Origin of the sequence: Ruegeria sp. HKCCD8929 (genome assembly GCF_013031405.1) — a bacterium.
GTDB lineage: Bacteria > Pseudomonadota > Alphaproteobacteria > Rhodobacterales > Rhodobacteraceae > Ruegeria.
The window spans coordinates 339872-395644 of record NZ_WPZY01000002.1 but is presented as its reverse complement, the minus strand read 5'-3'; the positions used below and the strand labels follow the sequence as shown (position 1 = coordinate 395644).

General features: G+C 62.3%; 59 protein-coding genes and 1 other RNA gene (1 of these 60 running past the window's edge). 17 read left to right on the top strand and 43 right to left on the bottom strand.

All coding sequences use genetic code 11. From position 1 onward, the window contains the following. The 6 genes from GOX53_RS04565 to GOX53_RS04540 all read right to left on the bottom strand — a co-directional run. Positions 1-131 carry the beginning of an endonuclease/exonuclease/phosphatase family protein gene (locus tag GOX53_RS04565; RefSeq protein ID WP_171173842.1) on the bottom strand. 883 nt of this gene lie to the left of the window's left edge, so the window shows 131 of its 1014 coding nt (coding positions 1-131); its start codon is at positions 129-131; the stop codon falls past the left edge of the window. Between the two features lie 4 nt (positions 132-135). Beyond that, entirely contained in the window at positions 136-816 is a 681-nt protein-coding gene (locus GOX53_RS04560) for a molecular chaperone DjiA (RefSeq protein WP_171173841.1), read from the bottom strand. Between the two features lie 45 nt (positions 817-861). After that, positions 862-1350, bottom strand: coding sequence for a GNAT family N-acetyltransferase (locus GOX53_RS04555; protein WP_171173839.1), 489 nt, complete (start codon positions 1348-1350; stop codon positions 862-864). After that, positions 1347-1937, bottom strand: a complete 591-nt coding sequence (locus GOX53_RS04550; RefSeq protein WP_171173837.1) for a VOC family protein — start codon at positions 1935-1937, stop codon at positions 1347-1349. The genes GOX53_RS04555 and GOX53_RS04550 overlap by 4 nt, the downstream gene beginning before the upstream one ends. A gap of 148 nt (positions 1938-2085) precedes the next feature. After that, the gene (gene scpA, locus GOX53_RS04545) at positions 2086-4212 is read right to left on the bottom strand and encodes a methylmalonyl-CoA mutase (protein WP_171173835.1); all 2127 of its coding nucleotides are present in this window, start codon (positions 4210-4212) and stop codon (positions 2086-2088) included. Next, complete coding sequence (locus tag GOX53_RS04540; RefSeq protein ID WP_254446456.1) at positions 4178-5167, bottom strand: hypothetical protein; 990 nt, start codon at positions 5165-5167, stop codon at positions 4178-4180. The genes scpA and GOX53_RS04540 overlap by 35 nt, the downstream gene beginning before the upstream one ends. Positions 5168-5275: 108 nt before the next feature. Here GOX53_RS04540 and GOX53_RS04535 point away from each other — a divergent pair, with 108 nt between their 5' ends. After that, positions 5276-5722 carry a DUF4174 domain-containing protein gene (locus GOX53_RS04535; protein WP_171173833.1) on the top strand — a complete coding sequence of 149 codons (447 nt, stop codon included), beginning with the start codon at positions 5276-5278 and terminating at the stop codon, positions 5720-5722. A 118-nt stretch (positions 5723-5840) separates the two neighbouring features. Here GOX53_RS04535 and GOX53_RS04530 read toward each other — a convergent pair whose 3' ends face one another. The 3 genes from GOX53_RS04530 to GOX53_RS04520 all read right to left on the bottom strand — a co-directional run bounded on the left by GOX53_RS04530 (position 5841) and on the right by GOX53_RS04520 (position 9012). After that, complete coding sequence (locus tag GOX53_RS04530) at positions 5841-6635, bottom strand: hypothetical protein (protein WP_171173831.1); 795 nt, start codon at positions 6633-6635, stop codon at positions 5841-5843. Between the two features lie 7 nt (positions 6636-6642). Then, entirely contained in the window at positions 6643-8688 is a 2046-nt protein-coding gene (locus tag GOX53_RS04525; RefSeq protein ID WP_171173829.1) for an acetyl/propionyl/methylcrotonyl-CoA carboxylase subunit alpha, read from the bottom strand. 120 nt (positions 8689-8808) lie between these two features. After that, positions 8809-9012, bottom strand: coding sequence for a hypothetical protein (locus GOX53_RS04520; protein ID WP_171173827.1), 204 nt, complete (start codon positions 9010-9012; stop codon positions 8809-8811). 650 nt (positions 9013-9662) lie between these two features. On the opposite strand from GOX53_RS04520, the gene GOX53_RS04515 reads away from it, so the two are divergent. Beyond that, positions 9663-10811: a DcaP family trimeric outer membrane transporter gene (locus GOX53_RS04515; RefSeq protein WP_254446455.1), complete on the top strand. Its 1149-nt coding sequence runs from the start codon at positions 9663-9665 to the stop codon at positions 10809-10811. Positions 10812-10891: 80 nt separating this feature from the next. On the opposite strand, the gene GOX53_RS04510 is transcribed toward GOX53_RS04515, so the two are convergent. The 5 genes from GOX53_RS04510 to GOX53_RS04495 all read right to left on the bottom strand — a co-directional run bounded on the left by GOX53_RS04510 (position 10892) and on the right by GOX53_RS04495 (position 14114). Next, positions 10892-11245: a hypothetical protein gene (locus tag GOX53_RS04510; protein WP_171173825.1), complete on the bottom strand. Its 354-nt coding sequence runs from the start codon at positions 11243-11245 to the stop codon at positions 10892-10894. 69 nt (positions 11246-11314) lie between these two features. Further along, the gene (locus tag GOX53_RS30085; RefSeq protein WP_256415806.1) at positions 11315-11449 is read right to left on the bottom strand and encodes a hypothetical protein; all 135 of its coding nucleotides are present in this window, start codon (positions 11447-11449) and stop codon (positions 11315-11317) included. A gap of 214 nt (positions 11450-11663) precedes the next feature. Next, positions 11664-12038 (bottom strand): DUF6497 family protein, encoded by a 375-nt coding sequence (locus tag GOX53_RS04505; RefSeq protein WP_371810251.1) that lies wholly within the window; start codon positions 12036-12038, stop codon positions 11664-11666. Between the two features lie 101 nt (positions 12039-12139). Continuing rightward, the gene (locus GOX53_RS04500) at positions 12140-12538 is read right to left on the bottom strand and encodes a cupin domain-containing protein (RefSeq protein ID WP_171173821.1); all 399 of its coding nucleotides are present in this window, start codon (positions 12536-12538) and stop codon (positions 12140-12142) included. Between the two features lie 43 nt (positions 12539-12581). Further along, a complete protein-coding gene (locus GOX53_RS04495) occupies positions 12582-14114 on the bottom strand; it encodes an acyl-CoA carboxylase subunit beta (protein WP_171173819.1) in 1533 nt (510 codons plus the stop codon). Positions 14115-14296: 182 nt separating this feature from the next. On the opposite strand from GOX53_RS04495, the gene GOX53_RS04490 reads away from it, so the two are divergent. After that, positions 14297-15502, top strand: coding sequence for a multidrug effflux MFS transporter (locus GOX53_RS04490; protein WP_171173817.1), 1206 nt, complete (start codon positions 14297-14299; stop codon positions 15500-15502). Positions 15503-15510: 8 nt separating this feature from the next. On the opposite strand, the gene GOX53_RS04485 is transcribed toward GOX53_RS04490, so the two are convergent. Continuing rightward, positions 15511-16359, bottom strand: coding sequence for a LysR family transcriptional regulator (locus GOX53_RS04485; RefSeq protein WP_171173815.1), 849 nt, complete (start codon positions 16357-16359; stop codon positions 15511-15513). Positions 16360-16456: 97 nt separating this feature from the next. Between GOX53_RS04485 and GOX53_RS04480 the strand changes: the two genes are divergently transcribed. After that, a complete protein-coding gene (locus GOX53_RS04480) occupies positions 16457-16744 on the top strand; it encodes a YciI family protein (protein WP_171173812.1) in 288 nt (95 codons plus the stop codon). Between the two features lie 63 nt (positions 16745-16807). Further along, entirely contained in the window at positions 16808-18202 is a 1395-nt protein-coding gene (locus GOX53_RS04475) for a short-chain fatty acyl-CoA regulator family protein (protein WP_171173810.1), read from the top strand. Positions 18203-18286: 84 nt separating this feature from the next. On the opposite strand, the gene GOX53_RS04470 is transcribed toward GOX53_RS04475, so the two are convergent. From GOX53_RS04470 to GOX53_RS04455, 4 genes are all read right to left on the bottom strand, one after another. Next, positions 18287-18526 carry a YdcH family protein gene (locus GOX53_RS04470; RefSeq protein ID WP_171173808.1) on the bottom strand — a complete coding sequence of 80 codons (240 nt, stop codon included), beginning with the start codon at positions 18524-18526 and terminating at the stop codon, positions 18287-18289. 100 nt (positions 18527-18626) lie between these two features. Continuing rightward, positions 18627-19280 carry a thermonuclease family protein gene (locus GOX53_RS04465; protein WP_171173807.1) on the bottom strand — a complete coding sequence of 218 codons (654 nt, stop codon included), beginning with the start codon at positions 19278-19280 and terminating at the stop codon, positions 18627-18629. A gap of 54 nt (positions 19281-19334) precedes the next feature. After that, positions 19335-20993 carry a choline dehydrogenase gene (gene betA, locus GOX53_RS04460; protein ID WP_171173805.1) on the bottom strand — a complete coding sequence of 553 codons (1659 nt, stop codon included), beginning with the start codon at positions 20991-20993 and terminating at the stop codon, positions 19335-19337. Between the two features lie 60 nt (positions 20994-21053). Then, on the bottom strand, positions 21054-22250 hold the full coding sequence (locus tag GOX53_RS04455; protein ID WP_171174024.1) for a BCCT family transporter: 1197 nt from the start codon (positions 22248-22250) through the stop codon (positions 21054-21056). 174 nt (positions 22251-22424) lie between these two features. Between GOX53_RS04455 and betI (GOX53_RS04450) the strand changes: the two genes are divergently transcribed. Next, entirely contained in the window at positions 22425-23024 is a 600-nt protein-coding gene (gene betI / locus GOX53_RS04450; RefSeq protein WP_171173803.1) for a transcriptional regulator BetI, read from the top strand. Here the strand turns inward: betI (GOX53_RS04450) and betC are convergent. From betC to GOX53_RS04430, 4 genes are all read right to left on the bottom strand, one after another. Next, on the bottom strand, positions 23006-24514 hold the full coding sequence (betC, locus tag GOX53_RS04445; protein WP_171173800.1) for a choline-sulfatase: 1509 nt from the start codon (positions 24512-24514) through the stop codon (positions 23006-23008). The two genes, betI (GOX53_RS04450) and betC, sit on opposite strands and share 19 nt — an antisense overlap. Then, entirely contained in the window at positions 24511-25083 is a 573-nt protein-coding gene (betI, locus tag GOX53_RS04440) for a transcriptional regulator BetI (RefSeq protein ID WP_171173798.1), read from the bottom strand. The genes betC and betI (GOX53_RS04440) overlap by 4 nt, the downstream gene beginning before the upstream one ends. Before the next feature lie 103 nt (positions 25084-25186). Then, positions 25187-26095: a DMT family transporter gene (locus tag GOX53_RS04435; protein WP_171173795.1), complete on the bottom strand. Its 909-nt coding sequence runs from the start codon at positions 26093-26095 to the stop codon at positions 25187-25189. 40 nt (positions 26096-26135) lie between these two features. Then, complete coding sequence (locus GOX53_RS04430) at positions 26136-26735, bottom strand: LysE/ArgO family amino acid transporter (RefSeq protein WP_171173793.1); 600 nt, start codon at positions 26733-26735, stop codon at positions 26136-26138. An 87-nt stretch (positions 26736-26822) separates the two neighbouring features. Here GOX53_RS04430 and GOX53_RS04425 point away from each other — a divergent pair, with 87 nt between their 5' ends. Continuing rightward, complete coding sequence (locus GOX53_RS04425; RefSeq protein WP_171173791.1) at positions 26823-27707, top strand: LysR family transcriptional regulator ArgP; 885 nt, start codon at positions 26823-26825, stop codon at positions 27705-27707. Between the two features lie 40 nt (positions 27708-27747). Further along, a complete protein-coding gene (locus GOX53_RS04420; protein ID WP_171173789.1) occupies positions 27748-28437 on the top strand; it encodes a nitroreductase family protein in 690 nt (229 codons plus the stop codon). A gap of 285 nt (positions 28438-28722) precedes the next feature. Here GOX53_RS04420 and GOX53_RS04415 read toward each other — a convergent pair whose 3' ends face one another. Further along, on the bottom strand, positions 28723-29463 hold the full coding sequence (locus tag GOX53_RS04415; RefSeq protein ID WP_171174022.1) for a YebC/PmpR family DNA-binding transcriptional regulator: 741 nt from the start codon (positions 29461-29463) through the stop codon (positions 28723-28725). A gap of 106 nt (positions 29464-29569) precedes the next feature. On the opposite strand from GOX53_RS04415, the gene GOX53_RS04410 reads away from it, so the two are divergent. The 4 genes from GOX53_RS04410 (at position 29570) to GOX53_RS04395 (ending at position 34823) form a co-directional block, all read left to right on the top strand. Then, positions 29570-31342: an SLC13 family permease gene (locus GOX53_RS04410; protein WP_171173787.1), complete on the top strand. Its 1773-nt coding sequence runs from the start codon at positions 29570-29572 to the stop codon at positions 31340-31342. A 143-nt stretch (positions 31343-31485) separates the two neighbouring features. Continuing rightward, a complete protein-coding gene (locus GOX53_RS04405) occupies positions 31486-32220 on the top strand; it encodes a glutamine amidotransferase (RefSeq protein WP_171173786.1) in 735 nt (244 codons plus the stop codon). A gap of 72 nt (positions 32221-32292) precedes the next feature. Next, positions 32293-33150, top strand: a complete 858-nt coding sequence (locus GOX53_RS04400; protein ID WP_171173784.1) for a bile acid:sodium symporter family protein — start codon at positions 32293-32295, stop codon at positions 33148-33150. A gap of 11 nt (positions 33151-33161) precedes the next feature. Then, the gene (locus GOX53_RS04395) at positions 33162-34823 is read left to right on the top strand and encodes an FAD-binding dehydrogenase (protein ID WP_171173782.1); all 1662 of its coding nucleotides are present in this window, start codon (positions 33162-33164) and stop codon (positions 34821-34823) included. 6 nt (positions 34824-34829) lie between these two features. On the opposite strand, the gene GOX53_RS04390 is transcribed toward GOX53_RS04395, so the two are convergent. From GOX53_RS04390 to mgtE, 6 genes are all read right to left on the bottom strand, one after another. Continuing rightward, positions 34830-36005 (bottom strand): patatin-like phospholipase family protein, encoded by a 1176-nt coding sequence (locus tag GOX53_RS04390; protein ID WP_171173780.1) that lies wholly within the window; start codon positions 36003-36005, stop codon positions 34830-34832. A 7-nt stretch (positions 36006-36012) separates the two neighbouring features. Next, entirely contained in the window at positions 36013-36759 is a 747-nt protein-coding gene (locus GOX53_RS04385; RefSeq protein ID WP_171173779.1) for a YbaY family lipoprotein, read from the bottom strand. 99 nt (positions 36760-36858) lie between these two features. Further along, the gene (locus GOX53_RS04380; protein ID WP_171173778.1) at positions 36859-38637 is read right to left on the bottom strand and encodes an SLC13 family permease; all 1779 of its coding nucleotides are present in this window, start codon (positions 38635-38637) and stop codon (positions 36859-36861) included. 94 nt (positions 38638-38731) lie between these two features. Further along, entirely contained in the window at positions 38732-39544 is an 813-nt protein-coding gene (locus GOX53_RS04375) for a TIGR00282 family metallophosphoesterase (protein WP_171173777.1), read from the bottom strand. A gap of 51 nt (positions 39545-39595) precedes the next feature. Then, positions 39596-40153 carry a 5-formyltetrahydrofolate cyclo-ligase gene (locus GOX53_RS04370; protein ID WP_171174020.1) on the bottom strand — a complete coding sequence of 186 codons (558 nt, stop codon included), beginning with the start codon at positions 40151-40153 and terminating at the stop codon, positions 39596-39598. A gap of 5 nt (positions 40154-40158) precedes the next feature. Further along, on the bottom strand, positions 40159-41553 hold the full coding sequence (gene mgtE, locus GOX53_RS04365) for a magnesium transporter (RefSeq protein WP_171173776.1): 1395 nt from the start codon (positions 41551-41553) through the stop codon (positions 40159-40161). A gap of 139 nt (positions 41554-41692) precedes the next feature. On the opposite strand from mgtE, the gene guaD reads away from it, so the two are divergent. Beyond that, positions 41693-42982, top strand: coding sequence for a guanine deaminase (gene guaD, locus GOX53_RS04360; protein WP_171173775.1), 1290 nt, complete (start codon positions 41693-41695; stop codon positions 42980-42982). A 67-nt stretch (positions 42983-43049) separates the two neighbouring features. Here guaD and GOX53_RS04355 read toward each other — a convergent pair whose 3' ends face one another. From GOX53_RS04355 to GOX53_RS04345, 3 genes are all read right to left on the bottom strand, one after another. After that, the gene (locus GOX53_RS04355; protein WP_171173774.1) at positions 43050-44402 is read right to left on the bottom strand and encodes an 8-oxoguanine deaminase; all 1353 of its coding nucleotides are present in this window, start codon (positions 44400-44402) and stop codon (positions 43050-43052) included. A 116-nt stretch (positions 44403-44518) separates the two neighbouring features. Then, positions 44519-45310, bottom strand: coding sequence for a histidinol-phosphatase (gene hisN, locus GOX53_RS04350; protein ID WP_171173773.1), 792 nt, complete (start codon positions 45308-45310; stop codon positions 44519-44521). Positions 45311-45353: 43 nt separating this feature from the next. Further along, positions 45354-45725, bottom strand: a complete 372-nt coding sequence (locus GOX53_RS04345) for a helix-turn-helix domain-containing protein (RefSeq protein ID WP_171173772.1) — start codon at positions 45723-45725, stop codon at positions 45354-45356. Positions 45726-46071: 346 nt separating this feature from the next. On the opposite strand from GOX53_RS04345, the gene GOX53_RS04340 reads away from it, so the two are divergent. Beyond that, positions 46072-47028 carry an NADPH:quinone oxidoreductase family protein gene (locus tag GOX53_RS04340; protein WP_171173771.1) on the top strand — a complete coding sequence of 319 codons (957 nt, stop codon included), beginning with the start codon at positions 46072-46074 and terminating at the stop codon, positions 47026-47028. Between the two features lie 4 nt (positions 47029-47032). On the opposite strand, the gene GOX53_RS04335 is transcribed toward GOX53_RS04340, so the two are convergent. After that, positions 47033-47911, bottom strand: a complete 879-nt coding sequence (locus GOX53_RS04335; protein WP_171173770.1) for a LysR family transcriptional regulator — start codon at positions 47909-47911, stop codon at positions 47033-47035. Between the two features lie 126 nt (positions 47912-48037). Here GOX53_RS04335 and GOX53_RS04330 point away from each other — a divergent pair, with 126 nt between their 5' ends. The 3 genes from GOX53_RS04330 to GOX53_RS04320 all read left to right on the top strand — a co-directional run bounded on the left by GOX53_RS04330 (position 48038) and on the right by GOX53_RS04320 (position 49735). After that, positions 48038-48247: a DUF1127 domain-containing protein gene (locus GOX53_RS04330; protein WP_171173769.1), complete on the top strand. Its 210-nt coding sequence runs from the start codon at positions 48038-48040 to the stop codon at positions 48245-48247. Positions 48248-48408: 161 nt separating this feature from the next. Beyond that, positions 48409-49185 (top strand): Bax inhibitor-1/YccA family protein, encoded by a 777-nt coding sequence (locus GOX53_RS04325; protein WP_171173768.1) that lies wholly within the window; start codon positions 48409-48411, stop codon positions 49183-49185. 79 nt (positions 49186-49264) lie between these two features. Beyond that, complete coding sequence (locus GOX53_RS04320; RefSeq protein WP_171173767.1) at positions 49265-49735, top strand: GNAT family N-acetyltransferase; 471 nt, start codon at positions 49265-49267, stop codon at positions 49733-49735. Between the two features lie 33 nt (positions 49736-49768). Here GOX53_RS04320 and GOX53_RS04315 read toward each other — a convergent pair whose 3' ends face one another. The 9 genes from GOX53_RS04315 to gatC form a co-directional block, all read right to left on the bottom strand. Continuing rightward, complete coding sequence (locus tag GOX53_RS04315; RefSeq protein ID WP_171173766.1) at positions 49769-50281, bottom strand: hypothetical protein; 513 nt, start codon at positions 50279-50281, stop codon at positions 49769-49771. Between the two features lie 51 nt (positions 50282-50332). Next, positions 50333-50818: a GNAT family N-acetyltransferase gene (locus GOX53_RS04310; RefSeq protein ID WP_371810250.1), complete on the bottom strand. Its 486-nt coding sequence runs from the start codon at positions 50816-50818 to the stop codon at positions 50333-50335. Positions 50819-50893: 75 nt separating this feature from the next. Then, positions 50894-51061, bottom strand: coding sequence for a 50S ribosomal protein L33 (rpmG, locus tag GOX53_RS04305; RefSeq protein ID WP_005630270.1), 168 nt, complete (start codon positions 51059-51061; stop codon positions 50894-50896). A 126-nt stretch (positions 51062-51187) separates the two neighbouring features. Beyond that, a complete protein-coding gene (locus GOX53_RS04300; protein ID WP_171173764.1) occupies positions 51188-51895 on the bottom strand; it encodes a DUF533 domain-containing protein in 708 nt (235 codons plus the stop codon). A gap of 81 nt (positions 51896-51976) precedes the next feature. Continuing rightward, positions 51977-52370: RNase P RNA component class A (rnpB, locus tag GOX53_RS04295), an RNA gene on the bottom strand. A gap of 139 nt (positions 52371-52509) precedes the next feature. After that, positions 52510-53175 carry an N-acetylmuramoyl-L-alanine amidase gene (locus tag GOX53_RS04290; protein ID WP_371810249.1) on the bottom strand — a complete coding sequence of 222 codons (666 nt, stop codon included), beginning with the start codon at positions 53173-53175 and terminating at the stop codon, positions 52510-52512. Between the two features lie 4 nt (positions 53176-53179). Then, positions 53180-53899 carry a hypothetical protein gene (locus GOX53_RS29745; protein ID WP_254446454.1) on the bottom strand — a complete coding sequence of 240 codons (720 nt, stop codon included), beginning with the start codon at positions 53897-53899 and terminating at the stop codon, positions 53180-53182. Positions 53900-53942: 43 nt separating this feature from the next. Beyond that, on the bottom strand, positions 53943-55430 hold the full coding sequence (gene gatA / locus GOX53_RS04285) for an Asp-tRNA(Asn)/Glu-tRNA(Gln) amidotransferase subunit GatA (protein ID WP_171173762.1): 1488 nt from the start codon (positions 55428-55430) through the stop codon (positions 53943-53945). 3 nt (positions 55431-55433) lie between these two features. Beyond that, on the bottom strand, positions 55434-55721 hold the full coding sequence (gene gatC / locus GOX53_RS04280; protein ID WP_171173761.1) for an Asp-tRNA(Asn)/Glu-tRNA(Gln) amidotransferase subunit GatC: 288 nt from the start codon (positions 55719-55721) through the stop codon (positions 55434-55436). Between the last annotated feature and the right edge of the window lie 52 nt (positions 55722-55773).

Here is a 55773-nt window from a genome sequence, read left to right as displayed (position 1 = left end):
TTTGCCACCGCCTCGATCTGCTGCGCCTTGGTCACATCGTGGCGGCCAGACCAGCTGTCGTCGATGATCAACTGGTCCTCCTTGTCGAACAGGTTGGCGAACCACTCGATATTGTAGGTTGCCAGCCGCATCGCCTCAGACCTTCGCCCCGTTGATCTCGTCCCAGGCGCGGTTGATGTCGATCAGCTTCTTCTCGGCCAGCCGGATCGCCTCTTCCGGAACGCCCCGCGCCATCATCGCATCGGGGTGGGTGTCGCGCACCAACTGCCGCCAGACCCTGCGGATCTCGGCCAGCGGCATGTCCGGAGAAACACCGAGCACAGTATAGGGATCGTTGGGCGCGTCAGGCACGAAACGCGCCCGCAGCGCCTTGAACTGCTGATCGGTCTGGCCGAAGATCCGGCTGACTTCCTCAAGGAACTCGTTCTCGCCCGGGTGATAGAACCCGTCCGCCATGGCGATATGAAACAGCCCCTCCATAAGATCGCAGAGCGTGGTGCTGTCCTCGGCAAACATCCGTCTGATCTTGCGGGCATAATCCTGATAGCCCGCCACATCCGTGCGCGCCATGTTGAAGACCCTCGCGGCGCCCGCCTCTTCCTCGCGGCCGATCTGGAACACCTCGCGAAAGGCGGTAACCTCGTCGCGAGTGACCTGTCCATCGGCCTTGGCCATCTTGGCACCCAAGGCAATGACCGCAATGGCAAAGGCCACCGAGCGTTCGGGTGGCGTGCGCAGGCGCTCGAACACCTCGGTCAGGCTTTCGCCCTGCGCAAGGGCACTGAGCGCGTCGGTGATGCGGGTCCAGAGTGACATGGCCACACCCTAACCTGCCCGGCAGACGGTGTCAGGTGCGGCAATTCATGCCTTGCCGAGAATTTTCTGCATCAGAACAAGGTCCAGCCACTGGTCCTGTTTGCGCCCGACCTGCGGCATCCGCCCGACCTCCTCGAACCCCAATGCTGCATGAAAGGCGATGGCCTCGGGATTAGCGCCCGACACCCCAGCCACCAGAGCATGCACGCCCTCTGCCCGCGCAACATCCTCCAGCCGCGCCATCAGCGCCCGGCCCAGCCCATGGCCGCGCGCCTCGGGCGCGAGCTGGATCGAATGCTCTTTGGTAAAGGCATAGCCCGGACCACCCCGAAACGGCCCATAAGTGGCAAAACCCGCCACCTGACCATCCAATTCCGCAACCAGAAACGCTGGGCCCCGCGCTGCGATATCCTCCGCGATCTTTCCAGCCTCGCGTTCATCGGTGGTGAAGGTGATCAACGTGTCGCGGATCACCTGATTGGTGATCGCCGCAATCGCATCGGCATCCTCTTCCCGCGCCCGCCGGATCGTCATTCCAGCACCCACAGCCCATGGGGTGTCTCGACCTCGGCGCGCAAGCCAACGTCTCCCACCTCGAAGATGACCCTATCCAGCGTCCCCAACAGCGCCGACAGCGCCTGTGCCTCGGGATGGGTCACGATCAGCCGCCGCAGCGCGCATCCGCTCGGTGCCAGCATCGACGCTGGATGCAACGCGCCCTGCCACTGAATGAGCGCCGGGAACAGATTGTCAAAGGGCAGCCGCCCTTCCTCGGGAACCGCCATCCGCCACCGCAAATCACCCCGTTCCAGCGCCACCGGCTTGCCGGCCTGCTCGGGTACACGTTCAATATCGTCAACCCGACAGATCCAGTTGCTCAATCGTGGCTGCCCCGCAAACCGGTCCAGATCGAACCAGCGCGGCCGCCCCGGGTCCGGCGCATCCGGATCGACCGCAATCGCCTCCAGATACAGCCCCTCCGCCAACCCCAAAAGCCGGTTGTGCGTCCCAAACCGCGCATGATGCCCGCCGGGCTGCATTCGCACGCCCAGCGCCTCTTCCACATGCGCCGTCGCCGCATCCAGCGTTTCGCCCGCCACCGCCAAGTGATCCAGTTGCATCGCATCCCTCCCAACCCCATCCGCAGATAAACGACAAAAAGCAGAGAGCCAACGCCCCCTGCTTCTCCTGTTCTAAAGTATCCTCGGGGATGAATGCTCAATGCCCACGCATTGAGCAGAAGGGGCAGACAGCCCCTTCGCGTGTGCCTCAGGCGCGCGCCTCGCCGATCAGTTTCAGAATATCCTGGGCCGCTTCAGGGATATTGGTCCCCGGCCCGAAGATCGCCTTGACGCCATTGTCCTGCAGGAACTTGTAGTCCTGCTGCGGGATAACGCCACCGCAGATCACAATGATATCCTCGGCGCCGGCCTTCTTCAGTTCCTCGACCAATTGAGGCGCCAGCGTCTTGTGACCCGCCGCCTGGGACGAGATGCCGACCACATGCACATCGTTGTCGATGGCATCCTGCGCCGCCTCGGCAGGGGTCTGAAACAGCGGCCCCACATCCACGTCGAAGCCGATATCGGCAAAAGCGGTGGCGATCACCTTGGCACCCCGGTCGTGCCCGTCCTGCCCCATCTTGACCACCAGCAGACGCGGGCGGCGGCCCTCGGCCTCGGCGAAATTCTCGATCGACTTCTGGATCGCGGCAAAGCCCTCATCACCCTCATAGGCCGCGCCGTAAACCCCGGCCAGCGTCTTCACCTCGGCGCGATGACGGCCGAATTCCTTTTCCATTGCCATGCTGATTTCCCCTACGGAGGCCCGCGCACGTGCAGCCTCAACCGCCGCTGCGAGCAGGTTGCCGCCTTCCTTGGCGCGGCGGGTCAGTTCATCCAGAGCAGCTTGACACACGGCCTCGTCACGCCCGGCACGCATCTTCTCAAGCCGTGCGATCTGCGCCTCGCGCACCACCTGATTGTCGACCTCAAGAATGTCGATCGGATCTTCCTGTTCCTTGCGGTATTTGTTGACCCCGACGATCACCTCGTCGCCCCGGTCGATCATCGCCTGACGGCGCGCTGCCGATTCCTCGATGCGCAGCTTGGGCATGCCCGAGGCGACGGCCTTGGTCATACCACCCATCTCTTCCACCTCCTGCATCAGCGCCCAGGCCTTGTCGATCAGGTCATTGGTCAGGCTCTCGACGTAGTAAGAACCCGCCAGCGGATCGACCACATTGGTCACCCCGGTTTCTTCCTGCAACACCAGCTGCGTGTTCCGCGCGATGCGGGCCGAGAAATCAGTGGGCAGCGCAATAGCCTCGTCCAGAGCGTTTGTGTGCAGCGATTGGGTGCCTCCCAGAACCGCGCTCATCGCCTCATAGGCCGTGCGGATCACATTGTTATAAGGGTCCTGCTCCTGCAGCGACACGCCAGAGGTCTGGCAATGAGTGCGCAGCATCTTGGAGCGTTCGGACTTGGCCCCGAACTCAGTCATCACCCGATGCCACAATGTCCGCGCCGCGCGTAGTTTTGCGATTTCCATGAAGAAATTCATGCCAATGGCAAAGAAGAACGAGAGCCGCCCCGAGAACTTGTCCACATCCATCCCGGCCTCCGTCGCGGCGCGCACATATTCGCGACCGTCCGCCAGCGTATAGGCCAGTTCCTGCACCAGGTTCGCCCCGGCCTCTTGCATGTGGTAGCCGGAGATCGAGATCGAGTTAAACTTGGGCATCTCGTTCGAGGTGTACTCAATGATATCCGAGATGATCCGCATCGACGGTTCCGGCGGGTAGATATAGGTGTTGCGCACCATGAACTCTTTCAGAATGTCGTTCTGAATGGTGCCCGCCAGCACGGACTTGTCATGGCCCTGTTCCTCACCGGTGACGATGAAGCTCGCCAGCACCGGAATCACCGCGCCGTTCATGGTCATGGACACGGAAACCTTGTCCAGCGGGATGCCGTCGAACAGGATTTTCATGTCCTCGACGCTGTCGATGGCAACACCGGCCTTGCCCACATCGCCGACCACGCGGGAATGATCGCTGTCATAGCCCCGGTGCGTCGCCAGATCGAAAGCGACCGAAACACCCTGCTGACCAGCGGCCAGATTGCGGCGGTAGAAGGCGTTCGATTCCTCTGCCGTCGAGAACCCGGCATATTGCCGGATCGTCCACGGACGGCCCGCATACATCGTGGCCTTCACCCCGCGCGTGAATGGGCCGAAACCCGGCAGCGTGCCCATATGCGGCAGCTCCGCCGTGTCCGCCTCGGTATAGAGCGGCTTGACCTCGATGCCTTCCAGCGTGGTCCAGTTCAGATCGTCAACGGGACGGCCGCGCAGCTCTTTCTCAGCCAGCGCGTGCCAATCGTCGGTTTTGGTCATTGCGTCTTCCTCTTGTCAATTCGGGTCTTGGCAGGGTTTGCCCCGCCGGTTTTTTGTCAGGATCGCCCACCAGCCGGGCCAGCCCGTCGGCGCCCGTGGCCAGCCACATCAGGTCATCGGCATAGACCGCGCGCATATGCGCGGCCTGTGCCGGGAAAAACGGGTTCCAGCGCGCATCGCCCCTAGGCAGCGCAGCCGCGAGGTCGGGCGGCATGGCCGCACGGAGTTCCGGCAAACGCGGCGTCGCATTGCACCATTGGCGGCAGTGCTCGCCCGGCGCCGGACCACCCGTCACGGCAGCCAGTTGCGCGTCCGGGCGGCCTGCGAAGATCTCGAACGGCAGCACCCAGAGCCGAGTGCCGGGGATAGCGCTGGCGATGTCGGTGATCACGTCGCGCCAACTGCGCTCGCCGCTTGCGATCCATTCCAACGCGACCGGGCTCGGAATCCCCCGGCCCCGCTTCAGCCCGTATCCCAGCGACGAGGCCCAGTAGTGATCCAGCGCGCGGATGTTGAGGATCACGTCCGTGACACTCCCTTCGAACGCCTGAACGAAATGCGCCATACGCTCGCCTGCGGCGGGATAAAGCTGCGCTTCGGCCATGTTCCGGCGCATCGTGCCTAGCATGTTCTCATCGCTTACGACCAGTCGCTTTACCCCGCGCCGGGTGCTGCTGGAAAGCGCCTCCGCTAGACGCCCGGCGCCGCGCCGCCGCCGTTTCGAAGCGGATATCCGGCCCGGCGCGATCCCGTGAAACATCCCCGAGCGGGTCCGGTGCGGACCCCAGAATCCGATCCCCTGCCGCAACAAAACCTCGGCATTCCTGCGCATGTAGTGCTGAAAACTGGTGGTGGCGCAACGATGCGCCCCGATATGCAATATGACGTCCATGGCTTTGCCTCGGCTCCGCGTCGCACGGCGCGGTGGGGTGGTGGGGAACGGAACGATGGTCATGTCGAACCCCTGACAAAGCGATTAACGTTAAACTTTTTGGTGACCGCGCGCATTTCTCCGGTCGCATTCCCGCCATCCGGGTCTATATTCAACCCAACAGGAGATCGCATGACCCGCACGCTAGCCCTTGTTTTCTCAGCACTTATCCCGGTGGCCGCATGGGCCGCGGATGGCTCCCTCCCGGCGGATGAAGGGCTGATCCAGCCCGCCGGTGACCGCGATTTGAGCGAATTTTTATGGACAAACCGGCCCATCGTGGTGTTTGCGGATACCCCCGCCGACCCCCGGTTCCAGCAACAGATCGACATGCTGCAAAGCGGCGAGGCGATGCTGCTTGAGCGCGATGTGGTGGTGCTAACCGATACCGACCCGGCCGCCCGGTCCGCCCTGCGCACGAAACTGCGCCCGCGCGGGTTCCAGCTGGTCTTCGTGGACAAGGACGGGGTGGTGAAACTGCGCAAACCTTTCCCGTGGAGCGTGCGCGAGCTCAGCCGGTCCATCGACAAGACCCCGATGCGAGAACGCGAAATTCGAGAGCGGCGCCAGAGCAACTGAGGCGCTGTTCCCTTGTACGCCTCCTCACCTTCACCTATATTTAATTTTGAAGGGGCCAAATGCCCTTCATGGAAACGAGGAAAGGACGACCGGATGGAAAAAGATCCCAACATTCCGTTCACTCCGATTCCGGTGACTGGCCGGACCGGCCCGAGACCGGGTTACTGAGCCGTTTAGCCAGCTGTTCCGCGGCCGCGGGACCGTTTTCCGCATATTCCTTAATCAGACGCAGCGCGTATTGCCCCAAGGCAAACGCGCTTTTTCGTGTCTCGAAATAGTCGCGGTACATCAGGATGCGCCGGTCCTGTGTCATATCGGCGCTGCGGAACACATCACCCCGCATATCCTCGGCCTGTGCTGCGATTGACTTGATCAGGCTGTAATAGGCCACAACCGCGTCGATGGTTACACGCGGAAGCACTTCGATCTCATCCACCAGGGAATCGTAGACGAAATCATTGTGTTCACGTGGGATCAGAGGGATGAAACCCAGGTCCGCCTCCATCCGCGCGACCAGCGCATTCGCTTCCTGCTCGGCCTGCCCCCGATCCCAGAGAACCTGCAGCGTATTGCCGATCTCGGCATAGAGCGCCTTGTGATAATCCCGGAGCTTTTCGGCCTTGTCGCGGGATTTGCCCAATTCGCCAAAAATGGCAGTCGTCAGCCAGCCGGTGGCGATGACCAAACCCGCAATGATGGCGGCCCAGATGCGTTCATCCAGATCCGTATTGACGGCGAGGACGACAAGCACCCCGCCGAAAATGACCAGCAGCGGCAGCGCGATATTGAGTATGAACTGCACAAAAACCCGGCGCGCGACACGCGCATCCTCGGAAAGCCCGAAGGCGATCACGAGGACCGCGCTGGCACAAAGTGCCAGAAGCAGCCAGTTATGCGACAGAAACTCGGTCATCGCGCGGCTACTCGAACTCCATGATCACATCGTCCACGGCGAGGCTGTCGCCGGGGCCCGCGTTGATCTTGGCCACGGTGCCCTTTTTCTCGGCGCGCAGGATGTTTTCCATCTTCATTGCCTCGATGGTGCACAGCGCCTGACCTTCCTGCACCTCCTGCCCCACTTCGACATCGACCTTCACGATCAGGCCGGGCATCGGGCAGAGCAGCATTTTCGAGGTGTCAGGTGGCAGTTTCTCGGGCATCAGGCGCGCCAGTTCCGCCTGACGCGGCGTGCGCACATGCACCTTGAGGTCGGCACCCCGGTTGCGGATTCGGAACCCGCCCGAGACCTTGCCCACCTTCAGCACCAGCGGGCTGCCGTCAACATCCAGCATCGCCAGCTGATCGCCCGGCGTCCAGTTCGAGGCCACGCGGTATTTGCCGCCACCCTCGAAACTCACGGTTGAGCCTTCCGGGTCGGCGTCGATGGTCACATTACATTCATGGCCCTGCAGGCTGACGGTCCAGTCAGTGCCCACTTTGCGCTCATGGTTGTCCATCCGGCCCGAAACGCGGGTACGGCGGATCTCGGCGACCCGATGCATGGCCGCGCATGAGGCCGCGATGCGGCGCAGGTCATCCTCGTGCAGGGTCACGCCTTCGAACCCGTCGGGATATTCCTCGGCGATGAAGGCGGTGGTCATGTCGCCCGAGACAAATTTCGGGTGATCCATCACCGCACTCAGGAAGGGCAGGTTGTGACCGATGCCCTCGACCTCGAAACTGTCGAGCGCCACACGCATCGCCTCGATGGCCTGCTCACGCGTGGGCGCCCAGGTGCACAGCTTGGCGATCATCGGGTCGTAATACATGCTGATCTCGCCGCCCTCATAGACGCCGGTATCGTTGCGCACGGCGGTGGCGCCATTGGGCGCCTCGCCCTGCCATTTGCCGTTGGCCAGCAGCGGCCCGGCGGCGGTCTCTTCGGGCGGGCGATAACGGGTCAGACGGCCGATCGACGGCAGGAAACCGCGATACGGGTCCTCGGCATAAAGCCGGTTCTCGATAGCCCAGCCGTTCAGCTGCACGTCGTCCTGCGTGATGGTCAGCTTTTCGCCTGCCGCAACGCGGATCATCTGTTCCACCAGATCGACACCAGTGATCAGCTCGGTTACCGGGTGTTCCACCTGCAGGCGGGTGTTCATTTCGAGGAAGTAGAAGTTCTTGTCACCATCCACGATGAATTCCACCGTGCCCGCGCTGGCGTAGCCCACGGCCTTGGCCAGCGCCACCGCCTGCTCGCCCATCGCTTTACGGGTTTCCGGATCAAGGAAGGGCGAAGGCGCCTCTTCCACCACTTTCTGGTTCCGGCGCTGGATCGAGCATTCGCGTTCGCCCAGATAAATGCCGTTGCCGTGGCTGTCGCAGAGCACCTGAATCTCGATATGGCGCGGTTGGGTCACGAATTTTTCGATGAAGATACGGTCGTCACCAAAGCTGCTGGCCGCCTCGTTCTTGGACGACTGGAACCCCTCGCGCGCCTCCTCATCGTTCCAGGCGATCCGCATGCCCTTGCCGCCACCGCCAGCGCTTGCCTTGATCATCACCGGATAGCCGATGTCGTTCGAGATCTTCACCGCCTCGTCGGCATCCTCGATCAGGCCCATATAACCGGGCACCGTGGACACATTCGCGTCCTGCGCGATCTTCTTCGAGGTGATCTTGTCCCCCATCGCCTCGATGGCGCCTTTTGGGGGGCCGACGAAAGCCACACCCTCGGCCTCGAGCGCCTCGGCGAATTTCGAGTTCTCGGACAGAAAGCCGTAGCCTGGATGCACCGCCTGTGCGCCGGTCGCCCGGATCGCCTCCATCACCTTGTCGATGACGATATAGGACTGGTTCGCGGGCGGCGGGCCGATATGGACGGCCTCGTCCGCCATTTCGACATGCAGCGCCTGTTTGTCGGCATCCGAGTAGATGGCGACAGTGGCAATACCCATCTTGCGCGCGGTCTTGATGACCCGGCAGGCGATTTCGCCCCGGTTGGCGATCAGGATCTTGTTGAACATGGAACGTCCTTTGTCTTGGGGTGTTTCAGACGCAGAACGCCGCCCCCGGCCAATCGGCCAAGGGCGGCGTTCTGCATGTGTACGGTCGGGCCGGGAGCGGCCCGGAAGTTCAGAATCCGGTTAGCGGCAGTTTCTCTCGAGTTTGCAATAAAGCAGGTTTCCGGCAGCACCCGCCGCCGCGCCGACGACCGGGTTGCTGTCAAGCACGAGCGCGCCGAGGAAACCCGCGCTGCCGCCATAGAGCGCCTGTTCACCCGGGTTGTCGCCACAGGCGGCAAGGCCTGCACAGAGTAAGAGTGCCGAAGAGATTCGAAGCGTCCGCATGTGTTCCATCCCCTAACAGACGTTGACTGATTGCTCGTCAGATGCCGGGGATTTCGGCTTGTCCGCAAGGCAATTCGCCGCGAGTTGCTGCGCTGCGCGGGACTCTGCCCAAACCGGGCTTCGCCATCGGCAAAGAAAAAAGCGGGCGGGTCAATGTGAAAAACACTGACCGGCCCGCCTAAGGAAGGGGTACGGAATAGTAGGTGCATGTGCGGCGCAGGCATAGAAGTGCCGCACGGCCCGGCCAATCTGCCTGCTTGACGCGGCGTCGCCAACACGACTTTTTCGCAGTCGCAAAATCCGGCTGGTTTCTGCCCATTCGGCGGATAAGCGCGCAAAATCGTGCCGATCGGGCTGTGCGAAGCGGTGCTGGACGAACGATGTTCACGTGTCACGACTGTGTGACGGCGATCTTGCATGGCGGTGCGCCAAGCGCTTTCGCGATCACATTTGGCACCTCCGCGAATCGGAAAACTACCGCTTACTATCAAACGGTTAGGAGCGGATATCGCAGCGCGGTGAGAGCGATGTGAGTTTGGATCAAGTTTCGATGAGAATCGTCTCACGCCATCTCGCCTGAACGTCATTTCACCCAGGTTGGGCCGTGTGGAACGCTGATTGTGCACCACTGCATACAGGGATGGACTCTCATGAAACAACACAGAACAGCCATGTCTTCGCTTGCCATTCTGGCATCGACGCTCGCGAGCGCGCCACTTTGGGCGCAGGACGCGCAGACCCAGGCCGAACTGGACGCGCTGCGCGCGCGGGTCGAGGCGCTTGAGGCCGGCGGCGCGCGGCCCTCGGGCGATCTGACCAATTTCCAGATCGGCCAGACCAACATCGACATCTATGGCTATGTCAAAGCCGACTTCTTCTACGATTTCGACTTCAATCAGGGCGACACGGCATTCGTCAACAATATCGGTGAACCGGCCAATGCCACTGACGGCAATTTCGGGGCGACCCTCCGCCAGTCGCGCCTGGGGTTTAGGACCACGACCCAAACCGACATTGGCGAGCTTCGGGGTCAGTTGGAGCTTGATCTCTTCGCCTCTGGTGGCGCCGCCGAACTGCGCTTGCGTCACGCCAATATCGGGATCGGTGATCACTGGATCATTGGCCAGGACTGGACGAACTTCATGCCGCTCGCCCAATACCCGACAACCGTGGAATTCAACGGCCCCGTCGGGATTGCCTTTGCGCGGGTCCCGCAGATTCGATACACGAACACCTTCGGTCAAACCACATTCAGCGCTTCGATCGAGGAAAACACCGCCGACTCGGATGATCCGGTCTTTACTGCTGCCCTGTCCTACGACACCGACCGATACAGCGCCCGTGTCGCTGGCCTGATCGGCACCGTGAATTCCGGCGGAACGGATGTCGATCAGACCGGCATCACGCTTTCGGGTTCGATCCGTCCGTGGCAGGGCGGTCTGTTTCAGGCAACCTATGTCACCGGCGAAGCGCTCGGCCCGCTTCTGATCGGCCTCGGGGATGCCGCTGTTGGTGGTGTTGCCAATGACGTCGACGGCTATACGCTCGAGTTCCGGCAGGATATCGGTGACAAGTGGAACGTGGGCATCGCCTATGGCCGCGAGGAGTATGACCTGCCCACCTCGACCGGCACCCTGTCGTTCACCGAGTTGGAGACGATCCACGTCAACGCCTTCTACAACGTGACCGACAACCTGACGCTCAGCGCCGAATACATCCAGGGCGAGCGCAATGACGCCACCACTGGAGCCACCTTTGACGGCGACCGCATTCAGGCCGCCATCCAGCTCAATTTCTGAGCACGCAACCCGGCGCTGCGGCCCTTGCCGCAGCGCTGCCCTTCTGGGCTTGGAGGTATGCTGCGTGCTCGGGATCACGGTCAGCGGCCCCCGTCGAACACGTCAGGAAAGGACAGCCGCGCCGTGTCCACGTCGATAACAAGAAGAGCCTCGTAACTCGCGGGATCGAACGGGTCTTCGGCGGGGATCACCTCACGCCCGAACAGCCAGCTCAGCCGCCCGGCATCCAGATTGCCGCGCTCGAAGGGCTGATCGCCGAACTGCATCCACAGTGCTTCGAGAAAGGCCATGTCAGCGCGTCGGTCGGCCGGTTTACGGTCGCGGAACCGCTCGCGGCGGGTCAGGGGTGTGACGCCCTTGGGATTGGCGCGACGGATGGTGAACTGGAAATCGGTGCCGGGAAGGCGGCCGGGAAAACCGCGGTGCTTCAGCATGGCAGACCCTCCCGTGCCGGGGCTGCCGGGGTTCGCGGGACCGACCGCAGGGCCGGTCCCGCGGAGGAATTACTTGTACTTGCCGGTGAAGGTCGGCTCGGTCGAAACCGGCTCAACCACGACGACTTCTTCTTCCTGCTGACCGCATGCGGCAACAGCACCGACGAAAGCCACCATGGCGACAAACTTGATGCACTTCGACATCTATTTCTCCTGACTCTGTTATCAATTCCAACAGGGGCGCAAACCCCTGCCTGCCCCTCGTCCGAGGTCACGGCCGAATAAGCACGACCGGGGGCGACCATAGCCGATGCTTTATCGGAAATACATCCAAAGGTGTTCAGTTTCATGGCTTGTGACTCCAAAGCCTCAGAAGTTCGCAGAATGGGCGGGAAAACCGCAATATATTGTGGCATTCTCAGAACTCCTCCCAGATACAGCGGGTATTCTCCAGCCGATAGGCCTCAAAGAACTGGGTGGCCTCGGGGTCCGATCGGCCAAATTCCACCGATCGGTCCGAAAGGGAAACGATGACCCGCGCAGGGTCGAGCGCATGTTTGGCGACGTACGGGATCACCAGGGTCTGGCACAGATGGTTCATGTCGATAGCAGCCACGTCATAGCCGATTCGACCCACCGTCGAGCCGATCCGCGGAGCGATGAAGCGGAAACGAACCCACAACTCTCCCGGATTGTTGTCGAGCAGAACATTCTCCAACTGCACCGGCTGTCCCGACGGAACCGGTAGCGAGGCCTCGGCGGCGGCCGTGGATGCAAAAGCCGAAAACAGCACAGCGTATCCGCAGCCCCGACCCCACCATTGGCGGGCTCCTCCCGCCGGGGCTGCTTGCGCTACGCATGCGGCGTGCGCTGTTTCATTTCGGCTCGCGCGGATCATGGGGCAGGTTCGTCCCTTGTGTCAAACTGAGCGGGCGCCGTGATTTCGATCAGTTCCATATCGTCCGAATGCCGGACCTCGCGGTGCCTGATGCCCGGAGGCTGAAGGACGCAGGAACCCGCCCGCAGGGTATGTTCACCCTGCCCTTCATATTCAAAGACGACCCAGCCCTTGGTGACATAGACCATCTGGAACTCCAGATCATGGCTGTGCCATGCGCCCGGGCTTTCCATCCCCGGAACCGCGCGGATGACATGGGCACCGAACTTGCCTTGGGTGGCGTCCTTGATGCCCAGATCCCGGTACTCGAAGAATGCACGCAGGCCCTGGCCGACGGGGGGAGAGTCGTCGGCGTGGGAGATGGAGAAGGCTTGGTTTTTCCAGAGTTGGGTCATCTGTCATCTTTCGTAGGATGGGGTTTCACCCCATCCCACAGCCTCACAACGGAATATTGTCGTGCTTCTTCCACGGGTTCTTCAGCGACTTGCCCCGCAGCGAGGCAAAGGCACGTGATACCCGGCGTCGTGTCGAGTGCGGCATGATCACCTCATCGATGAAGCCGCGTTCGGCCGCCACGAAGGGGTTGGCGAAGCGGTCTTCGTAGTCCTTGGTATGGGCGGCGATCTTTTCCGCGTCGCCCAGATCGGCGCGATGGATGATCTCGGTCGCCCCCTTGGCGCCCATCACCGCAATCTCGGCGGTGGGCCAGGCATAGTTGAAATCGCCACGCAGGTGCTTGGACGCCATCACATCATAGGCACCGCCATAGGCCTTGCGGGTGATCACCGTCACCTTCGGCACCGTCGCCTCACCATAGGCAAAGAGCAGCTTGGCCCCGTGCTTGATGACGCCGCCATACTCTTGGCTTGTCCCCGGCAGGAAGCCCGGCACGTCGACCAGCGTCAGGATCGGAATTTCGAAACAGTCGCAGAAGCGCACGAAACGGGCGGCCTTGCGGCTCGAGTCGATGTCCAGACACCCCGCCAGCACCATCGGCTGGTTGGCGACGACGCCCACGGTCTGGCCCTCGAGTCGGACGAACCCGGTGACGATATTCTTGGCAAAATCCTCCTGAATTTCGTAGAAATCGCCCTCATCCGCCACTTTGACGATGAGTTCCTTCATATCATAGGGCGTGTTCGGGTTTTCCGGCACCAGCGTGTCCAGCGAGGCCTCGACCCGCCCCGGCTCGTCAAAGAACGGGCGCACGGGCGGCTTTTCGCGGTTGTTGAGCGGCAGGAAGTCCACCAGACGCCGCACCTCGGCGAGCGCCTCGACGTCGTTCTCGAAAGCACCATCGGCGACCGAGGATTTTCTGGTGTGGGTCGAAGCTCCGCCCAGTTCCTCGGCGGTTACCACCTCATTGGTCACGGTCTTCACGACGTCGGGACCGGTCACGAACATGTATGAGGTATCTTTGACCATGAAGATGAAGTCGGTCATCGCCGGAGAGTAAACTGCGCCACCCGCGCAGGGGCCCATGATCACGCTGATCTGCGGCACTACGCCCGAGGCCATGATGTTGCGCTGGAACACCTCGGCATAGCCCGCCAGCGAGGCGACGCCTTCCTGGATTCGCGCCCCACCCGAGTCGTTGATGCCAATCACCGGCGCGCCGTTCTGCACCGCCATATCCATGATCTTGCAGATTTTCTGCGCGTGGGTTTCCGACAGCGAGCCGCCGAACACGGTAAAATCCTGCGAGAACACATAGACCATGCGGCCATTGATCGTGCCCCAACCGGTGACCACGCCATCGCCCGCAGGCTTTTGATTTTCCATCCCGAAATCGGTGCAGCGGTGCGACACGAACATGTCGAACTCTTCAAAGCTGTCCTCGTCCAGCAGCAGTTCGATCCGCTCGCGCGCCGTCAGTTTGCCCCGGGTGTGCTGCGCGTCGATCCGTCTCTGCCCGCCCCCCAGCCGCGCGGCCTCGCGGCGGTCTTCAAGCTCGGAAAGGATGTCTTTCATGGCGATTATCCTCTTTGAAATCTGGCCGGACCATATAGTCTGCGGGGCGCGCACCAAAGACTTATTCGGCAAATTTGCAAATCATTGGCAACACTACGTCCGCTAAATGCAAATTTGCTAATTAACACCTTAACTCACGACCCGGCATGGACAGCCCATACCGGGCCGCCTAGATGCAAACCATGCAGTTCAGTTCCGCCCAACGGCACCGCAGTCCGCCTACCGTCGCCACCCTGATTTTACTGTCGGGTCTGTCGGCCTTAGGCATGAACATATTCCTGCCCAGCCTGCCCAACATGGCCACGTATTTTCAGACCGATTACCGGGTGATGCAACTCACCGTAGCGCTGTATCTGGCGGTCAATGCGATGATGCAGATCGTGATCGGACCGCTGGCGGACAAGGCCGGGCGCAGGCCCGTCATCCTATGGGGGCTGGTGCTGTTCCTGCTGGCGACATTGGGCTGTATCTACGCACCCACCGCCGAGATATTCCTGTTCTTCCGCATGTGTCAGGCGGTGATCGCCGTCGGCATCGTGCTGAGCCGGGCCGCTGTGCGCGACATGTATGAACAGGACCAGGCCGCCTCGATGCTGGGTTACGTCACCATGGGCATGGCGGTGGTACCGATGATCGGCCCCGCAATCGGCGGCCTGCTGGATCAGAGCTTTGGCTGGCAGGCCAACTTCTGGCTGCTTTTTGCGCTTGGGGCGATGGCCTTCTTTCTGGTCTATTCCGATTTCGGGGAAACCGCGCTTAAAAGCGGCAAGAGCCTGATTGCCCAGTTCCGCGAATACCCCGAGCTTCTGACGTCGCCCCGGTTCTGGGGCTACTCGTTGGCCTGCGGCTTTTGCTCGGGCGCGTTCTTTGCCTATCTCGGCGGAGCCCCTTTCGTGGGCACGCACGTCTTCGGCATGGACCCGGCCGAGGTCGGGTTCTATTTCGGCGCCCCGGCCATCGGCTATTTCTTCGGCAACTTCATCAGCGGCCGCTTCTCGGTTCGCATCGGTGTGAACAGGATGGTGCTTTGGGGCTGCTGGCTGAACGCCATCGGCGTGGCCCTGTCGCTGCTGGTGATGCTGGCAGGTCTGGGATCGGCGTTGACCTTCTTCGGGTTCATGACCTTCGTCGGCCTCGGCAACGGCATGGCCATCCCCAATGCCACCGCGGGTTCACTCTCGGTGCGTCCACATCTGGCCGGAACCGCCTCAGGTCTGAACGGAGCGATCATGCTGGGCGGTGGCGCCGCGCTGAGCGCATTGGCCGGTGCCCTGTTGACCCCCGGCACCGGCGCGCTGCCGCTTCTGTGGCTGATGCTGGTCACCTCGATCCTCGGCGTTCTGGCAATTCAGGTGGTGATCTGGCGGGAACGGCAACTGGGTCTTTAGCACTCGGCTCAGAGGCGGAATATCCGGTCGATCCAATCGACTGTCACCCGTATCCGATCGAGTTCCCGCAACTCACGCCGCACCAGAACCCAGATTTCCCGGCTGGGCAGCCGGGCAAACGGAAACGGCACCTCCCTCAATCGCTGATCCGCCGAGCCAATGATCCGAGGTAAAAGCGTCTTTCCATAACCAGCCAGAAGCGCCTGGTACAACGTCTCCGCATCGTTGAAGCTGGCGGCAAATGCACGCTCACCGGTCGTCTCGGACGCCGACGCGAGTGCCGCCGCGTGGGTCAGATACTGCATGCGCCGGTCATAGTTGAGCCATGGGGCATCGTCCGCAGCGCTCCGCCCGACATAGGCCCCATAAGCCAGATCACCAAGCTTGCGCGCCAATATCCCCTGCCCGCCCTCGCCGGGACGGGCCAGACGCAGCGCAATGTCCGCCTCTCCCTGCAGCAGGCTCAGGTCCCGCGCCTCCGAGATCAATTCTACCCGCAATCCCGCTGAACGAGAGAGCAGATCCGGCAGGTTGGGCAACAGGACATGGTTCACCACCAATGGCACTGAGGTCACGCGCACCGTTCCCAAATGCATTACGGGGTCGGCCTTTGCCTGCGCCTGCACCGCCTGCACCTCGGCCTGCATGGCCTCAGCGTGACGCATGAGCGAGCGGCCGAACTCCGTCAGGATCAGACCGGTCGCGCTTTTTTCGACCACCGGCTGGGACAGGCTCTGCTCCAGCGCGCGTAGACGACGCGATACGGTGGTCTTGTCCACGCCAACCAACCGCGCCGCCCCTTTGAGGCTGCCGGCCTGCGCCACGGCCAGTAGATATCGCAGATCGTTCCAGTTCATGACTGCGATTTTGCAGCTAGGCGAGGCGGTTTTCTACCCTATGCAGCAGAAACACATCCAGAAACGATAAGAGTGCAGCAATCCGAAAGGACAGATCATGCTCTTTTGCGTTCTCTTCCTGGACAACCCGGGCAAGGACCATCTACGTCAGGACCACATGGCCGACCATCTTGCCTATCTCGACACGCTCGGTTCCACAATCGCGGGTGCCGGGCCCTTGTTCGAAGGTACTTCGGGTCACGGCGGTATGTGGTTGGTTCAGGCCGACAGTGCCGCCGAGGCGCAAAACCTTGTCGAACGCGATCCCTTCTGGCCCACAGGCCTGCGCCAATCGGTGAGCATCCTGGAATGGCGGCAGGTATTCCGGGATGGCCAGCGCACGTGACCGCTTGCACCGCGCAGTTTGCAAAGTTAGCTTTTGCGGTAGGTAAAACTGCAAAGAACTCCCATGGCCACCCAGAAACTCTATGCCGGCGCCAAGCTGCGCGAAATCCGCAACCGCCTGACGCTGACGCAAAAGGATTTCGCCGCCAAGCTGGGCGTCTCCCTTCCTTACCTCAATCAAATGGAGAACAACAACCGCCCAGTCTCGACCACCGTGGTACTGGCGCTGGCGCAGGAGTTTGGGCTGGACGTCACCGAGCTTAGCACCGGCGACAGCGAGCGGCTGGTCTCGGACATGCGCGAGGCGCTGGCCGACCCGATCTTTGCCGATGCCATGCCACCGCTCGCCGATCTGCGTCTGACCGCCTCGAACGCGCCTGCGCTGGCGCGAGCCTTCATCGAACTGCACCGCAACTACCGCCAGACCCATGAACGGCTGGCCTCATTGGACGAGGCGCTGGGGCGTGAGGATGCGCGTATTCAGGCCAGCCCGTGGGAAGAGGTCCGTGACTTCTTCCACTATTGCGACAACTATATCGACGCGGTGGACCACGCCGCCGAACGGTTCGCGGCGCAGGCGCAGGGCGATATCCGCACCGCCGCCATGGAGCGGCTAGCCGCCCGGGGCATTTCTGTGGAACTGGCCGATATCGAGGCGCTGCGCCGTTACGACGCCTCCAGCAAGACCCTGCAGTTATCTTCCCGCTCAGCCCCACAGACACAGGTCTTTCAGCTGCTCTTGCAGGTGGCGCTGCTCAGCCAGGATCAATTGCTGGAGGCGACACTGGATTTCGCCCGGTTCCAGAGCGACGAAGCGCGTTCCATTGCCAAAATCGGGCTGGCCAATTATTTCGCCGGGGCGGCGCTGATGCCTTATGGCACCTTCTTGACCGCCGCGCAGGACTGCCGCCACGACCTTGAATTGCTCAGCGCTCGTTTCGGCGCCTCGATCGAGCAGGTGGCCCACCGGCTCTCGACCCTGCAACGGCCCGGCGCCAAGGGCATCCCGTTCTTCTTCGTCCGCGTCGATCAGGCAGGCACGATCACAAAGCGCCACTCGGCCACGCGCCTGCAATTTGCCCGTTTCGGAGGCGCCTGCCCGCTCTGGAACGTGCACCGCGCCTTTGAGACCCCGGGCCACTTCTTGCGGCAACTGGCCGAAACCCCCGATGGCGTCCGCTATATCTCGCTGGCGCGCGACGTGTCGAAACCCGGCGGCTCATTCGGCGCCCCGGTGCGTCGCTACGCCATCGCACTTGGGTGCGAGGTGCGCCACGCCGACGCACTGGTCTATGCCGACAACATGGACGTCAACAATGCCAGCGCCTACGAGCCCATAGGCATCTCGTGCCGCATCTGCGAGCGCAAGACCTGCCACCAGCGCTCGGTCCCGCCGCTGGAACGCCGCCTGACCATCAACGCCGATGAACGCGGAACACTTCCCTATGAGGTCAACTGATCTTCTTCTGTTTACAAATATCCCGGGGGAGTCGTGGCTCTGCCACGACGGGGGCAGCGCCCCCATACCCGGTCAACATCAGACTTAAGCCTTCGACAGAATCCCCCAGATCTCATCCTTCAGCGCTGCACGCTTCTTGCGCAGATCAACCTCGGCCAGATCCTCCATCGGCTCCACATTGGTTTCGGCCCGGTGCACGGCGCGGTTTATCTCGTGATACTCGTCCGCCAGCCGAGAGAAATGCGCGTCGGTCTGCTTGAGCTGGCTCATCACCTCGATCTTGTCGGGAAACTCTTCGGCCAGTTCGTGCGGGGTATGGGACATGCCTGTTCGCTCCTTGTCTGTTGCTACGAATACAGACTAAAAGCACACCCTCTGCCCCACTTTGACGCCGATCAAGTCCGGCCTGAACGGCGTACATGAATCACGATCGGGCGCGCCTCCATCCGGCTTTTCTTGCCGCCGCAGCGCTGCAAAACCAGCGCTCTCCCTTGCTTTCGTTGATCCGGGTCCGCGCATAGAATTTCTGGCCGGGCAGGTGATAGATTTTCTCACCTCTTGCCGAGATGTTGCCCTTGATCTTGCAATCGGAACCCGGCTGCGCCGCCTTGCTCATCGACCTGAACAGCCACGGCGCCTGTACTTTTCCCGCGTGCAATCCCGCCCGGGCGGCGACGGCTGCTCTTTCCTGCGGCACATACACAGTTGCGTATTTTCTGTAGGCAAAGGCCAGACCCCGCGCGACCAGTATCTGACCGGCATCCGCACCCTCCACAAGACAACGGGCAACCGCCCGCCGATACCGATCGCGATCCAACACCCGGCAGCGCGCCTTCTCATCCTGATAGAGGTCACGCACCTGATTCGTGACCCAAACTCCGCAGGACCAATGCGCGCCGTCGTCGCTTTGGCAGGTTTGATCGAGTTCCGGTGCGTCGATCCCGTGCAGGCGCACCCTGATGCCCCCGACATCCCATGTATCCGCATCAACGACACGAACGGGCCCGGACAGAATCTCTGCCGCCTCAACGGCCATCGGCAGAAGAGTAAGAACAAATACGAAACAAATCCTTAACATGCCCCGGATATGCGCCGGGAAACCGGCGCATTCAACAGGCGGAGTTAAGAAAGGTTAACGCTGTGCCGTTTTCCACTCAGGATGAATCCACGGCCGATCATTCGCGCGTGGCAGAGGGTCCCGACCCAGCAGGTGATCCGAGACCTTCTCGCCCACCATGATCGACGGCGCATTCAGGTTACCGTTGGTGATCTGCGGAAAGATGGAGCTGTCGGCAACGCGCAACCCATCCACGCCGATGACCCGGCTTTCGGAATCGACCACCGCATCGGGATCATCCGCACGACCCATCCGGCAGGTGCCGCAGGGGTGATATGCGCTCTCGGCGTGTTCGGAGATAAACGTATTCAGTTCGTCGTCGGACTGCACATCCGCACCGGGCTGAATTTCGTGACCCGCAAAGGGTTTGAAGGCATCCTGCCCAAAGATCTCGCGGGTCAGGCGGATGCAGGTCCGGAATTCTTTCCAGTCCTGCTCGTGACTCATGTAGTTGAAGCGGATCACCGGAGCATCCGTGGGCGAGGCCGACCGCAGCGTGACCGCACCCCGCGAGGGCGACCGCATTGGTCCCACATGCGCCTGGAACCCATGGCCTTCGGCGGCGGCCTGTCCGTCGTAGCGGACCGCGATGGGCAGGAAATGATACTGGATGTCCGGGTACTCGATACCGGGCCGCGAGCGAATGAACGCCGCGCTTTCGAACTGGTTCGACGCGCCCAGACCGGTCTTGGTGAACAGCCACTGCGCACCAATGATGCCCTTGCCGATCAGGTTCCAGTATTTATAAAGCGTAATGGGCTGGATCGCCTTCTGCTGGATGTACAGCTCAAGGTGGTCCTGAAGGTTCGCACCAACACCAGGGCGGTCCGCCACCACGTCGATGCCGTGTTCGGCCAGATGCGCGGCAGCACCGATCCCCGACAGCATCAACAACTTGGGCGAATTGATCGACGAAGCGGCCACAACCACCTCACGCCGGGCCCGGATCACCTGCTTTTGCCCACTCCGGATCAGTTCAACGCCGACCGCACGACCCTCCTCGATCACAATGCGCGAGGCCAGCCCGCGCACCAGATCGCAGTTTTCGCGCCTCAGCGCTGGTTTGAGGTAAGCGTTCGCCGCGGACCAGCGCCGCCCTTTCCAGACGGTCTGCTCCATTGGGCCAAAGCCCTCCTGCTTTTTGCCGTTGTAATCGCCGGTGACCTCATAGCCCGCCTGACGCCCGGCCTCGACAAACGCCTTGAACAGCGGGTTCGAGCGCGGCCCGCGCGTAACATGCAGCGGCCCGGAATTGCCCCGCCAGGTGGGATCGCCGCCATGACCGCCGTCATGCCAGGTCTCCATCCGCTTGAAATAGGGCAGCACATCCGAGAAGGCCCAGCCATCTGCGCCCATCTCGGCCCAGGTGTCGAAATCCCGCGCGTGGCCACGCACATAGACCATGCCGTTGATCGAGGACGACCCGCCGATCACCTTGCCACGCGGACAGGCCAGACGCCGGTTGTTCAGATGCGGTTCCGGCTCGGACTGGTATCCCCAGTCGTAGCGCGACATGTTCATCGGATAGCTGAGCGCCGCAGGCATCTGAATGAATGGCCCCGCATCGGTGCCTCCATGTTCGATGACCAGAACGGATGCCCCGGCCTCGCTCAACCGGTACGCCATTGCGCACCCGGCCGAGCCTGCACCAACAATGACAAAATCCGCTTCCATGTCCGCCTCTTGATTTCAGTCAAGCCGCGCGCGGATCTCCACGCGCGGCATGTTTTGGGTTCAGTGCACCTGTTCGACCTTGTGGAAGTCGAGGTTGCGATCTTCGGGTGAGGACGCGATGCTCAGAACCTCGGTCCGTTTGAGCAGCGCTATGTAAAGCACGCAGGCCAGATACAGGCCTATCACGATGGCACCGATCCACTGGATTTGCAGCCACTGGCTCTGAAACAGCAATGTCAGGCCAAAGAGCACCGCAACGTTCAGCGCCACATAAGGGGCCTTGCCCAGCCGGTCGACCGTGAGCGACAGGTTGTCGGTGTAAAGACGGATCAGCGAGTCCAGCGAGTTGATCACGAAGGTCACGCCCACGATGATCATCGCCAGGTTCACCAGACCCTCGGTCGGGATGGCCGCGGTGTGATAGTGGTACAGAACCGAGAACCAGATCCCCAGCGGGATCGAGGGGAACACCAGCAGTGCCAGCAGCAGTTGCCAGGTTTTCAGGCCCCCGACAAAACGCGACGTGAACTGACCGATCATGATCGACCACGCAAACCACCAGAACAGGTAGAAGGCGTGATAATCCGTGAGAGGCAGGGCGAACTTGTGCAGGTTCGCAAAGTAGTCACCCAACAGCGCAACGTTCGAGCCCAGCCCGCCAACACCCATGCCGGAATAGGCCCACATACCCAGGATCAGCGCAAAGAACAGCAACGACGATCCGACGGACAGCACCCGGACATATTTCAGGTCGGTCGAGCTGTAGGCTGCCGCCAGAATGGTGACGAAGACGATCAGGTAGAAGGTGGTCACCACCGTCTCGCCATCGCCGATTTCGGGGATGTAGCCGGGCAGGTAGATCAGGAACAGGCTGGCGGTGAACGCGCAGGTGCCGATGATGACGATGTTGTTGACGATCTTGACCAGCGGGATCTCGAAAAAGCCGACGCGCGGCTCGATCACGCAGAAATAGAACGTGGTCAGGAAATAGAAGCCCCAGATCAGAAAGCCCCAGAACCCGAACTCGATCGCCAGCGGGTTGGCAAAGCTGTACGCGGCGTCCTCGGCATACCCGCCGAACTCAGCCAGCGGAAACATGATCAGACCAACATCCAGGCCCGAGGTGAACAGAATGGCGATGAAGGTGAACAAATGGACGGGCGTGACACCGACGCAATCCACGTTGCGCCACCTGATGGTGAAGAAAATTACCAGCGCAAAGGCCAGCAATATCCCGAATGTCAGGATCATGTTCAGCAATTTCATCCCTCCCAAGGTCTTGTATTTGCCCCCACGGGCTGTTCCACACGGGGGATGGGAACGGTAATTAGCAGGATTTTCTGATTGTCGGAACCATTTTTTAAATGACTATTCAAGTTTTGATTTTTTCTATCGCTTTCATTCACCTACGCGCTTTGCCAATATGGGCGCATGACACGCAGACGCATTCGCGACATACGGAACGACGAACTCATCGAAGCCGCGATTGAGGCGATTCATCAGAAGGGATTCGTGACTGTCACAATGGCCGAGATTGCGCGGACTGCCGGGGCGTCTGCCGCGTCGATCAACTACTATTTCGGTTCAAAAGATCAGCTGATGGAAAAAACCATGCGCCGGCTGATGTCGCTATTGCGCGCGCGTCTGATGGCGCATCTGAGCGGGTCCGAGACTCCGCGCGACCGTCTGCTTGCCATCATCGACGCGAACTTCGACGATCAGCTGCTGACCGCCCAGCAATGTTCGGTCTGGGTTCAGTTTTGGGCCAACGCGCCTTACGCCCCTCGTCTGGCGCGCCTGCATCGTATCAACCAGCGCCGGGTGGCCAGCCACCTGCGTCACGAGCTTCGGCAACTGGTCGAGCCCGCTCGCCAATCCGCCCTGCGCGCCTCGATCCAGGCCTATATGGACGGCGTATGGATTGAACTGGCGCAAAGGGCCGGGCCGGTGGATGCCGGACACGCGCGCCAGGCAGCGCGCGAGGTGATTCTAACCTTGTTGGACGGACACGGTCACTCGCCGCGCGGATAGCGCTGGTTTTCCTCAACGGTGTTCAGGTCCATGTGGTTGCGCATGTAACGCTCGGACGCCTTTTGCAGCGGCTGGTAGTCCCAGGGGTAATAGCCGCCCTGGCGCAACGCCTCGTAGACCACCCAGCGGCGGGCCTGGCTGGCACGCACTTCCGCGTCGAACTTCTCAAGATCCCAGCGGGCCTCGGATTTTGCCCTGAGTGTTTGCAGCGTGACCTGATGCTCGGGCCTGTCCGCCAGGTTCTTTAACTCGTGCGGATCGGTTTCAAGGTCAAAGAGCTGATCGGGGTCCAGAACGCAGCGGCTGTATTTCCACTTGCCGTAGCGCAGCGAGACCAGCGGCGCATAAGATGCTTCGGCGGCGTATTCCATCGCCACCGGGCTGGTGCGCTCTTCGCCTCTGGCCAGCGGCGACAGGTCCTCACCATCGGTCCACGGGGCAAGCTCGTCCATCGGCACACCCGCCAGCACCCCTAGCGTCGGGGTCACATCCAGCGTCGAGACCGGCGTGTCGATCCGGCCCGCAGGCAGATCAGGGGCCGAAATCATCAGCGGCACCCGCGCCGAGCCTTCGTAGAAGTTCATCTTGAACCACAGGCCCCGCTCGCCCAGCATGTCGCCATGGTCCGAGACAAAGAGGATGATCGCCTCTTGCCGCGTGGTTTCCAGCACCTCCATGATCTCACCAACCTTGTCGTCGAGATACGAGATGTTGGCGAAATAGGCGCGACGGGATTTGCGGATGTCCACTTCGGTGATGTCGAAACTGCGCCAGTCATTGGCGTCGAAGATGCGCTTGGCGTGCGGGTCCTGATTGTCGTAACCAAGGTCCGCCACTTCGGGCAGCAGATGCTCGCAATCCTCGTAGAGATCCCAGTATTTCCGGCGCGCGACATAGGGATCATGCGGGTGGGTGAAACTGACGGTCACACACCACGGGCGGTCATCATGACCGCGAGCCAGATCATAGAGCTTGGCCTTGGCGTTGTAGGCAACCTCGTCGTCATACTCCATCTGATTGGAGATTTCCGCCACACCCGCACCGGTGACCGATCCCATGTTGTGATACCACCAGTCGATCCGCTCGCCCGGCTTGCGGTAATCGGGGGTCCAGCCGAAATCGGCCGGGTAGATATCGGTGGTCAGCCGATCCTCGAACCCGTGCAACTGGTCAGGCCCCACGAAATGCATCTTTCCGGACAGGCAGGTGTAGTAGCCCGCCCGGCGCAGGTGATGCGCATAGGTGGGGATATCGCTGCGAAACTCGGCGGCGTTGTCATAAACGCCCGTGCGCGACGGCAGTTGACCGGACATGAAGCTTGCCCTCCCCGGCGCGCAGAGCGGCGAGGCTGTATAAGCATTGGCAAAGCGCGTCGAGCGCGCCGCCAATTTCTTCAGGTTCGGCGTGTGAAGCCATTCGGCGGGACCGTCGGGAAAGAGGGTTCCGTTAAGCTGATCCACCATCAGGATCAGAATGTTCGGCTTTGTCATTTTTCAGCCTCGATAAGGGTGTTGAGAACGCGCAGCGCATGATTGAGCGCTATTTCCGGTACTTCCGGCGCGCCGAGTGCCGCCTGAATGTAAAGCCCGTCGATCAGGGCCCGCATATTCTCGGCCAGCTCCACCGGGTCCGAGACGATGGGGCGCAACGCATAGATCAGGTTAGAGCGTAACCGGGACTGATAGATTTGCCACAGCCGCAGCGCATCATCGTTTTTTTGCGCCAGAACATAAAAGGTCATCCAAGCCGTGGTGACGTCCGGTGTGAAACAGGACTGCGCAAAGCAGGCCCGCACGATGGCATGCGCCCGGCTTTCGGTCGTGCATGTCTTGAGTTCGGCGCGCACTTCATCGCCGAATTCGGTCAGGATGTGGCGCATGGCCGCCAGAAAGATCTGCTCCTTGCCGCCGAAATAATGATGCGCCAGCGCGCTCGACATACCTGCCCGCTTGGCGATTTGACTGACGGTCACATCAAGCGTTTTTTTCACGCCAAGCTCTGCGATCGTTGCCTTGACGATCGCATCCCGCCGGATCGGCTCCATTCCGAGTTTCGGCATGTCGGGTTCCTCGAACAGACTGTTAGCGAAAACGCTAAGCCGTTTTTATTGACCCGTCAATCAATTACCTAATAGCTATGAGAACGCCCCAATGTGATTACATTCAGAGCTTGGGCGCGATGCTCGGAGGTGTCAGCGCCCGGCGTTTTAGCACCGCCTCGCGCCAAGTGATGAAGCTGACGGCACCCAAGATGATAGTGCCGCCGGTGACCACCCAGATGTCCACGCCTTCGTTGAACACCAACGCGCCCAGCAGCGTCGCCCAGATGAGTTGCAGGAAGGTCACCGGCTGGGTCACCGCAACCGGCGCGGCCTGCAGGGCCAGCGTCATGAAGTAATGCCCACCAGTGGCAAAACAGGCGACCAGAAACAACACCCCCAGATCGTGCAGACTGGGCGGGGTCCAGACCATTATCGCAAAGGGCGTCAGCGCCAGTGTCACCCAGCCTGACAGATGCGCGACCACCACGGCGGGGCTGACATCCTCGACCATCGCCTTGGCCAGCAGGTACGAGCCACCCAGCGTCAGCGAGGTACCGAGCATTGCCAGATGACCGGGCGAGACCTCGCGAAACCCGGGACGCAGGATGATGGCCGCACCGATCAAGGCCACCAGAACGGCAGCGATGCGGCGCGCGGCCAGTTTCTCGCCCAGGAACAGGGCCGCGCCAAGGGTGACATAAACCGGGGTCAGGTAGTTCATCGCCGTGACCTCGGCCAGCGGGATTTGGGTCATGGCAAAGAACCACAGCATCACGCCCACTGCGTGGATACCGCCGCGAATGCCGAACAGGGTCCAGTGGCGCCGGGTCAACCGCGCGTTCATGATCGCCCGCAGCGCGGGGATCAGGAACACCAGCCCCAGAAGATAGCGCAAGAACGCCGCCTGAATGGGATGCATCGACGACCCCATGGACTTGACCAGCGCCGTCATCATCACGAAAGACGCCCCCGCCGTCAGCATCCAGAACATGCCGGCAAGAGGGCGGGATTGGGCGGCGAGTGTCGTCATGAGACCGGTTGAACACCCAATTCACCGGCAGGGCAACCCTTCACATCGCAACAAGTTTCAAGGCAATGGCCCACATGGTCAGCCCAATCAGCGTATCCAGCACCTGCCACGCCCGTGGCCGGGCAAAAAGCGGCGCGATCAGACCTGCGCCGTACCCAAGCGAGAAGAAGAAGACAAAGCTCGAAAACATGGCGCCCAGCGCAAAGCTCAGCCGGTCGTCATATTGCGCCGAGATCGACCCGATCAGCACCACCGTGTCCAGATAGACATGCGGGTTGAGCCAGGTGAAGGCCAGCACCGTCACCAGTGCGGCACGCAGGCTGGTGCCCTGCCCGTTGCCCGCCTGCATCGCGGCCCCGCCAGTCCAGGCCGAGCGCAGGCTGCGCGCGCCATACCACAGCAGGAACGCGGCACCGCCATAGCGCATCACCGGCTCGAACCACGGCACCGCCCCGGCCAGCGCGCCGAAACCGGCCACGCCCGCCGCGATCAGCACTGCATCCGAGACGGCGCAGGTCAGGCACAGGGCAAAGACATGCTCGCGCCGAAGGCCCTGCCGCAAAACGAAGGCGTTCTGCGCGCCGATGGCCAGGATCAGGCTGAAACCCAGTGCAAAGCCGGGCACGAAGGAAGGGGACATGGGACCTCCTGATTGGTGTCCGGTTTGACTAAGGTAGCGGATCAGCTTTATCCAGTTAAAGATGTTAAGCCATATTAAGGATTGCTAATGCAGTTCGATCCTCATCACCTGTCCGCGCTTGCCACCATTTTGCGTCTGAGTAGTTTCGAAGCGGCCGCCGCCGAGCTTTCGGTGACCTCGTCGGCGATCTCGCAACGGATCAAGGCGCTAGAGGACCGGGTGGGCACCGCGCTCATCCATCGCGGCCCGCCCTGCACCGGAACACCCGCCGGGTTGCGGATTGCGAAACATGCCGAGGATGTGGGCCTGCTTGAGGCGCAGCTCAGCCGCGAGTTGGCTCTGGACCGGGGGACGGAACAGGTGCATCTGAGGATCGCGGTCAATGCAGACAGCCTGGCCACATGGTTCATCGCCGCTCTAGCGCAGGTTGAGGGGATCTTGTTCGATCTGGTGGTGGACGATCAGGATCACTCCGCCGAGTGGCTGCAACGGGGCGAGGTCAGCGCCGCGATCTGTGTCAGCGGCAAACCGGTGACAGGTTGCGATTCCATGCCACTGGGCACCCTGCGCTACATCGCAACGGCTAGCCCCGGCTTCATGCAGCGCTGGTTTCCGGATGGCATAACCCCACAGGCCGTGGCGCAGGCGCCCTGCCTGACCTTCAACACCAAGGACGGTCTGCAAAAGGCCTGGCTGACGGCCAACGTCGCACCCCGGATCGCGCCACCCAGCCATTTTCTGCCCTCGACCCAGGCCTTTGTCGACGCCGCCCGCTCCGGGCTGGGCTGGGGAATGAACCCCGAGGCGCTGGTGCGCCGCCCGATCCGCCGGGGGCATCTGCAACCGTTGATCCCGCGCACGCCGCTGGACGTGCCGCTGACCTGGCAGGTCAGCCGCATCATGGCCCCGGCCCTGACGCCCCTGACCCGAGCGGTGAAACAGGCGGCGGCCAGGGGCTTGATCCCCACCTGATCCCGCCGGATAAGAGGGGCAACCCACTGGAGAAAAACCCATGTTCGCCCGCGACGCACTCAGCTACGACCCGATCCCCCTGCCCGACCGCGCCGATCTGACCGATGCCGAGATGCTGGCCGCGGCGCAGGCGTTTCACGCCATTATGCTCCGGCGCCACACCGTGCGCGACTATTCCGACCGGCCCGTGGAGCGCGCAGTGATCGAAAGCTGCATCCGCACCGCCGGCACCGCGCCGTCGGGCGCCAATCACCAGCCGTGGCACTTCGCAGCGGTGTCCGACGCGGGCCTGAAACAGCGCATCCGCGAAGAGGCCGAGGAAGAAGAGCGCCGTTTCTACGCTGGCGGTGCGGGGGATGAGTGGATCAAGGCGCTAGAACCCATCGGAACCAATGCCGACAAGCCGCACCTGACCGTCGCACCCTGGCTAATCGTGGTTTTTGCCCAGCGCTGGGGCCAGTTCGAGGATGGCAGCCGCTACAAGAATTATTACGTCCCAGAAAGCGTGAACATCGCCACCGGCTTCCTGCTGGCCGCGCTGCATCACGCAGGGCTATGCACGCTGACCCACACACCGAACCCGATGCGGTTTCTCAACGACGCGCTGAGCCGTCCGGCCTCGGAGAAACCGACGATGATCATCGCGGTGGGGCACCCTGCGGAAAGCGCCACAGTGCCCTCGGTGGCCAAGCTGAAGAAGCCGCTGGAGGAGATTAGCAGCTTCTTTTGAGTGCGAACTGTGCGCGGAATTGTTTGAACTCTGTCACGCCATGAGTTCAGGCGGAGGGCCGCGCCCTCCCTCGGGTGGGCGCCCACAACGAGCGTGGCAAGTGATTTATCTCGAAAGCCCCGGACGACAGCTGAACGGCTAACGACATCGCCAAAGCGCCCTCCCGTGCGGGAGGGGGGCGTGGCCCGGCGGGCTTCGCCCTTTATTCCGGGCCAGTGAAGCCACTGAGGCAAAAAAAGACCCGGCGCATGGCACCGGGTCCCCACAGATCTCCGGAAGGCTCGTTCAGAGCTGCGCCATCACTTCGTCGGTGGCTTCGAAGTTGGTGGTCACCCGCTGCACGTCATCGTCATCTTCCAGCGCGTCCACCAGCTTCATCAGGCGTTGCATGTCCTCCAGCCCTAGCTCGGTTGTGGTGGTGGGCTTCCAGACCAGCTTGGTCGATTCCGACTCGCCCAACGCCGCCTCGAGCGCGTTCGAGACCTCGTTCAGATCGGTATCGGCGCACCAGATGATGTGGCCGTCCTCCGAGCTTTCGACGTCCTCGGCACCCGCTTCGATGGCTGCTTCGAAAACGGTATCCGCATCGCCCGCGTCGGAGGGGTACACAACCTCGCCCTTACGCTCGAACATGAAACCGACCGAGCCGGTTTCACCCAGGTTCCCGCCGTTCTTGGAGAAGGTCGAGCGCACGACCGAGGCCGTCCGGTTGCGGTTGTCGGTCATCGCCTCGACAATCACCGCCACACCGTTGGGGCCATAACCCTCATAGCGGATTTCTTCGTAATCGTCGCCTTCGCCCGCAACCGATTTCTTGATCGCGCGGTCGATCACGTCCTTGGGAACCGAATTGGACTTAGCTTCCTTCACCGCCAGACGCAGGCGCGGGTTCTTGTCGGGGTCCGGATCGCCCATCTTGGCGGCAACCGTGATTTCCTTGCTGAGCTTCGAAAACAGCTTGGACCGGGCGGCGTCCTGACGTCCTTTGCGGTGCTGAATGTTTGCCCATTTGGAATGGCCGGCCATGATTTCCTCGTAGCTGATTGACTGACTGGCGCTCATATAGACCTGCCGGGGTTAAAGGATCAAGGGACCGGGTTGCAGGGCAAGGCCAGAGACGTATGGTGAGGCCATGACGACAGATCAGATTATTCTCTTTGCTCTTTTCACCGCTGTGTTTGCATTTCTGCTGTGGGGCCGGTTCCGATACGATCTGGTGGCATTCTCCGCCCTGATGATCGGCGTGGTGCTGGGCGTGGTCCCGGTCAAGGACGCCTTTTCCGGTTTTGGCCATCCCGCCACTATCGTGGTGGCGCTGGTGCTGGTGGTGTCAGCGGGGCTGGTGCGGTCGGGGGCAGTGTTTCTGATCACCCGCACCCTGGTCGATGCCTCACGCGGGCTGGGTTCCCATATCGCGCTGATGGGCGGGATCGGGGCGGTTCTGTCGGCCTTCATGAACAACGTGGCGGCGCTGGCGCTGCTGATGCCGGTCGATATCCAGACTGCGCACAAGGCGGGCCGGGCGGCGGGGCTGACGCTGATGCCGCTCAGCTTTGCCACCATCCTCGGCGGCATGGCCACGCTGATCGGCACGCCGCCCAACATCATCATCGCCTCGATCCGGGCCGAGGCAGTGGGCACCCCCTTTGCCATGTTCGACTTTGCGCCTGTAGGCGGTGTGGCAGCTATCGCGGGGCTTGCTTTCGTAGCACTGGTCGGCTGGCGTCTGATCCCGGATCGCGGCGCGCAGGTGGCGGGCGCTGAGGCCGTGGCGCAGTATATTGCCGAACTGACAGTGCCACAGGAATCGCCCCATATCGGCAAGCGGCTGGCCGAACTGGACGAGACCGCCGAAAAGACCGACGTGGCGATCCTGGGCCTGATCCGCGACGGCAAGCGCCGCTATGGACGGGCGGCCAACGCCATCTTGCAGGCGGGCGATACGCTGGTGATGGAGGCGGTGCCCGAGGCGTTGGACGAGTTCCGCGCAGCCCTCAATCTCGATTTCTCGGACACCCGCCGGCAGGAGGTGGTGACCGCTGCCGGCGAGGGGCTGGAAGTGATTGAGGTCGTCGTTCCCGAAAGCGCCCGCATCACCGGGCGCACGGCACAGGGGCTGGGGCTGGCCTGGCGGCAGAGCGCGGTGCTGATGGGCATCTCGCGTCAGGGGCGGCGGATCACCAAACAGGTGCGCAAGACCGAGGTCGAGCCGGGCGACATTCTCCTGCTGCTCTGCCCCCGCGACCGGGGACCGGACGTGACTGACTGGCTGGGCTGCCTGCCGCTGGCCGAGCGGGGTCTGAACGTCACCGCGAATGACAAGGTCTGGCTGGCCATCGGCCTCTTCGCCGCTGCCGTGCTGGCCGCGAGTGTCGGACTGCTCTATCTGCCGATTGCTCTGGGGCTTGTGGTGGTGGCCTATGTGCTGACCAGGATCCTGCCGATTGCCGAGATTTATGACCATATCGAGTGGCCGGTGGTTGTGCTTCTTGGCTCGATGATCCCGCTGGGGGCGGCACTGGAAAACGCGGGCGGCACCCAGTTGATCGCGGGCAGTCTGATCTCGCTGACGCAAGGCCTGCCCGCCTGGGCGATCCTGACCGTTCTGATGGTGGTGACGATGACCTTGTCGGACGTGCTGAACAACACCGCGACCACCATCGTGGCGGCCCCGGTCGGCATCCAGATGGCCCGCACGCTCGAGGTGTCGCCGGATCCGTTCCTGATGGCGGTGGCCGTGGCGGCATCGTCAGCGTTCCTGACCCCGATCGGGCACAAGAACAACACGCTGATTCTGGGGCCCGGCGGCTACCGGTTCGGGGATTACTGGCGCATTGGTCTGCCGCTGGAGGTTCTGATCGTCGCCGTCTCGATCCCGGCCATCCTGATCTTCTGGCCGATGTAGATGCGAGTGGATAGCGCGCTGGGCCACCGCCTCGTGCCAAGGATTTTCGAAAATCCTTGTAAGAGCCTTGCAAGGCTCTTGGCCGCGCATGAAACTTGGTGTGCCTGGTTCCATTTCGCCGCGATCCGCTCTAATCCGGTGCCATGAAACGTTTTCTGATCCTTCAACTCCGCCCCGAGACCGACGCCGCCGACGCCGAGTTCGCCTCGATCCTCGGCAAATGCGAGATGCCGCCCGAGCGCACCCACCGCATCCGGCTGGATTGTGAGGATCTGCCCGAGGGGCTGGACATCACCGACTACGCGGGCGTGATCGTCGGCGGCGGGCCGGGCTGTGTCAGCGACGAGCCGGCGTGCAAGTCCCCGTTGGATGTCCGGATCGAGGGCACGATCATGGGGCTGATGCCGCGCATCACCGAACTGGACTACCCCTTCATGGGCTGCTGCTACGGTTTGGGCATTCTGGCCGCGCATCTGGGCGGCGAGGTCAGCAAGGCGCGCTACAGCGAGCCCGTCGGCCCTTCGACCTGCACCCTGACCGAAGACGCCACCAGCGATCCATTGACCACCGGGCTGCTGCCGGTCTTTGACGCCTTTGTCGGCCATAAGGAGGCGGTGCAGGACCTGCCCCCGGGCTGCACCCATCTGATTGCCTCGGCCCCCTGCCCCTATCAGATGATCCGCTGGGGCGAGAACGTCTATGCCACTCAATTCCACCCCGAGGCCGATGCGCATGACTTTGAGGAACGCATCAACATCTACAAGGATCACGGCTACTTCCCGCCCGAGGACGCACAAAAGCTGATCGAGGCCTGCCACGCCGCCGAGGTCACTCAACCCGGCGAAATCCTGCGCCGTTTCGCCCACCGCTACGGGTGACCCAACGGAGCCGTTGCCTGAGCCGCCACCACCCGCATAGGGTGATCCGAAACGGCTTTGGGAGGGGTTGTTTTGGATTTTCTCATAAATGTCGGCCTGCCGGTCTCGCTGGCCATCATCATGCTGTCGCTGGGTGTGGGGCTTGAGGCCGCAGATTTCCGCCGCGTGGTCACCCGTCGATACCCGTTCGCCATCGGTGCTGTCAGCCAGGTCGTGCTGCTGCCCCTGGCGGCTTTCGCCACAGTTACCCTGTTTGCGTTGCCGCCCGAGATCGCGGTGGGCTTCATGCTGCTCAGCTTCTGTCCCGGAGGCGTGACCAGCAACATTCTGTCCAAGCTGGCCAAGGGCGACGTGGCCCTGTCGGTCACCCTGACGGCCATCATCAGCCTTCTGTCGATCCTGACCGTGCCCGTCCTCGCCGCCTGGTCCGTTGGCCATTTCATGGGCGAGGCCGCGCCCGAGGTTTCGGTCACCGGACTGGCCATCGCCATGTTCCTGATCACCACGCTGCCCGTCGCCATCGGAGTCACTATCCGCCACTATTTCAGAGGCTTCGCGCTGGCTCTTGACGGGCCGCTCTCGAAACTCGCCACCGTGCTCTTCGTCCTGATCGTCATCGCCGCGCTGGCAGGCAACTGGCAGCTCTTCGTCGACAATCTAGGCATCATGGGTGCCGGATTGATCGCGCTCAACCTCGCGCTGCTGCTCATCGGCCTTAGCATCGCCCGTGCCGCCGGGCTGAGCTGGGATGAAACCAAGACGATCTCGATCGAGACCGGCATCCAGAACTCGACGCTGGGCATCACGCTGGCCGCACTGATCACCAACACTTCAACCGGATTCAGCCCGCTGGCCCTGCCCGCCGCCGTTTATGGTATCACCATGTACGCCGTCGCACTTCCCTTCCTCTTCTGGTTTCGCAGCCGTTGAAAGGACAGCCCATGAGCAATAACTCCGCAGATGCAATCATCGTGGGTGGCGGGCTTGCGGGCCTTGCCGCGGCGGCAGAGTTGGGCGACCGGGGCAAGCGGGTCATCCTGCTGGATCAGGAGCCCGAGCATTTCCTGGGCGGTCAGGCGTTCTGGAGCCTCGGCGGGTTGTTCATGGTGGACACGCCCGAGCAGCGCCGCATGGGTATCCGCGACAGCCGCGAACTGGCGATGCGCGACTGGCTGGGCAGCGCCCAGTTCGACCGCCCCGAGGATGACTGGCCGCGCAAATGGGCCGAGGCCTATGTGGAATTCGCCGCCGGTGAGATGCGCCCCTGGCTGCGCGAGATGGGTTTGCGCTGGTTCCCGGTCGTGGGCTGGGCCGAGCGCGGCGGCTCTTACGCCACAGGCCACGGCAACTCGGTCCCCCGTTTTCATATCACCTGGGGCACCGGCCCCGGTGTCGTTGAGCAGTTTGAGCGCCGCGTGCGCGAGCATGTGAGTGCCGGTCTGATCGAGCTGCGGTTCCGCCATCAGGTCAGCCACATCATCATGCAGAACGGCTGCGCCAAGGGGGTCTCCGGCGAAGTCCTTTCGGATGACCGGGCCGCGCGCGGGGCCAAGACCAACCGCGATGAAGTGGGGGAATTCGAAGTCTACGCCCCGTCGATCATCGTCACATCTGGCGGTATCGGCGGCAATTTCGAGATGGTGCGCAAGGCTTGGCCGCGCGACCGGCTGGGTGAGCCGCCGCAGGACATGGTGGCGGGGGTGCCGTTCCACGTCGATGGCCGCATGATCCCGATCAGCGAAAAAGCTGGTGGGCATGTGATCAACGGCGACCGGATGTGGCATTACACCGAAGGCGTGCGCAACTGGGATCCGATCTGGCCCGCCCACGGCATCCGCATCCTGCCCGGCCCGTCCTCAATGTGGTTCGACGCCACCGGCAACCGTCTGCTCCCGCCCTGCCTGCCGGGCTTCGACACACTCACCACCCTGCGCGAGATCCTGAAGACCGGGTATGAGTACAGCTGGTTCGTCCTGACCCAGAAGGTGATCAAGAAGGAATTTGCCCTGTCGGGTTCGGAACAAAACCCCGACTTCACCTCGGGCAGTTGGATGGAAGTGATCCGACAGCGCGTTCTGTCGGGCTCAAAGGCCACCGGCCCGGTCGAGGCGTTCAAGGAAAAGGGTGAGGATTTCGTCGTGGCCAACACCCTGACCGAGCTGGTCGGCGGCATGAACCAGCTCGGCGGTGGGCTGATCGACGAGACGCATCTGCGCGCCCAGATCGAGGCGCGCGATGCCCAGATCGACAACCCGTTCTCGAAGGATGCGCAGATGATGGCGATCCACGCTGCCCGCAACTATCGCGGGGACAAGCTGATCCGCACCGCCAAGCCGCACAAGTTCCTCGACCCGGCTAACGGCCCGCTGATCGCGGTCAAGCTGCACATCCTGACCCGCAAGACGCTGGGCGGGCTGCAGACCAATCTCGACAGCCAGATGATCGGCATCGACGGTCAGGTGATCCCGGGCCTTTTCGCGGCGGGTGAGGTCGCCGGGTTCGGTGGCGGTGGTTACCACGGCTACAACGCGCTTGAGGGGACCTTTCTGGGCGGCTGCATCTTTTCGGGTCGCAACGCGGGGCGGTCCCGGGCGATTGCCTGACCTGTCTCACGGCACCGCGCGATAGCTGTTCGGCACGCGCGGCACCCAGATCGAACCATCACGCGCGGCGTTGCGGCCCAACTGGTAAATCTCCAGCAAATGCTCGGGCGAGAAATCCAGGGCATGAACCGCCAGCGGCCAGTCCGGCGGAATGTAGGCCAGCGACATGTCCGAACCCGATTGCCGCAGCAGCGTCTCGGTCAGCGCCAGATCGGCGTGCATTCCGGCGCGGATCAGCGTGGTGATGGCGCGCGTACCGAGGCTGGCGGCATTGGCGTTGATTACGTCGAAATCCGGCTCGACGGCGTTGTTGATGATGATGTGGTAGGTTGTGCCACGACCTCGATTATGGGTGCGGAGCGCGCGCGGATCGGGGGCCCAGATCTGGCTGATTACACCGCCATCGGCATGCAACTCATCCTCGATCCCAAGAACCGAGGGGGCTGAAAGCCGCACCGGTTTGAACGCAGCCGGAATCGCCGCGGCAGCAACGAAGACACCGCGAATAGCCTCGGCCATCTGGGGGTTGGCCGCCTGCGCCATGGCACCAATATCCCAGACCGCCATGCGCTGCGCATCCAGATCGGTGGTCGCCACGAACAGGCGCCGCCCGTCGCGATGCTCTTCGGCGATGCGGGCAATCACGTCAGGCGTCAGAATCGCGTTGACGAGTGTCGAGAGCGCCTGACGCTCAAAGGCACCGGCGTCAAAGATCAGCCCGGAAACGGTCAGTTCCGGGCGCTGCAGCTTGCCGGTGCGGTTCAGGACCAAATCCTCAAGCTCGTCATCATATTCCGGTCCGAGAAAGGCGTAAGGGGCAATAATGGCGCCGATGCTGACCCCGGTGACCACGTCGAATTCGGGCCGGGTTCCGGCGTCGGTCCACCCGGTTAGCACTCCGGCACCGAACGCCCCATCCGGCCCGCCGCCCGACAGGACAAGGACATCGCTCAACCTGCCGCCCGGCAGGTGACTGGACAAAGCCCCGGCTGGTTCATCGGCCCAGAACCGCAAATCTCGCGCGACAAGCTCGGGCGCCGTCTCGCGGTCTTCGGTCATACCCGTACCCCGGTCGAACGGCGCGCAACCCATCAGTGTGCCAGCCACGAAGAGGATGCCTGCAAGCCCCCTAATCCGGGCAGCTCGTCCACTGCCCCCTGCGAGTTCGACCAGCTTTTTCATTGAAACTCTATTGAACCAAATTTAGGCGTATGATGGCCATTCCGGCGGTATCCACCAGAACCAGCATCGCACCATCGCGCTGAAACCCGGACACCTGCGGCAGCGCTCGGAAAAACTCGTGCTCAAGCTCATCGTAAGGCGGCGGACACGCCATCAGCGTGGCGGCCATATCCTCGGGGAACGCAATCATGTCGGCGGTGATCTCCGCGTGCCCGCTGAAACGGTTGCAACCACTGCTGCCGCCAAAGGCACCGTCGGTTGCAAAAGCGATCTCGGGCCGCTTGTCCGTCTCCAGCGGTATCCCATTCAGCTCAAAGGCCCGCCAGGTTGTGCCCTCCAGCCCCGCGCCTTCGCCCTGCGCGACCTGCACAAGCACCAGTTCGGCGTCGTCGCCGCTGCCCTGCGTCAGAACCGGATAGACCATGTCGGTGACAAACAATGGCCGTTCACCCTGCAGGATCTCGCCCTGCACCGCGTAACTCATACCAGCGTCGATCAGCGCATCATCGAACGGCAATTCGAACATCACCGGAACGGTGCTCAGCGCGTACCGGCGGGATGACAGGGTGATCGACGGGGCATCGGCGCGCGAGATGTCCACCAGCCGCACCTCAAGCACCGCTCCGGGCGGCACCGCGATACGCTCACGATACGTCGCCGAGCCTTGAATTGTGCCAGCCGCGACCGTTGCAGCGCCGGTCATCAGCGACGCGACACTTATGGCAATAGCGGTCAAACTCCGGACTGTGCGCATGAACCGTGATCCTCTGTACTCGCATTCATTCTGCATGCGAGATCGGAGGTTGTGGAACCGTTTCAAGCACACCGGCCCCATGTCGGCGGCAACGTGCCGTCAGAGCGGCCAGATGAGCGGAATAAGTAACGAGGCCAGAAGCCCCACGGACAGATTCAGCGGAATCCCAACGCGCATGAAGTCGGTGAACCGGTAGCCGCCCGGCCCGTAGACCATCATGTTGGTCTGGTATCCGATCGGCGTCGCAAACGAAGCCGAGGCCGCCACCATCACCGCCACCACCAGCGGCCGGGGATCGACGCCCACCGCCTGCGCCAGCCCGATGGCGATGGGGGTGACCACCACTGCCACCGCGTTGTTCGACACCAGTTCAGTCAACACGGATGTCAGCAGATAGACCGCCCAGACGATCATGAACGGCGGCAACATGCCCAATCCCGGAGCGACGGCGTCAACGATCAGTTTCACTGCGCCCGAGGCCTCAAGCGCCGCGCCGATGGCCAGCATGGCAAAGATCAGCGCCAGCAGACGCCCCTCGACAAACGAAAACGCCTCATCGGCGTCGATGCAGCGGGTGACCAGCACCAGCGCCACGGCCATCACCGACAGCATCAGGATCGGCGCCACGCCCAGCGCCGCCAGCAGCACGATACCGCACAGCGCGGCCACCGCGATGGGCGCATGGCTGCGCCGGTAGGCCCGCGCCGAGGGTTGCGAGACATCGACCATGTCCATATCCGCCGCCAGCCGCTGAATATCGGCGGGCGAGCCTTCCAGCAGCAACGTATCCCCGACCCGCACCACCAATTCGTCCAGCTGGCGCCCGATATTCTGGTTCCGGCGGTGCACCGCCAGCACGTAAACGCCGTAACGGCGCCGCAGCCGCAGGGCGCCCAGCGTGCGCCCGACCATGCGGCAGCCGGGCGTGATCAGCACCTCAACCGTCTTGGTCTCAACCGCCGAGACCTGATCCACACGCTTGAGTTCCTTGTTGCTCTGCAGGCTGAGCAACTCGGTCATCTGCGTGCGCAGCACCACCCGGTCACCGACACGCAGGGTGACACCCTTGAGGTTGCGCCGCAGCGACTCGTCGCCCCGAACCACGTCGATCAACCGCACACCCTGCCGCTTGAACAGCTGCACGCCGATCACCTCGCGCCCGATCAGGTTGCTGTCGGGGGGGATCACCGCCTCGGTAAAGAACTTCATCTTGGATCGGTCGCTGAGCATCGAGGCCATGCTGTCCCGCTCAGGCAGCAGGCGCGGCGCAATGAAACGCAGATAGAGCATGCCATAAGCGACCAGGATCAGACCGAGCGGCGTGACTTCGAAGATGGTAAAGGCCGGTTGACCATGGGTACGCGCCACACCATCGACCAACAGGTTGGTCGAGGTTCCGATCAACGTCAGCGTGCCGCCTAGGATCGCCGCATAGGACAGCGGGATCAGCAGCTTCGACGCGGGCACATCCAGGGTCCGGGCGATCTGTACGAAAACCGGGATCATGACCACGACAACCGGCGTGTTCGAAACAAACGCCGAGGCAATGACCACAAAGGCCATCAACAGCGCGATGGCGATACGCGGGTTCACCTGCGCCTGTTTCTGCGCCACCGAGGTGAAGGAATGAAGCGCCCCGGTCCGCACCAGTGCGCCCATGATGATAAACATGGCCGCAATGGTCCACGGCGCCGGGTTGGACAGCACAGGAAGGGCCTGATCATAGGGCAGGATGCCGGTGATCATCATCAGGGCCACGCCCGAGATCGCCACCACCTCGGTCGGAAAGACCTCACGCAGGAACAGAATGAACATGCCCGCGACGATCATCAGCGCCACAACAGCACTGCCCGTGTCAGTAAGCTGAAGGATTTGCATTTTTGGTTGTCAGTCCGAACCCTTGTCTGGCGTGCGCGCCTGATCAGTAGTGTCCCGCATTGGCCCGGCTTGAGCAAGCCTATCCTGCGGATGGCTAAGGCGCAGCTTGCTCAAGCCGCCCGCCAACGCGCACCATGCGTACAGATTGGGCAGCGCCGGTACGGTCATCGGTCTCGACAAACACACCTGAGAGCGTTGCCTCACCGGTCGCGGGCGTGAACCGCGCCTTGGGCATTCCTGTGATGAACCGGCGCATCGGCTCGACCTTGTCCATGCCGATGACCGAATCGTAGTCACCGCACATACCCGCATCGGTCAGGTAGCCAGTGCCGCCCGCCAGCACCTGCGCGTCAGCTGTGGGCACGTGGGTGTGGGTGCCGACGACAAGGCTCGCACGCCCATCGCAGTAATGGCCCATCGCCATCTTTTCCGAGGTCGCCTCGCAATGCATGTCCACGATCACCGCCTGCGCCAACCCACCGCGCGGATGCGACTTGAGCACGGGTTCGACGGCCGAAAACGGATCGTCGAAGGGGCGCTTCATGAACACCTGCCCCAGCACCTGCACCACCAGCACCTTGCGCCCGCCCGGCGCGTTATACAGGCGATAGCCCCGCCCCGGCGCGCCCTTGGCATAGTTGATCGGACGCACAATGCGCGGCTCGCTTTCGATGAATTGCAGCATGTCCTTTTGGTCGAAGGCATGATCGCCCAGCGTCACGCAATCGGCCCCCGCATCCAGCAGGAGCTTGGCGTGATCGCCGCTCAGACCCATCCCGTTCGATGCGTTCTCGCCATTGACCACGACGAAATCCAGCCGCCAGTCCGTGCGCAGGCGCGGCAGGTTATCGCGTACAGCCGCACGCCCGGCGCGGCCCATGACATCACCCAGAAACAAAATCCTCATGACCGTCTGTCCTAGGTGCTGCCGCATACAAGAACAAGCGGGAATGTCGCGTCAGAAGGTCAGCACCCGGCTTTCGGTGACAAGCATGTCGAGCGGCTGATCGGTTGGCTCCAGCGGCAGGTTGTCCGCCTGCTGCGCGTCAAAGGCAAAGCCGATGGCCAGCGTCGGGCGCTTGGCGCGCAGCCCTTCCAGCGTGCGGTCATAGAAGCCGCCGCCATATCCCAGCCGCCCGCCGCGCGCGTCAAAAGCCACCAGCGGCACGATCAGGATCTCGGGGTCGAAATAGTCGTCGACCTCGGGCACTTTCGCCCCGAACGGCCCGTCGCGCAGCACACCTTCGGGCGTCCAGCGGGAAAAGCGCAGCGCCTGCCCCTCGCCCTGAATGACCGGCACGCCAACCGGGGCATAGGCCGAGGCCTCGGCCATGGCAGGCAGCGGGTCGATCTCGGTCCGTATCGGCATGTAGCCCGAGAGCGGCACGCCACGATGGCCGGCCAGCACCTCGGACAGCCGCCCAGCAGCCCCCGGCAGGCGAGTGTCGAAGGCCTGTTTGCGACGGGCAAAAGCCGCCTTGCGGGCCGCCGCCTTCACTTCGGTCAGGTCTGTCAGATCGGTCATAGAAGCACCACGGTGGCAAGGCCCAGAAAGATGAAGAACCCCATCACATCCGTCGTGGTCGTCACGAAAGTGCCCGAGGCCAGCGCCGGATCGACCCCGAGCCGGTCCAGCACCACCGGTACTACCGTACCGGCAAAGCCCGCGATGATCATGTTCACGACCAGTGCCGCGCCGATCACGACACCCAACATGGGCGAGCCGAACCACAGCATCCCCACCGTGCCCAGAACGATGGCAAAACACAGCCCATTGAGCATCCCCACCAGCAGCTCGCGCCGGATCACCCGCCAGACATTGGCGCCGGTCAGGTCGCGCGTGGCCAGTGCGCGCACCGCCACCGTCAGCGACTGCGTGCCCGCATTGCCGCCCATCGACGCCACGATGGGCATCAGGATCGCCAGCGAGACCAGTTGCGCAATCGCCGCCTCGAACTGCGAGATCACCAGCGAAGCACAGATCGCAGTACCGAGGTTTACCGCCAGCCACGGCAGCCGCCGCTTGCTGGTCGACGCCACGCTGTCGGACAGCGAGCTTTCATCGCTGACCCCGGCAAGGCGCAGGATGTCTTCTTCGTGTTCGTCATCCAGCACCACCATGGCGTCGTCGATGGTGATCACTCCGACAAGCCGCCCGTCATCGTCCACCACCGGGGCCGAGATCAGGTGATACTGGTTGAAGGCATAGGCCACATCCTCTTCGTCCTGCTCCACCGGAATGGTCTGAAACTCTTCGTCGGCGATGCCGCTCAGCAAAGTGTCGCGGGGCGAGGCCATCAGCCGGCCCAGCGCCACCTGCCCTGCTGGATGCAGGCGCGGATCGACCAGAACGACGTGATAGAACTCCTCGGGCAGATCATCGGTGCCGCGCATATGGTCGATGGCATGCCCCACCGTCCAGTGATCGGGCGCCATTACCACCTCTCGCTGCATCAGACGTCCGGCGGAGTTCTCGGGGTAGGACAGCGCCTGCTCGGCGGCGACCCGGTCGGCATCTTCCAGCGCGTCGAGGATCGCCTCCTGCTGCGGCTCTTCCAGGTCTTCCAGCAGGTCCACGACATCATCGCTTTCCAGCTCGCGTACCGCTTCAGCCAGGACGTCGGGGCGCAGAACGCCGATCACCTCTTCCCGCAGGCCCTCTTCAAGCTCGGACAGGATCTCGCCATCGAACTCACGGTCGTAAAGGCGGATCAGCCGGGCCCGGTCAAAGGTGTTGATCTGTTCCAGAAGGTCGGCGATGTCGGCCGGGTGCAGCGGCTCCATGAGCTCGACCAGCTTGTCCCGATCGTCCACATCCACTGCATAGAGGATCGCCGTGACGGCCTTGGGGTCCAGCTCATAGGCGTTATCGTCGCGGGACTGGTCGGTGTCGGCGTGTTCGTTGCCCGTCGTCATGCTCAGCCCCTTTGTTCTGCGATTGGCCGCAAAATAGAAGAAGCTGCTACCGGAAAACAATGACAATAGCGCAATTTACCGACTTGCATGCGGCACCTATGCTCAGGTCCGGTTCCAACTGAGCGGAGATCGACACGGCATGGCGCAGGAAACCCTTCTGAAAGGGCGCGTATTATCCTTCACGGCATCCCCTTTCGAGGGTGAGCCCGAAGACGCGGTTCGGATCGACGAGGCGGTGCTGCTGTCAGGCGGCACCATTGCTGCGGTCGGGAACCATGACGCCCTGCGCGCCGCCCATCCGCAGGCCGATCTGGTCGATCACGGCGAGCGGCTGATCCTGGCCGGTTTCGTGGACGCCCATGTGCATTATCCGCAGACGGCGATGATCGCGAGCTGGGGCAAGCGGCTGATCGACTGGCTGAACAGCTACACATTTCCCGAGGAGATGAAGTTCGCCTCGCCCGACTATGCTGCCGAGATCGCCGGGCGGTATCTGGACCTGACGGCGGCGCACGGCACCACCACCATGTGCAGCTTCTGCACCATCCATCCTGAAAGCGTCGAGGCGTTCTTTGCCGCAGCCCAGGCCCGGGGACAGCGGGTGGTCGCGGGCAAGACCTGCATGGACCGCAACGCGCCCGAGGGGCTACGCGACACGGCGCAGACCGCCTATGAACAGTCCCGCGCGCTGTTGCAGCGATGGCATGGGCTGGACCGCATTTCTTACGCCATCACACCGCGTTTCTCGCCCACCTCGACGCCGGAGCAGTTGGAGGCGATGGGTGCGCTCTGGTCCGAGAACCCTGATTGTCTGATGCAGACCCATCTGAGCGAGCAGACGGATGAGATCGAGTGGGTACGCGGCCTGTTCCCCGACGCGCGCGATTATCTCGACACCTACGAGAGTTTCGGACTGCTGGGCGGCAACGGCCTCTACGGCCACGCCATCCATCTGGAACCGCGTGAGCGTGACCGGCTGCGCGAGGTTGGCGGGGCGCTTGTGCATTGCCCAACCTCGAACACCTTCATCGGATCGGGCCTGTTCGACATGGCGGGTTTGATGGCCGAAGGACAGCGGATCGGACTGGCCACCGACACAGGTGGCGGGTCGAGCTTTTCCATGCTGCGCACCATGGCGGCGGCTTATGAGATCGGACAGCTGCGCGGCGTACCACTGCATTCCGCGCAATTGCTATGGCTGGCCACGGTTGGCTCTGCCCACGCGCTGCGGATGGGCCACCTGATCGGCAACATCGCGCCGGGGATGGAGGCGGATCTGGTGGTGCTGGACCTGGCCTCAACCCCGGCCATCTCCCAGCGATCTGATATGGCCTCGGACCTATGGGAGGCGGTTTTCCCAACCATCATGATGGGCGATGACCGGGCCGTGACCGAAGTGTGGATCGGCGGACGGCGTAAGGTCTTCTGATAAGAAGACGCGTCCCGAGACGCGTGCTTCTGTCGAGAATATCTCCAGTAACTGACATGCAACCGGCTCAGGATCGAAGGGCGCGTGCCAACCGGTTCTGCCGCTCGATGACGGTCGGCAGATCAATCGAGGTGATCTGACCATCGTGCACGATCTGGCGTCCCTCGACAAACAGATGCTTAACGCGGGTCGGCCCGGCCAGCAACAGGGCAGCCGGGTCCCAGCTTCCGGCGCAGTCGATGCCGGTGGTGTCCCAGACCGCGATATCGGCACGCTTGCCGGGGGCGAGACGTCCGCAATCCGGGCGGCCCAGCACGTCGGCGCCGCCGCGTGTAGCGATCTCAAGCGCTTCGCGGGCCGACATCGCGTCTGCACCGCATGCCACCCGTTGCAGCAACATTGCCTGACGCGCCTCAGCCATCAGATTGCCGCTGTCGTTCGAGGCCGAGCCATCCACGCCCAGCCCCACCGGCACTCCCGCATCCCGCATCGCCCGCACCGGCGCGATACCCGAACCCAGACGGCAATTCGAACAGGGGCAGTGGGCTACACCGGTGCGTGTTCTGGCAAAAAGGTCGATCTCCTGCCCATCGAGTTTCACGCAGTGGGCGTGCCACACATCCGGCCCGGTCCAGCCCAGTTCCTCGGCATATTGACCGGGACGGCAACCGAACTGCGCCTCGGAATAGGCGATGTCCTCGTCGTTTTCGGCCAGATGGGTGTGCAGCATCACGCCCTTGTCCCGCGCCAGCAACGCCGCGTCACGCATCAGATCCCGGCTAACCGAAAAGGGTGAGCACGGGGCCAGCCCGACCCGGCACATAGAGCCTTCGGACCCGTCGTGGAACCTGTCCACCACGCGGATCATGTCGTTGAGAATCTCCTGCTCTCCCTCAACCAGACTGTCAGGCGGCAGGCCACCGGCACTCTCCCCGATGCTCATCGCGCCCCGTGTGGGATGGAAGCGCATCCCCAGTTCGGCGGCGGCGGCAATCGTGTCGTCCAGCCGGCAGCCATTCGGGTACAGGTAGAGATGGTCCGAACTGAGCGTGCAGCCCGACAGCGCAAGCTCCGCCAACCCGATCTGGGCCGAGACGAACATCTCCTCGGGGCCAAACCGGGCCCAGATCGGATAGAGCGTGCGTAGCCAGCCAAAAAGCAGCGCATCCTGCCCGCCCGGCACCGCCCGGGTCAGGGTCTGGTAGAGATGGTGATGGGTGTTGACCAGACCCGGGGTAACGACGCAGCCCTTCGCCTCGTGGATAATCGTATCCGGCAAGGCTGCAACAGTGTTACCCAGATTCGTTCCAACGGCGGCGACTGCGCCGTTTCGGATCAGGATGTCGGCATTGCTCAACTCGCTGCGCTTGTCATCCATCGTCAGGATGGTATCGGCATTGCGGATCAGGATATCGGTCATGAACACACTCCTTTTCAGGCACCCGTCTCATGGAAGTGTGTGTGGGCCGATGGAAAACGGGCTCAAGAACCGGCCGCGGGCAGGCTAATCCTCGGGTGCCCAGAAAACAAGCCGGTTCAGGCGCGAGCGAGAATGTCCAGTGCGGCCGCGTGAACATCGGCATTCGCGGCGGCCAAGGCCCTTCCCCCCTGGTGCGCCGGACCACCCTGCCAGTCCGTCACAATACCGCCTGCTGCTTCGATCACGGCGATGGGGGCCTGGATGTCATAGGCGTTCAATCCGGCCTCGATTACCAGATCGATCTGCCCAGCCGCCAGCAGCGCATAGGCATAACAATCCATCCCGTACCGCGTGAGCTTCACGTGTTCGGCAACCGCGCGAAAGGCTGCGCCTTCTTCGGGCGTTCCAACCTCGGGGAACGTGGTGAACAGAAGGGCCTGATCAAGGGCCTTTGTATCGCGGGTTTTCAACGCAACCGATCCCTTGGGGCCGGACATGCGCGCCTCACCACCGCCACCCACAAAGCGTTCGCCGATATAGGGCTGATCAATAATGCCCAGCTCAGGCCCGTTTTCGCCGGAAAGCGCAATCAGCACACCCCAGGTCGGTGTGCCGCTGATGAAGGCACGGGTGCCGTCGATCGGATCCAGCACCCAGGTTCGACCGCTCTGCCCGGCCTGCTGTCCGAACTCCTCGCCCCAGATACCGTCCTCGGGACGATGCTGGCGCAGTACCTCGCGCATGGCTTCCTCGGCTGCCCGGTCTGCAACCGTCACCGGATCAAAGCCAGCCTGCAGCTTGTTTTGGGTATCAAGATCGGCGGAACGAAAAAATGGCAGAATTGCCGACCGGGCGGCATCTGCCATCAATTCTGCTATGTCGAGATCGCTGAGCCAGCCAGGTGTCATGCATACACCCGTGCGTCCCGCGACCGGCGAAGTCAAGCCCGTATCAGGCGACGTCGCTCAGCACGCGCGCCAGTTCAAACAGGCGACGGCGCTGGTTTTCCGGAATTGCATAGTATGAGCGCACGAGATCCAGAGCTTCCTTGTCGCCCATGAGATCCGCAGGCACGTTGCGCTTTTCCGGTGTCTCTTTGTGGCTTTCATCCAGACCTTCGAAAAAGAAGCTCACCTGAACATCCAGAGCCTCTGCGATGTCCCACAGACGTGATGCGCTGACCCGGTTCGCACCGGTTTCATACTTTTGAATCTGCTGAAACTTGATACCAACCTGTTCGGCCAGCTGCTGCTGGGTCATGCCGATGAGCCAGCGGCGATGACGCACGCGCTTGCCCACATGGACATCGACGGGATGGGTCATGAGTTCTCTCCTCTTCATTCACTAACAACAATCCGGGCACTGGCACAAAAGCTCCCTCGCCACGCTAGCGGGTGGCCGTTTAAGAACTCCCTAATTCCGTTAAATGCATCCCGAACTGCACCATGGCTGAATATTGCCAATTTTTTGCTGCATTTCAAGAAGGTTGAATCTAACGCAGCGTACACAGATTTGTGGTTGTGTGTGTAAGCGCGACTCAACGACTGTTTCCACAACGCAAACGAAGGGTCTGTTTGGCCAAGATTGAGGAGCGCGCGGGTATCGCAGGAACCGGTTTGACACTCGCCTCACTTCAACGGTTTATAGCCTGAAAAAAAGGGGGTTTCAGATGCGCGCATATCGAATCGAGGCGCCTGGCGCACCGGCCGAACTCGTTCAGGTTGACCGGCCCGAGCCGGGGCCGGATCAGGTCCGGGTAGCGATCCGCGCCTGCGGTCTGAACTTTGCGGACCTTCTGATGCAGAAGGGTACGTATCAGGACACGCCCGCTGCACCGTTTACACTTGGCATGGAAATCGCCGGTATTGTCGACAAACCGGGAACAAACGTACGCAACCTGAAGCCGGGCGACCGAATCGCCGTCTACTCAGGTCAGGGCGGGTTGGCGGACTATGGTGTCTTTGATGCAGATCGTGCCATCCCCTTGCCGGACACAATGACTTTCGAAGATGCGGCAGCGTTTCAGATCGCTTACGGCACCAGCCACATCGCTTTGGAGCACCGCGCACGCCTGCAACCCGGCGAGACCTTGTTGGTGACCGGCGCTGCCGGTGGGGTCGGTCTGACCGCCGTCGAGATTGGCAAGCTGATGGGGGCGACCGTTATTGCGCAGGCAAGGGGCGAGGACAAGCTTGCCGTCGCAAAAGCCGCCGGGGCGGATCATCTGATCGACGCCTCCGAGGATTTGCGTGCCCGCGTCAAGGAACTGGGCGGCGCCGACGTTGTTTACGACGCCATCGGCGGCGCCGTGTTCAATGCGGCCTTTCGCGCCACCAACCCCGAGGGCCGCCTACTGCCCATCGGGTTTGCCGGTGGCGAGGTGCCACAGATTCCGGCCAATCATCTGCTGGTCAAGAACCTCACCGTGATCGGCTTTTACATCGGTGGTTACCTGAAGTTCCGTCCCGAGATCGTGCGAGACAGCTTCCGGACCCTATTCGCTTGGCATGCAGAGGGCCGGATCAAACCGCATGTCAGTCACACCTTGCCGCTGGATAGGGTCGCCGAGGGCATGCAACTGCTCAAAGAGCGAAAATCCACCGGCAAGGTTGTCATCACGCCTTAGTTCGTCAGACGACCGCCCGGATGTGCGACGGGCGCAACGCCGAAAAACTCTGCCGGATCAGTTCCGCAAGCTCTTCGACATATTTCTCGCGCACACGATCCGCCCCGTAGAGGTTGATGTGCTGCACCGGCAGACGGGGCAGCGCCCCGCCATGGTCAATCAACTCCTGATGGCCGGGTTGAGTGCCTTCCAGCAGCACACCAACCGCCAGATCGGCGCTGACCGTGGCCTCGACCGTGCGGTCGGAATCGCTGTCCAGACCCAATTCCCATTCGATCCCGGCCTCTTCCAGTGCCGACAGCGCGACGGGGCGGAAACTGCAGATACGGCAGAACCCCAAACGCAGCGGCCTTTGTCGCCAGGCTGAGCCGTTGCGTGCACCGACCCAGCGCAAGGGCATGTGATGGATGGTCTCTGCCCCCTCACCCTCGCCGGTTTCGGTAGTCAGAATCAGATCGTAGGTGCCGCGATTGAACTCCTCTTTCAACTGGCGGGTATTCGAGGTCGCGAGGTTCACGTTCACCCGCGGATAATTGGCGTTGAACGTCTGCAGCACCCGCGGAATCGCCGGATAGACGATGTCGTGCGGCACGCCCAAAACCACCTCGCCCTCAAAGGCCTGATCCGTGAGCCGCCCGATCACCTCGTCATTCAGGGCCACCATCCGGCGGGCATAGGCCAGAAGCTGTTCACCCGAGGCGGTGAGCGCAATGCCGCGGCCACTGCGGTCCAGCAGTTCGAGCCCCAGCAACTCTTCCAGTCGCTTGAGCTGCATGGATACGGCGGATTGCGTTAGGTGCAGGAATCCTGCGGCGCGGGTGACGCCGCCATTGTCAGCCACCGCTACAAACGAGCGCAAGGTGGTGATGTCCAAATTTCTCATAATCACGATCCTTGATGATAAACATCAGAAACATTCGTTTTGAGAATGAACCACATTCTCCCATATTGATCAAGGAAATTGATGAAACAGTCAAAACCCATCAAAAGTACGGAAAGGAAATACATCATGGCACTGACCACTGCATCACACACCTGCCGCCCTGTCCGCACATCCCGTCTGGCCGCAGTGAAACGTCTGTTCGCCGTTTGGCGTCAGCGTCGCGCGCTGGAACGCCTTGATGATGCGGCTCTGAAGGACCTGGGACTCACCCGCGATCAGGTCGACCGCGAAGTGCGCCGGCCGATCTGGGACGCGCCAGAAACCTGGCTTCGCTGACCCACGCACGCACAACCCGAGTGTTTTGGTTCGAAATGTCGGGTTTTGCGTGCAAGAAACAGCTCGAAAGGCTTGAATTGGGGGGCTTCCTCTCCGATATTTGTTCCGAGAGTTGCAGGTACACGCCTGCGCAGACAACGGACTATTGTAGGGAGACCCCAATGGCTGAATTCGACACAATCCGGACGGGCGCGGGCGTACGCGCCGCCCAGATTGACGAGGGCCTACGCGCCCATATGAACAAAGTCTACGGCACAATGTCCGTAGGCATGCTGATCACCTTCCTGGCGGCCTGGGCCATTTCGGGTCTGGCGGTCACCACCGATCCGTCGGCAGCGGCTGCGCAGCTGAGCGCAGACAAATACCTGACCTCGTTCGGGTACTCGATCTACGCCTCGCCGTTGAAATGGGTCATCATGTTTGCCCCGCTGGCCTTTGTCTTTGGCTTCGGCGCTGCGATCAACCGGTTGTCGGCCGCGGGCGCGCAGGTGGTGTTCTACGCCTTTGCCGCCGTGATGGGCCTTTCTATCAGCTCGATCTTTCTGGTCTTCACCGGCCAGTCCATCATTCAGGTGTTCCTGATCACCGCAATCGCCTTCGCCGGTCTGTCGCTCTATGGCTACACCACCAAGAAGGACCTGTCGGGGATGGGCACCTTCCTGATCATGGGTCTGATCGGCCTGATCGTTGCCATGATCGTCAACATCTTCCTCGCCTCGTCGGCTGTGGCCTTTGCCATCTCGGTGATCGGCGTTCTGATCTTTGCAGGCCTTACCGCCTATGACACGCAGAGCATCAAGAACACCTATCTGCAGATGGCCCATTCCGGCGATCAGGAGTGGCTGGGCAAGGCTGCCATCATGGGCGCGCTGAGCCTCTATCTGGACTTCATCAACATGTTCATGTTCCTGCTCCAGTTGATGGGTAGCCGCGAATAACGCGACACCGGATATCACAATTGCCAAGGGCGGGTTCCAAAGAACCCGCCCTTTTCTATTTCACGGACGAGACAGTGCCATGTCGATCATCGAGATTCCTGCTGCAGAGGTCCACCGCCTGATCCCGCTCTTGCGCCAGGTGCACGACCTGCACGTTCTGCATCAGCCTCGGCGCTTCAATCCATTTCCGGCTGATTCCGAAATTGCTCCGTGGCTTGCCGACTGGCTGGCCCAACCTGACATCCACGCGCTGGGATATGAAACCGTCGGCAAGCTCACCGGCTACGCCGTCTATGAAATCGAACGCCGTCCCGCATCCCCACTGAGGCCTGCCGAAACCCGCGCCATGCTGCATCATGTCAGCGTGGATACGGAACACCGGCGACAAGGTATCGGAACGGCGCTGATCGCAGCCATCCGGGATCGGCTCGATCCAGACGACATTCCGGTCATCGCCACCACCTATGCCAGCTTCAACATTGCTTCCGCAGCGCTCATGGCCGCGTCAGGCTTTGAGCCTGCGGTGATCTTTGCGGAATGGCGGGTCTAGATTCGGTTGCCAATCAGGCGACCGGGCGGTGCCTTATCTGCAGTTCAAAGGAGCTGCAAAGCCACTGGTGCGCAGGCTCGATGTGCCCTTCTGATAGACGTTCCCACCGATCAGGCACCCTGTCAGACGCGGAATCGACGCTGCAAACCGGGGCCCCGTGCTGACATCCATCCGGTCAGCCGCACCTTCCGGGGTTCGCAGGACCGCATACAGCACATTGTTGACGCTCACGGTGCTTAGCATCAGGGTTTGTCGATCGCCTCCGATCTCGACCGCCTGTCCGGGCACCCGCCCGCCATTGTCAATCGCCACGCCCGCAACCTTGGCGGGATCGGTCTCTTCGGTCAGCAATTGAGGCGTGGTCAGCCCGGCCAGCTCAGCCGGAACACTGTCGCGACTGGCAACAAAACCCGCTGCCTCGCGGCTCTCGACGATTGTCCGGGGCTCGCCATCGATGCCGGTGAATCCGACCCCTTCTCGGTTCCAGATATCTTCGCAGGCAGAAAGCGTAACGAAGGCGAGCGCGGGCAGAAGGATTTTTTTCATGACAGTCAGAGCGTTGTGGCGGACTTGTGAACCGTAACGGCAGCGGCCCCGTCATGACAAGCTCTGTCTCATACGAATTGCCGGAAAGCTGATGCCCGGTTGCAACGCAACCTCCATCGGACCTTCGGACCGGAACCCCATCGCGGCGTAGAAAGGCTCGGCGGTAAAGGTGGACCAGCATTCCAGTTCGGTGATCCCCGCCGCACCCGCCTGGATCAGGATATGTGACAGAATCGCCCGCCCCACGCCGCGCCGGACCGCGCGGTCATCGGTGACCACGTGACGGATATGTCCCAGCTCTTTCAGGCTCCTGTCCCTTGTCCAGCCGCCAGCCCCCAGAATCGCTCCGTCGCCCTCCGCCACATAATACGTCCCACAGGTCAGCAGCGCCGGTTGCGCCCGGCTGATCAGCGGCAAAGCGGTCACCAGAACCGACGGCGCGTAGTCGTGTTTGAGCAGCTTTGGGTAAGCACGCGCCAGCAGCGCGTCGACCGCCGCGATATCCGCTGCTGTGGAAGGCCGGACAAGAAGTTCCACACTCACCTCGCAAAACGAAAAGGGTCACGCCGCAACGTGACCCTTTCACAGATTTTGTCCAGTCTTTCGGAAGGCTTACTTGATCTTGCCTTCTTTGTACTCGACATGCTTGCGAGCGACCGGATCGTATTTACGAACGGTCATTTTCTCGGTCATGGTCCGCGCGTTTTTCTTGGTCACGTAGAAGTGGCCCGTGCCCGCGGTCGAGTTCAGACGGATCTTGATGGTCGTCGGCTTCGCCATGGTTATCTCCTGCGTCCGGAAAGGCAGGGGCCTTTCGGTTGAATTCTCATGAGCGTGCGCTTTTACGCCCTGCACCGCTTATGTCAAGGACAAACGCCGCCCGGTTCACCGGATTCCGGCGCCGGTTCAGGATGGCAGGTTCGGCGCCCCCATATACGAGTGAATCTGATCGCGTTCCACATCAGAAAGGCCCAGAGCGGTGGAAAGCTGCCGCAGATAAGACGCCTCGCGCGCGTTATCCAGCCGAATCGCCGCCAGAGATGTCGCGTAGACCTGAGTCTTGAGCGGCGCTCCGGACGCAGCCGCCAGTCCCATCACGTCGATCGGAGCATCCAGTTGTTCCTGCACGAATTCCCGTTCCGCGTCGCTGATGTCATCGCCCAACTCACCCAGGATCGTATCCTTCTCGTGCGCATCCAGCTCTCCATCCGCTTTCGCGGCCTGAATCATGGCGCGCAGCATCAGCTTTGCCTGTTCCTCCATGGCGGCACCGGCCGGGGTGCCCTGAAAAACCGTCTCCATCATGTCGGTCGTTTGCTGGCCGCCGGTTCTGGCCGCCCCCTGCATCGCATTCAGCAGTCCGCCCAGCCCGGCCGCTCCGGCCGCGCCGCCGCCGAGCCCCATCTTGCCGATCATGTCCTGCAATCCCGATGCGCCACCTGGCATGCCGAACTGCTCGGCCATCTTGCCAAGCTGGTCCATCCCAAACCCGCCGCCTGAGCCTTGCATCATGTCTTGCAGACCGGCCATACCGCCCATCTGCTTGTATTTCTCCAGACCCTTTGCGGCGGCAAATCCAACAGCCACCGAGGCCAGCGCTTTCATGAAACTCATATGTCTTCTCCCAGCTTGTGCGCCATCCCCAAGGGGCACCATAACAGACTGAGACAGATGCGAATACCGTCAGAGCGATTGATGCGCGGAGGGCCTGTAAGCCGGATCCTGTTCCGGGGTTGCCCCCTTCGATGACCATTCCTCTAGGCCGTGCATTGCGGCACGGCTCAAGCTGCCAACCCGGTCCCTCTCGGCCAAGACGCGCTTAGCGGCGGTATCGGCTGACGCCGACCGGCCCGCGCGGGGACCCTATTTGGCATTGCTCCCGGTGGGGCTTGCCGTGCCGCCGCTGTTGCCAGCGGCGCGGTGGGCTCTTACCCCACCGTTTCACCCTTACCCCACACATGCGGGGCGGTCTGTTTTCTGTGGCGCTTTCCGTCGGGTTGCCCCGCCCGGGTGTTACCCGGCACCGTTGCCTTGTGGAGTCCGGACTTTCCTCTCGGGCCTACGCCCCAGCGGCCATCCGGCCCTCCGCGCAAGGGTGCAGTTATGCGGTGGGCTGCGCTGCGTCAAGCCGGGGCACGATAGAGGGCGCTGCCCTTCTTGGCCTGCGACCAATTCACCCCGGGATATTTGGAGCAAGAGGAAGACGCGCGGCCATTCATCTTGCGTACTCAGGTCCCAAGGGCCGTATGGCCGAGTGGGATGAAATCCGCTTGGACCAGCGGGCCCTTGCCCCATGGGCGGTATCTGAGGCGAACGGCAGCGAGGAGCGTTTCGTCGTCAGTTTCGGCCGTGAAACCAGCATCGTGTGCCAGCGCACGGAAGGCATGTGGCGTTACGTCCTGCGGGCCTTCATCATAACCGCGCCGCGCCGCCAGTTCCCCACGCTCCAGCCGCGCCCAGTCGAAGCGCGGACCAGGATCGTGTTTGCGGCCCGGTGCCATGTCGGAATGGCCGATTATGCCTTCGGGCAGAATGCCCCAACGTTCCATTATCCCCGGCAACAGCCGTTCAAGCGCCGCCATCTGCGGTTCAGCAAAAGGATGAGTACCGCCATTGTCCAACTCGATGCCGATTGAGCGGGAGTTGATGTCATCGACCCCACACCAGCTTCCTGCACCGGCGTGCCAGGCGCGGTCGGCCTCGTCCACCATCTGCCACAGATGACCGTCCATACCGATCAGGTAATGCGCCGAAACTTCGGCCTGCGGATCGCACAGCCGTTCAAGCGCCGCCTCAGCGCTCTCCATGGCGGTGTAGTGGATCACAATCAGCGACGGGGTCAGACCATCACGGCGCGGCCCGAAATTCGGTGAAGGATGCCAGACCGGCTGCACGCGTTCAGTTATTGACCGCGCGGCGGAACGGGCTTGGGTCCCAGCCGCAGGCGTACCCGTCCCCGTCCGGGTCCAGACCCTTGCGGTCCCGCTGCGGGCCGCCACCGGCCAGGAACTCGATCTGCGCCTGATCCGCCGAAGGATATCCCGCGCAATTGCGTTGCGCCTTGGCCCGCAGGTTGAAACCCGCGCGGCTATAGAGCTGGGTTCCGACCGGGTGCGACGTGCTAAGGGCGTATTGCACGATATTGGGTTGCGCATCGCCGCTGCGCTGAGGCACAGCGGTGGGCGCAATCACCTGATAATTGGCCTTGTTGCGCTCGATCCGCGCCGCATCGCTTTCGATCGTCTGACGGTTGGAGACAGCCTGAAAATCCTGCTCGTCCGAGATGCCCGCATTGCTGCTGGCAACCGGCGCAGGGACCGGAGCCGACGCTTGCGGAGACGTGGCTCCCAGCACAGCCGCCGTCTGATTGGCAATGTCCGCGTCGGGATCCCCCGAGGGCGCTTGAAGCGGCGCACCGCCCGCCGTCGCTGGTGAAAGCTGCTCGGACGACACAACCGAGGGCGGGATAAGGGCCCCATTTGTCCCGGTTTGCCCTGCCAGCGCGGCCTCACGCTGCGCCTGGTATTCAGGGGTGTTGAATCCCGCGCCCGACGACGGAACCGCCGTATCGCAAGCCGCCAAAACGCCGATCACCGGTATCAGAAAGAGTGCACGCATCTGATGCTGCCTTGTTGTTCTTGTCCTTGCCCGGGGCGGGACGTTACCACCATTTTGCAGGCTTGGCCACAAACCCGGCGGCAGTCTCCAGCGCGTAGGCGGTATTGAGCAGATCGCCCTCTTCCCACGGACGCCCGATCAGTTGCAGACCCAGCGGCAGACCCTGCTTATCCAGTCCGGCAGGCACCGAGATACCGGGCAGTCCCGCAAGGTTCACGGTGACGGTGAAGACGTCGTTGAGGTACATCTGCACCGGATCGGCCTCGGTCATCTCGCCCAACCCAAAGGCCGCCGAAGGGGTGGCCGGAGTCAGGATGGCGTCGACACCGGCGGCGAAGACATCCTCGAAGTCCTTCTTGATCAGGGTTCGAACGCGGCGCGCGCGGTTGTAATAAGCGTCATAGAAACCTGCCGACAGAACATAGGTGCCGATCATGACCCGGCGCTGCACCTCGTGGCCGAAACCTTCGGCACGGGTCTTTTCGTACATCTCGGTGATGCCGTCGCCCTGCGCCAGCGTGGCCCGGCGGCCATAGCGCACACCGTCATAACGGGCGAGGTTCGAGGACGCCTCGGCCGGCGCGATCACGTAGTAGGCCGGCAGCGCGTATTTGGTGTGCGGCAGCGAGATATCGACAATCTCGGCACCCGCTGTTTTCAGCATGTCGGCGCCGTCGGACCAGAGCTTCTCGATCTCTGCGGGCATGCCGTCCATGCGGTATTCCTTGGGGATACCGATTTTCTTGCCCTTGATGTCGCCGGTCAGCATCGCCTCGAAATCAGGCACGGCCAGCTCGGCGCTTGTGGAATCCTTGGGGTCGTGGCCGCACATGGTTTCCAGCATGATCGCCGCGTCGCGGACATTCTTGGTCATCGGCCCGGCCTGATCCAGCGACGAAGCAAAAGCGACGATGCCCCAGCGCGAGCAACGGCCATAGGTCGGCTTGATGCCGGTGATGCCGACAAACGCGGCGGGCTGGCGGATTGAACCGCCGGTATCGGTGCCGGTTGCCGCCAGGCACAGATCGGCCGCCACGGCCGAGGCCGACCCGCCCGATGAGCCGCCCGGGGTCAGTTGCGCGTCGTCATTGCCACGGCGCCAGGGGCTGACGGCATTGCCGTAGACAGAGGTTTCATTGGACGAGCCCATGGCGAATTCGTCCATGTTGAGCTTGCCCAGCATCACCGCACCCGCATCGGCGAGTTGTTGCGACACGGTGGATTCGTACTCCGGCTTGAACCCTTCGAGGATTTTCGAAGCTGCCTGCGAGGGCACGCCCTTGGTGCAGAACAGGTCCTTGATGCCAATAGGCAAGCCGCACATCGAGGGCGCATCGCCTTCCTTGATCCGCGCATCGGCAGCCTTGGCGCGTTCCATGGCGATCTCGGGGGTTTTGTGCACGAAAGCGTTCAGCGCATCCGCCGCGTCGATGGCGGTCAGGCAGGCGTCGGTCAGTTCCACGGATGTGGTCTCGCCCTTGCGCAGCGCGTCGCGGGCCTCGGCCAGGCCCAGTTTGTTCAGATCGCTCATGTCTTACTCCACCACCTTCGGGACCGCAAAAAACCCCTCGCGCGCGTCGGGGGCGTTGGTCAGGACCTTGTCCTGCTGGCTGCCGTCGGTGACCTGATCCTGACGGCGCTTCAGCCGCATGGGCGTGACCGAGACCATCGGCTCGACACCCTCGACATCCACCTCGTTCAACTGCTCGATGAACCCCAGGATCGTGTTGAACTCCGAGGCCAGCGCGGGCAGCGCATCATCCTCGACCTTGATCCGGGCCAGTTTGGCCACCTTGGCGGCGGTGCTTTGGTCAATCGACATGGGAAACCCTCATCTGCGTTACGGGGCGTTTACCGCTCTGCGGGGCGGGTCG

Bases quoted from the DNA above. Each gene is read 5' to 3' on its own strand.
- GOX53_RS04340 (WP_171173771.1), top strand. From the start codon at position 46,072: ATGCGCGCATATCGAATCGAGGCGCCTGGCGCACCGGCCGAACTCGTT.
- GOX53_RS04315 (WP_171173766.1), bottom strand. From the start codon at position 50,281: ATGAAAAAAATCCTTCTGCCCGCGCTCGCCTTCGTTACGCTTTCTGCC.
- betI (WP_171173803.1), top strand. From the start codon at position 22,425: ATGACACGCAGACGCATTCGCGACATACGGAACGACGAACTCATCGAA.
- GOX53_RS04495 (WP_171173819.1), bottom strand. From the start codon at position 14,114: ATGAAAGACATCCTTTCCGAGCTTGAAGACCGCCGCGAGGCCGCGCGG.
- GOX53_RS04325 (WP_171173768.1), top strand. From the start codon at position 48,409: ATGGCTGAATTCGACACAATCCGGACGGGCGCGGGCGTACGCGCCGCC.
- GOX53_RS04525 (WP_171173829.1), bottom strand. From the start codon at position 8,688: ATGTTCAACAAGATCCTGATCGCCAACCGGGGCGAAATCGCCTGCCGG.
- GOX53_RS04345 (WP_171173772.1), bottom strand. From the start codon at position 45,725: ATGACCCATCCCGTCGATGTCCATGTGGGCAAGCGCGTGCGTCATCGC.
- GOX53_RS04480 (WP_171173812.1), top strand. From the start codon at position 16,457: ATGCTCTTTTGCGTTCTCTTCCTGGACAACCCGGGCAAGGACCATCTA.
- GOX53_RS04375 (WP_171173777.1), bottom strand. From the start codon at position 39,544: ATGAGGATTTTGTTTCTGGGTGATGTCATGGGCCGCGCCGGGCGTGCG.
- GOX53_RS04390 (WP_171173780.1), bottom strand. From the start codon at position 36,005: ATGAAAAAGCTGGTCGAACTCGCAGGGGGCAGTGGACGAGCTGCCCGG.
- gatC (WP_171173761.1), bottom strand. From the start codon at position 55,721: ATGTCGATTGACCAAAGCACCGCCGCCAAGGTGGCCAAACTGGCCCGG.
- guaD (WP_171173775.1), top strand. From the start codon at position 41,693: ATGGCGCAGGAAACCCTTCTGAAAGGGCGCGTATTATCCTTCACGGCA.
- GOX53_RS04330 (WP_171173769.1), top strand. From the start codon at position 48,038: ATGGCACTGACCACTGCATCACACACCTGCCGCCCTGTCCGCACATCC.
- hisN (WP_171173773.1), bottom strand. From the start codon at position 45,310: ATGACACCTGGCTGGCTCAGCGATCTCGACATAGCAGAATTGATGGCA.
- GOX53_RS04465 (WP_171173807.1), bottom strand. From the start codon at position 19,280: ATGTTAAGGATTTGTTTCGTATTTGTTCTTACTCTTCTGCCGATGGCC.
- GOX53_RS04470 (WP_171173808.1), bottom strand. From the start codon at position 18,526: ATGTCCCATACCCCGCACGAACTGGCCGAAGAGTTTCCCGACAAGATC.
- GOX53_RS29745 (WP_254446454.1), bottom strand. From the start codon at position 53,899: ATGCGTGCACTCTTTCTGATACCGGTGATCGGCGTTTTGGCGGCTTGC.
- GOX53_RS04435 (WP_171173795.1), bottom strand. From the start codon at position 26,095: ATGACGACACTCGCCGCCCAATCCCGCCCTCTTGCCGGCATGTTCTGG.
- GOX53_RS04535 (WP_171173833.1), top strand. From the start codon at position 5,276: ATGACCCGCACGCTAGCCCTTGTTTTCTCAGCACTTATCCCGGTGGCC.
- GOX53_RS04420 (WP_171173789.1), top strand. From the start codon at position 27,748: ATGTTCGCCCGCGACGCACTCAGCTACGACCCGATCCCCCTGCCCGAC.
- GOX53_RS04425 (WP_171173791.1), top strand. From the start codon at position 26,823: ATGCAGTTCGATCCTCATCACCTGTCCGCGCTTGCCACCATTTTGCGT.
- GOX53_RS04510 (WP_171173825.1), bottom strand. From the start codon at position 11,245: ATGCTGAAGCACCGCGGTTTTCCCGGCCGCCTTCCCGGCACCGATTTC.
- GOX53_RS04500 (WP_171173821.1), bottom strand. From the start codon at position 12,538: ATGACCCAACTCTGGAAAAACCAAGCCTTCTCCATCTCCCACGCCGAC.
- GOX53_RS04355 (WP_171173774.1), bottom strand. From the start codon at position 44,402: ATGACCGATATCCTGATCCGCAATGCCGATACCATCCTGACGATGGAT.
- betC (WP_171173800.1), bottom strand. From the start codon at position 24,514: ATGACAAAGCCGAACATTCTGATCCTGATGGTGGATCAGCTTAACGGA.
- GOX53_RS04520 (WP_171173827.1), bottom strand. From the start codon at position 9,012: ATGCGGACGCTTCGAATCTCTTCGGCACTCTTACTCTGTGCAGGCCTT.
- GOX53_RS04405 (WP_171173786.1), top strand. From the start codon at position 31,486: ATGAAACGTTTTCTGATCCTTCAACTCCGCCCCGAGACCGACGCCGCC.
- GOX53_RS04550 (WP_171173837.1), bottom strand. From the start codon at position 1,937: ATGCAACTGGATCACTTGGCGGTGGCGGGCGAAACGCTGGATGCGGCG.
- GOX53_RS04415 (WP_171174022.1), bottom strand. From the start codon at position 29,463: ATGGCCGGCCATTCCAAATGGGCAAACATTCAGCACCGCAAAGGACGT.
- GOX53_RS04385 (WP_171173779.1), bottom strand. From the start codon at position 36,759: ATGCGCACAGTCCGGAGTTTGACCGCTATTGCCATAAGTGTCGCGTCG.
- GOX53_RS04560 (WP_171173841.1), bottom strand. From the start codon at position 816: ATGTCACTCTGGACCCGCATCACCGACGCGCTCAGTGCCCTTGCGCAG.
- GOX53_RS04410 (WP_171173787.1), top strand. From the start codon at position 29,570: ATGACGACAGATCAGATTATTCTCTTTGCTCTTTTCACCGCTGTGTTT.
- betA (WP_171173805.1), bottom strand. From the start codon at position 20,993: ATGGAAGCGGATTTTGTCATTGTTGGTGCAGGCTCGGCCGGGTGCGCA.
- GOX53_RS04555 (WP_171173839.1), bottom strand. From the start codon at position 1,350: ATGACGATCCGGCGGGCGCGGGAAGAGGATGCCGATGCGATTGCGGCG.
- gatA (WP_171173762.1), bottom strand. From the start codon at position 55,430: ATGAGCGATCTGAACAAACTGGGCCTGGCCGAGGCCCGCGACGCGCTG.
- GOX53_RS04540 (WP_254446456.1), bottom strand. From the start codon at position 5,167: ATGACCATCGTTCCGTTCCCCACCACCCCACCGCGCCGTGCGACGCGG.
- GOX53_RS04430 (WP_171173793.1), bottom strand. From the start codon at position 26,735: ATGTCCCCTTCCTTCGTGCCCGGCTTTGCACTGGGTTTCAGCCTGATC.
- GOX53_RS04300 (WP_171173764.1), bottom strand. From the start codon at position 51,895: ATGAGTTTCATGAAAGCGCTGGCCTCGGTGGCTGTTGGATTTGCCGCC.
- GOX53_RS04380 (WP_171173778.1), bottom strand. From the start codon at position 38,637: ATGCAAATCCTTCAGCTTACTGACACGGGCAGTGCTGTTGTGGCGCTG.
- scpA (WP_171173835.1), bottom strand. From the start codon at position 4,212: ATGACCAAAACCGACGATTGGCACGCGCTGGCTGAGAAAGAGCTGCGC.
- GOX53_RS04320 (WP_171173767.1), top strand. From the start codon at position 49,265: ATGTCGATCATCGAGATTCCTGCTGCAGAGGTCCACCGCCTGATCCCG.
- GOX53_RS04515 (WP_254446455.1), top strand. From the start codon at position 9,663: ATGAAACAACACAGAACAGCCATGTCTTCGCTTGCCATTCTGGCATCG.
- mgtE (WP_171173776.1), bottom strand. From the start codon at position 41,553: ATGACGACGGGCAACGAACACGCCGACACCGACCAGTCCCGCGACGAT.
- GOX53_RS04530 (WP_171173831.1), bottom strand. From the start codon at position 6,635: ATGACCGAGTTTCTGTCGCATAACTGGCTGCTTCTGGCACTTTGTGCC.
- GOX53_RS04485 (WP_171173815.1), bottom strand. From the start codon at position 16,359: ATGAACTGGAACGATCTGCGATATCTACTGGCCGTGGCGCAGGCCGGC.
- betI (WP_171173798.1), bottom strand. From the start codon at position 25,083: ATGCCGAAACTCGGAATGGAGCCGATCCGGCGGGATGCGATCGTCAAG.
- GOX53_RS04335 (WP_171173770.1), bottom strand. From the start codon at position 47,911: ATGAGAAATTTGGACATCACCACCTTGCGCTCGTTTGTAGCGGTGGCT.
- GOX53_RS04395 (WP_171173782.1), top strand. From the start codon at position 33,162: ATGAGCAATAACTCCGCAGATGCAATCATCGTGGGTGGCGGGCTTGCG.
- GOX53_RS30085 (WP_256415806.1), bottom strand. From the start codon at position 11,449: ATGTCGAAGTGCATCAAGTTTGTCGCCATGGTGGCTTTCGTCGGTGCT.
- rpmG (WP_005630270.1), bottom strand. From the start codon at position 51,061: ATGGCGAAGCCGACGACCATCAAGATCCGTCTGAACTCGACCGCGGGC.
- GOX53_RS04490 (WP_171173817.1), top strand. From the start codon at position 14,297: ATGCAGTTCAGTTCCGCCCAACGGCACCGCAGTCCGCCTACCGTCGCC.
- GOX53_RS04475 (WP_171173810.1), top strand. From the start codon at position 16,808: ATGGCCACCCAGAAACTCTATGCCGGCGCCAAGCTGCGCGAAATCCGC.